The sequence below is a fragment of the Xanthomonas translucens pv. undulosa genome (assembly GCF_017301775.1).
GTDB classification, from domain to species: Bacteria; Pseudomonadota; Gammaproteobacteria; order Xanthomonadales; family Xanthomonadaceae; genus Xanthomonas_A; species Xanthomonas_A translucens.
In genome coordinates, this window is the sequence record NZ_CP063993.1 from 4,349,818 (window position 1) to 4,405,026 (window position 55,209).

Annotated in this window: 51 protein-coding genes, 3 pseudogenes and 1 other annotated feature (2 of these 55 cut by a window edge); of the genes and pseudogenes, 28 read left to right on the forward strand and 26 right to left on the reverse strand. The window is 69.1% G+C overall.

Translation table 11 applies throughout. The features are described from left to right. Positions 1–263: the 3' portion of a hypothetical protein gene (locus ISN38_RS18585; protein WP_206711969.1), read on the forward strand. The gene continues 1,000 nt to the left of window position 1, outside the view; only the last 263 of its 1,263 coding nucleotides appear in the window; its start codon lies off the left edge, out of view; the stop codon is at positions 261–263. Positions 264–456: 193 nt separating this feature from the next. Further along, positions 457–824 (forward strand): annotated as a pseudogene (locus ISN38_RS18590) (transposase); the annotation flags it as partial. Between the two features lie 2 nt (positions 825–826). On the opposite strand, the gene ISN38_RS18595 reads toward ISN38_RS18590, so the two are convergent. Continuing rightward, a protein-coding gene (locus ISN38_RS18595; protein ID WP_399507465.1) for an IS3 family transposase occupies positions 827–1,869 on the reverse strand; the annotation gives its coding sequence in 2 pieces (ribosomal slippage) (positions 827–1,669 and positions 1,672–1,869; 1,041 coding nt in all). 123 nt (positions 1,870–1,992) lie between these two features. Here ISN38_RS18595 and ISN38_RS18600 point away from each other — a divergent pair. From ISN38_RS18600 to ISN38_RS20520, 4 genes and pseudogenes are all read left to right on the forward strand, one after another. Continuing rightward, positions 1,993–2,814 (forward strand): annotated as a pseudogene (locus ISN38_RS18600) (IS3 family transposase); the annotation flags it as partial. A 21-nt stretch (positions 2,815–2,835) separates the two neighbouring features. Further along, a pseudogene (locus ISN38_RS18605) lies at positions 2,836–3,965 on the forward strand (IS3 family transposase); the annotation flags it as partial. Next, positions 3,018–3,134: a sequence feature (AL1L pseudoknot), on the forward strand. Its footprint overlaps the pseudogene before it by 117 nt. Positions 3,966–4,072: 107 nt before the next feature. Further along, positions 4,073–4,648, forward strand: coding sequence for a hypothetical protein (locus ISN38_RS18610; protein ID WP_230939726.1), 576 nt, complete (start codon positions 4,073–4,075; stop codon positions 4,646–4,648). Positions 4,649–4,652: 4 nt separating this feature from the next. Continuing rightward, a complete protein-coding gene (locus ISN38_RS20520) occupies positions 4,653–5,372 on the forward strand; it encodes a hypothetical protein (RefSeq protein ID WP_230938726.1) in 720 nt (239 codons plus the stop codon). Between the two features lie 326 nt (positions 5,373–5,698). Here ISN38_RS20520 and ISN38_RS18620 read toward each other — a convergent pair whose 3' ends face one another. The 15 genes from ISN38_RS18620 to ptsP form a co-directional block, all read right to left on the reverse strand. Then, positions 5,699–6,904 carry a DegT/DnrJ/EryC1/StrS family aminotransferase gene (locus ISN38_RS18620; protein WP_058358984.1) on the reverse strand — a complete coding sequence of 402 codons (1,206 nt, stop codon included), beginning with the start codon at positions 6,902–6,904 and terminating at the stop codon, positions 5,699–5,701. After that, positions 6,894–7,292, reverse strand: a complete 399-nt coding sequence (locus tag ISN38_RS18625; RefSeq protein ID WP_047325002.1) for a DMT family transporter — start codon at positions 7,290–7,292, stop codon at positions 6,894–6,896. Before ISN38_RS18625 ends, ISN38_RS18620 begins: the two co-directional genes overlap by 11 nt. Continuing rightward, entirely contained in the window at positions 7,289–7,651 is a 363-nt protein-coding gene (locus ISN38_RS18630) for an EamA family transporter (RefSeq protein ID WP_047325001.1), read from the reverse strand. The genes ISN38_RS18625 and ISN38_RS18630 overlap by 4 nt, the downstream gene beginning before the upstream one ends. Beyond that, positions 7,651–8,478 (reverse strand): alpha/beta hydrolase, encoded by an 828-nt coding sequence (locus tag ISN38_RS18635; RefSeq protein WP_003470764.1) that lies wholly within the window; start codon positions 8,476–8,478, stop codon positions 7,651–7,653. The genes ISN38_RS18630 and ISN38_RS18635 overlap by 1 nt, the downstream gene beginning before the upstream one ends. Before the next feature lie 67 nt (positions 8,479–8,545). Further along, positions 8,546–9,451 carry an HlyD family secretion protein gene (locus ISN38_RS18640; protein ID WP_003470766.1) on the reverse strand — a complete coding sequence of 302 codons (906 nt, stop codon included), beginning with the start codon at positions 9,449–9,451 and terminating at the stop codon, positions 8,546–8,548. Next, positions 9,448–10,212, reverse strand: a complete 765-nt coding sequence (locus tag ISN38_RS18645; protein ID WP_047325000.1) for an ABC transporter ATP-binding protein — start codon at positions 10,210–10,212, stop codon at positions 9,448–9,450. The genes ISN38_RS18640 and ISN38_RS18645 overlap by 4 nt, the downstream gene beginning before the upstream one ends. After that, positions 10,209–11,342, reverse strand: a complete 1,134-nt coding sequence (locus tag ISN38_RS18650; protein ID WP_003470770.1) for an ABC transporter permease — start codon at positions 11,340–11,342, stop codon at positions 10,209–10,211. Before ISN38_RS18650 ends, ISN38_RS18645 begins: the two co-directional genes overlap by 4 nt. Continuing rightward, positions 11,342–12,676 (reverse strand): TolC family protein, encoded by a 1,335-nt coding sequence (locus ISN38_RS18655; RefSeq protein ID WP_053008591.1) that lies wholly within the window; start codon positions 12,674–12,676, stop codon positions 11,342–11,344. Before ISN38_RS18655 ends, ISN38_RS18650 begins: the two co-directional genes overlap by 1 nt. Positions 12,677–12,794: 118 nt before the next feature. Continuing rightward, the gene (gene tnpA, locus ISN38_RS18660; protein WP_206711970.1) at positions 12,795–13,226 is read right to left on the reverse strand and encodes an IS200/IS605 family transposase; all 432 of its coding nucleotides are present in this window, start codon (positions 13,224–13,226) and stop codon (positions 12,795–12,797) included. Positions 13,227–13,432: 206 nt separating this feature from the next. After that, a complete protein-coding gene (locus ISN38_RS18665; protein ID WP_058362992.1) occupies positions 13,433–14,851 on the reverse strand; it encodes a sensor histidine kinase in 1,419 nt (472 codons plus the stop codon). 8 nt (positions 14,852–14,859) lie between these two features. Beyond that, on the reverse strand, positions 14,860–15,561 hold the full coding sequence (locus ISN38_RS18670; RefSeq protein WP_058361970.1) for a response regulator: 702 nt from the start codon (positions 15,559–15,561) through the stop codon (positions 14,860–14,862). Positions 15,562–16,075: 514 nt separating this feature from the next. After that, positions 16,076–17,347, reverse strand: a complete 1,272-nt coding sequence (locus ISN38_RS18675; RefSeq protein WP_003470786.1) for a carbohydrate porin — start codon at positions 17,345–17,347, stop codon at positions 16,076–16,078. 91 nt (positions 17,348–17,438) lie between these two features. Continuing rightward, positions 17,439–19,166, reverse strand: coding sequence for a PTS fructose transporter subunit IIC (locus ISN38_RS18680; protein WP_058364116.1), 1,728 nt, complete (start codon positions 19,164–19,166; stop codon positions 17,439–17,441). A 94-nt stretch (positions 19,167–19,260) separates the two neighbouring features. After that, positions 19,261–20,214 carry a 1-phosphofructokinase family hexose kinase gene (locus ISN38_RS18685; protein ID WP_058361576.1) on the reverse strand — a complete coding sequence of 318 codons (954 nt, stop codon included), beginning with the start codon at positions 20,212–20,214 and terminating at the stop codon, positions 19,261–19,263. Next, positions 20,211–22,721 (reverse strand): phosphoenolpyruvate--protein phosphotransferase, encoded by a 2,511-nt coding sequence (gene ptsP, locus ISN38_RS18690; RefSeq protein ID WP_051036336.1) that lies wholly within the window; start codon positions 22,719–22,721, stop codon positions 20,211–20,213. Before ptsP ends, ISN38_RS18685 begins: the two co-directional genes overlap by 4 nt. Positions 22,722–22,889: 168 nt before the next feature. Here ptsP and ISN38_RS18695 point away from each other — a divergent pair, with 168 nt between their 5' ends. Then, entirely contained in the window at positions 22,890–23,870 is a 981-nt protein-coding gene (locus ISN38_RS18695) for a LacI family DNA-binding transcriptional regulator (protein WP_003471264.1), read from the forward strand. 9 nt (positions 23,871–23,879) lie between these two features. Here ISN38_RS18695 and ISN38_RS18700 read toward each other — a convergent pair whose 3' ends face one another. Beyond that, complete coding sequence (locus tag ISN38_RS18700; RefSeq protein WP_003471266.1) at positions 23,880–24,203, reverse strand: hypothetical protein; 324 nt, start codon at positions 24,201–24,203, stop codon at positions 23,880–23,882. Between the two features lie 297 nt (positions 24,204–24,500). Here ISN38_RS18700 and ISN38_RS18705 point away from each other — a divergent pair, with 297 nt between their 5' ends. The 3 genes from ISN38_RS18705 (at position 24,501) to ISN38_RS18715 (ending at position 29,937) form a co-directional block, all read left to right on the forward strand. Beyond that, the gene (locus ISN38_RS18705; RefSeq protein WP_038239198.1) at positions 24,501–25,793 is read left to right on the forward strand and encodes a nucleotide sugar dehydrogenase; all 1,293 of its coding nucleotides are present in this window, start codon (positions 24,501–24,503) and stop codon (positions 25,791–25,793) included. A gap of 126 nt (positions 25,794–25,919) precedes the next feature. Then, positions 25,920–27,545 (forward strand): FMN-binding glutamate synthase family protein, encoded by a 1,626-nt coding sequence (locus ISN38_RS18710; RefSeq protein WP_003471270.1) that lies wholly within the window; start codon positions 25,920–25,922, stop codon positions 27,543–27,545. Positions 27,546–27,750: 205 nt separating this feature from the next. Further along, positions 27,751–29,937 carry a sensor domain-containing diguanylate cyclase gene (locus tag ISN38_RS18715; protein ID WP_038239135.1) on the forward strand — a complete coding sequence of 729 codons (2,187 nt, stop codon included), beginning with the start codon at positions 27,751–27,753 and terminating at the stop codon, positions 29,935–29,937. 25 nt (positions 29,938–29,962) lie between these two features. Here ISN38_RS18715 and ISN38_RS18720 read toward each other — a convergent pair whose 3' ends face one another. Together ISN38_RS18720 and ISN38_RS18725 are read right to left on the reverse strand one after the other, a co-directional pair. Continuing rightward, positions 29,963–31,225 carry a TIGR03862 family flavoprotein gene (locus ISN38_RS18720; RefSeq protein WP_003471274.1) on the reverse strand — a complete coding sequence of 421 codons (1,263 nt, stop codon included), beginning with the start codon at positions 31,223–31,225 and terminating at the stop codon, positions 29,963–29,965. A gap of 13 nt (positions 31,226–31,238) precedes the next feature. Next, on the reverse strand, positions 31,239–31,682 hold the full coding sequence (locus tag ISN38_RS18725) for an FKBP-type peptidyl-prolyl cis-trans isomerase (RefSeq protein ID WP_038239202.1): 444 nt from the start codon (positions 31,680–31,682) through the stop codon (positions 31,239–31,241). A 65-nt stretch (positions 31,683–31,747) separates the two neighbouring features. On the opposite strand from ISN38_RS18725, the gene ISN38_RS18730 reads away from it, so the two are divergent. Together ISN38_RS18730 and ISN38_RS18735 are read left to right on the forward strand one after the other, a co-directional pair. Beyond that, positions 31,748–32,113 (forward strand): DUF6164 family protein, encoded by a 366-nt coding sequence (locus tag ISN38_RS18730; RefSeq protein ID WP_003471281.1) that lies wholly within the window; start codon positions 31,748–31,750, stop codon positions 32,111–32,113. A gap of 28 nt (positions 32,114–32,141) precedes the next feature. Next, positions 32,142–32,882 carry a sulfurtransferase gene (locus ISN38_RS18735; protein ID WP_206711971.1) on the forward strand — a complete coding sequence of 247 codons (741 nt, stop codon included), beginning with the start codon at positions 32,142–32,144 and terminating at the stop codon, positions 32,880–32,882. Between the two features lie 96 nt (positions 32,883–32,978). Here the strand turns inward: ISN38_RS18735 and ISN38_RS18740 are convergent, their stop codons facing one another. After that, entirely contained in the window at positions 32,979–33,785 is an 807-nt protein-coding gene (locus tag ISN38_RS18740; protein ID WP_003471283.1) for an SDR family oxidoreductase, read from the reverse strand. Between the two features lie 299 nt (positions 33,786–34,084). On the opposite strand from ISN38_RS18740, the gene ISN38_RS18745 reads away from it, so the two are divergent. Then, the gene (locus ISN38_RS18745; protein WP_003471284.1) at positions 34,085–35,080 is read left to right on the forward strand and encodes an LLM class flavin-dependent oxidoreductase; all 996 of its coding nucleotides are present in this window, start codon (positions 34,085–34,087) and stop codon (positions 35,078–35,080) included. Between the two features lie 229 nt (positions 35,081–35,309). After that, positions 35,310–35,471 (forward strand): hypothetical protein, encoded by a 162-nt coding sequence (locus tag ISN38_RS18750; protein WP_170873987.1) that lies wholly within the window; start codon positions 35,310–35,312, stop codon positions 35,469–35,471. Positions 35,472–35,550: 79 nt separating this feature from the next. On the opposite strand, the gene ISN38_RS18755 is transcribed toward ISN38_RS18750, so the two are convergent. Together ISN38_RS18755 and ISN38_RS18760 are read right to left on the reverse strand one after the other, a co-directional pair. Further along, on the reverse strand, positions 35,551–36,201 hold the full coding sequence (locus ISN38_RS18755; RefSeq protein WP_003471285.1) for an exopolysaccharide biosynthesis protein: 651 nt from the start codon (positions 36,199–36,201) through the stop codon (positions 35,551–35,553). Beyond that, a complete protein-coding gene (locus ISN38_RS18760; RefSeq protein WP_206711972.1) occupies positions 36,185–37,528 on the reverse strand; it encodes a hemolysin family protein in 1,344 nt (447 codons plus the stop codon). The genes ISN38_RS18755 and ISN38_RS18760 overlap by 17 nt, the downstream gene beginning before the upstream one ends. Before the next feature lie 250 nt (positions 37,529–37,778). Between ISN38_RS18760 and ISN38_RS18765 the strand changes: the two genes are divergently transcribed. Next, positions 37,779–38,405: a DUF47 domain-containing protein gene (locus ISN38_RS18765; RefSeq protein WP_003471294.1), complete on the forward strand. Its 627-nt coding sequence runs from the start codon at positions 37,779–37,781 to the stop codon at positions 38,403–38,405. 85 nt (positions 38,406–38,490) lie between these two features. Beyond that, positions 38,491–39,612 carry an inorganic phosphate transporter gene (locus ISN38_RS18770; RefSeq protein ID WP_058358990.1) on the forward strand — a complete coding sequence of 374 codons (1,122 nt, stop codon included), beginning with the start codon at positions 38,491–38,493 and terminating at the stop codon, positions 39,610–39,612. Between the two features lie 104 nt (positions 39,613–39,716). On the opposite strand, the gene ISN38_RS18775 is transcribed toward ISN38_RS18770, so the two are convergent. Together ISN38_RS18775 and parE are read right to left on the reverse strand one after the other, a co-directional pair. Next, positions 39,717–41,267 (reverse strand): S10 family peptidase, encoded by a 1,551-nt coding sequence (locus ISN38_RS18775; protein WP_108084993.1) that lies wholly within the window; start codon positions 41,265–41,267, stop codon positions 39,717–39,719. A 536-nt stretch (positions 41,268–41,803) separates the two neighbouring features. Further along, a complete protein-coding gene (gene parE, locus ISN38_RS18780; RefSeq protein WP_003471299.1) occupies positions 41,804–43,693 on the reverse strand; it encodes a DNA topoisomerase IV subunit B in 1,890 nt (629 codons plus the stop codon). Between the two features lie 166 nt (positions 43,694–43,859). Here parE and ISN38_RS18785 point away from each other — a divergent pair, with 166 nt between their 5' ends. The 8 genes from ISN38_RS18785 (at position 43,860) to truD (ending at position 51,098) form a co-directional block, all read left to right on the forward strand. After that, positions 43,860–44,114, forward strand: a complete 255-nt coding sequence (locus ISN38_RS18785; protein ID WP_003471305.1) for a hypothetical protein — start codon at positions 43,860–43,862, stop codon at positions 44,112–44,114. Positions 44,115–44,251: 137 nt separating this feature from the next. Further along, positions 44,252–45,916: a CTP synthase gene (gene pyrG, locus ISN38_RS18790; protein WP_058362996.1), complete on the forward strand. Its 1,665-nt coding sequence runs from the start codon at positions 44,252–44,254 to the stop codon at positions 45,914–45,916. A 190-nt stretch (positions 45,917–46,106) separates the two neighbouring features. After that, entirely contained in the window at positions 46,107–46,943 is an 837-nt protein-coding gene (kdsA, locus tag ISN38_RS18795) for a 3-deoxy-8-phosphooctulonate synthase (RefSeq protein WP_047324991.1), read from the forward strand. A gap of 182 nt (positions 46,944–47,125) precedes the next feature. Then, positions 47,126–48,418, forward strand: a complete 1,293-nt coding sequence (gene eno, locus ISN38_RS18800) for a phosphopyruvate hydratase (protein WP_206711973.1) — start codon at positions 47,126–47,128, stop codon at positions 48,416–48,418. A gap of 3 nt (positions 48,419–48,421) precedes the next feature. Continuing rightward, the gene (gene ftsB / locus ISN38_RS18805) at positions 48,422–48,772 is read left to right on the forward strand and encodes a cell division protein FtsB (protein ID WP_003471312.1); all 351 of its coding nucleotides are present in this window, start codon (positions 48,422–48,424) and stop codon (positions 48,770–48,772) included. Then, positions 48,772–49,473 (forward strand): 2-C-methyl-D-erythritol 4-phosphate cytidylyltransferase, encoded by a 702-nt coding sequence (ispD, locus tag ISN38_RS18810; protein WP_003471314.1) that lies wholly within the window; start codon positions 48,772–48,774, stop codon positions 49,471–49,473. Before ftsB ends, ispD begins: the two co-directional genes overlap by 1 nt. Positions 49,474–49,539: 66 nt before the next feature. Continuing rightward, positions 49,540–50,037, forward strand: a complete 498-nt coding sequence (gene ispF / locus ISN38_RS18815) for a 2-C-methyl-D-erythritol 2,4-cyclodiphosphate synthase (RefSeq protein WP_399506318.1) — start codon at positions 49,540–49,542, stop codon at positions 50,035–50,037. Continuing rightward, positions 50,034–51,098, forward strand: coding sequence for a tRNA pseudouridine(13) synthase TruD (gene truD, locus ISN38_RS18820; RefSeq protein ID WP_080964779.1), 1,065 nt, complete (start codon positions 50,034–50,036; stop codon positions 51,096–51,098). The genes ispF and truD overlap by 4 nt, the downstream gene beginning before the upstream one ends. A 16-nt stretch (positions 51,099–51,114) precedes the next feature. On the opposite strand, the gene ISN38_RS18825 is transcribed toward truD, so the two are convergent. Beyond that, complete coding sequence (locus ISN38_RS18825) at positions 51,115–51,648, reverse strand: Smr/MutS family protein (protein WP_003471319.1); 534 nt, start codon at positions 51,646–51,648, stop codon at positions 51,115–51,117. 101 nt (positions 51,649–51,749) lie between these two features. On the opposite strand from ISN38_RS18825, the gene surE reads away from it, so the two are divergent. The 4 genes from surE to ISN38_RS18845 all read left to right on the forward strand — a co-directional run bounded on the left by surE (position 51,750) and on the right by ISN38_RS18845 (position 54,679). After that, entirely contained in the window at positions 51,750–52,529 is a 780-nt protein-coding gene (gene surE, locus ISN38_RS18830) for a 5'/3'-nucleotidase SurE (protein ID WP_003471322.1), read from the forward strand. Next, the gene (locus tag ISN38_RS18835) at positions 52,526–53,203 is read left to right on the forward strand and encodes a protein-L-isoaspartate(D-aspartate) O-methyltransferase (RefSeq protein WP_206711974.1); all 678 of its coding nucleotides are present in this window, start codon (positions 52,526–52,528) and stop codon (positions 53,201–53,203) included. Before surE ends, ISN38_RS18835 begins: the two co-directional genes overlap by 4 nt. Before the next feature lie 64 nt (positions 53,204–53,267). Next, a complete protein-coding gene (locus ISN38_RS18840) occupies positions 53,268–53,882 on the forward strand; it encodes a YqaA family protein (RefSeq protein WP_003471327.1) in 615 nt (204 codons plus the stop codon). Next, entirely contained in the window at positions 53,861–54,679 is an 819-nt protein-coding gene (locus ISN38_RS18845) for a peptidoglycan DD-metalloendopeptidase family protein (protein ID WP_038239194.1), read from the forward strand. The genes ISN38_RS18840 and ISN38_RS18845 overlap by 22 nt, the downstream gene beginning before the upstream one ends. A 196-nt stretch (positions 54,680–54,875) precedes the next feature. Here ISN38_RS18845 and ISN38_RS18850 read toward each other — a convergent pair whose 3' ends face one another. Beyond that, positions 54,876–55,209, reverse strand: partial view of an Mth938-like domain-containing protein gene (locus ISN38_RS18850; RefSeq protein ID WP_003471330.1) — the 3' portion only. It continues 41 nt past the right edge of the window; the window shows 334 of its 375 coding nt (coding positions 42–375); its start codon lies off the right edge, out of view; the stop codon is at positions 54,876–54,878.

The window sequence follows — 55,209 nt, forward strand, 5'->3', positions numbered from 1 at the left end:
TCTCGGACGTTCAGAGCGCCTCTGGCAAGCACCCGCCTACCCTGCAGGCGGCGATCGACAAGGCAAAGGCGGGATTCGGCGAGCAGTTGACCTTCCTTCGCAAGGTCCACATGGTGGTTCACCCTTTGGCTTGGTTACCAACGTTTATCGCATTGGTGATGGTCATACTTAAGTTCGGTGCCAAGGCACTGCCAAGCATTGGTTTTATTGTCATCTTGACTGCGGTTGCAGGGGCTTTCTTCAAGTCAAAGAAAACGGCGTAGCAAGGAATGCGCGAGGCCAGCGCAGCAATTCGACAAGCTTCCCATATGCCGTGGTGCCTGGGTCCTATCTCGCAAGTCAGTAGTGGAGATGGACCAAGCGTCAGTCAGCTCGGGGTGGCACAGCTTGGTGTGGACCGGCCAGCCTTTCGTAGACATCCAGTTGCCATAATTGATGGCAATGACCGAGGTGTTTATGGGCAACAGCAAGCAGTACACGGATGAGTTCCGTGCCGAGGCGGAGAGGCAGGTGATCGAGCGTGGCTTCACGGTGGTTGACGTCGCCTCCCGCATAGGGATTCCCAAGCACACGTTGTATGGCTGGGTGCAGGCGGCCAAGAAGACGGTACCGGCCCCTGGAGCCCCGGCCGCGCCGAGCGACTCGGCCGAGATCCGCCGGCTCAAGGCTGAGCTGCGGCGGGTAACCGAGGAGCGCGACATCCTAAAAAAAGCCGCCGCGTACTTTGCCAAGGGGTAAGGGCGAAGTACGCGTTCATGCGCGCGCACGTCCGGGAGTTCCGTCTGGTGGCGATGCGACGCCCCCCCGTCCTGAGTAGCAGCGGGGTTTAGAGTCCGGGGTTGATGATATCGGTGTTGGCCAGGTGTTTGGCGTAGTCGGCGGGTGTCATGCCGTCGATGGCCTTCTTTGGACGCTCCTCGTTGTATTCCCGGCGCCAACGTTCGATCTCGGTGCGCGCGTGCAGCAGCGTCGGGAACCAATGTTCGTTGAGGCACTCATCGCGCAGGCGGCCATTGAACGACTCCACGTAGGCGTTCTGGTTCGGCTTGCCAGGCTGGATCAGTCGAAGCTGCACGCCACGCCCGTGCGCCCAGCTCACCATCGTCTTGCCGCAGAACTCCTTGCCGTTGTCGGTACGGATCACCTGCGGCAGGCCGCGACTGATCGCCAGGCGGTCCAGGACGCGGCTGACACCATGGCCGCAGATCGCACGTTCCACCTCGATCGCGACCGCTTCATGTGTGGCGTCGTCCACGATCACCAGCGATTTGATCACCCGCCCATCGGCAGTGCGGTCGAACACGAAGTCCATCGACCATACCTGGTTGGCTCGTGCTGGCCGCAGCAGCGGCTGGCGTTCGCCCACCGGCACCTTCTTGCGCTTGCGGCGCCTGACCTGCAACTGCTGTTCCTGATACAGCCGCTCCACCCGCTTGTAGTTCACGACATGCCCTTCCTGCCGCAGTTTCAGGTAGATCATTCCGACGCCATACCGCTTGTGCCGATGCGCCAGCGCCAGGATCCGCTGGCGCAGGTCGACATTGCGGTCATCGCGCGGGACATAGCGCAGTGCACTGGCACTCATACCGATCATTGCCAGAGCGCGACGCTCGCTGGCGCCACGTCCGATCCACTCGCGCACCAGCGCACGACGCGCCGGTGCGCTCACCACTTTTTTCGCAGCGCATCCTTGATCAAGTCGTTCTCGAACAACTGCTCGGCCAGCAACTTCTTCAGGCGGGCGTTCTCCGCCTCCAGATCTTTGAGCCGCTTGGCATCGGGCACGCTCATCCCACCGAACTTGCTACGCCACAGGTAGTACGAGGCCTCGCTGAAACCATGGCGGCGGCAGAGGTCCTTGATCGCCATGCCAGCTTCGGCCTCGCGCAGGAAGCCAATGATCTGTTCTTCGGAAAAACGCTTCTTCACGTCCAATCTCCTTGGGTTAGGGAATTGGACTCCAAATCTGACTGCTACTCAAAGGTGGGGGGGCGTCGGATGTGCCGGGTGCTGGACGTGCAACGCAGTGGCTACTACGCCTGGCTGCGCCATGGCGCCAGTGCTCGCGAGCGCGAAGATCAGCGTCTGCTGGGGCTGATCAAGCACCACTGGCTGGCCAGCGGCACGGTGTATGGCTATCGCAAGATCACCCTGGACCTGCGCGAGGCCGGCGAGCGCTGCAGCCGGCACCGCGTCCTGCGGTTGATGAAAGCAGAAGGCCTGCGTGCCCAAGTCGGCTACGGCCGCAAGCCACGTCATCACGGTGGTCCCGTGGGCGTGGTGACCAATGTGCTCAACCGGGAATTCGCGCCACAGGCGCCGAACAAGGTCTGGGTCACGGACATCACCTACATCAGGACCTACGAGGGCTGGCTGTTCCTGGCGACGGTGATGGATCTGTACTCGCGGCAGATCGTCGGCTGGGCGACGGCGTCGACGATGACCAGCGATCTGGTACTGCAGGCGCTGGTGGCGGCAGCTTGGCGGCGCAAGCCGGGCCCAGGTGTGCTGGTGCATTCGGATCAGGGCTGTCAGTTCACCAGCAGCGACTGGCAGTCGTTCCTGAAAGCGCACCGGATGGTGCCGAGCATGAGCCGACGCGGGAACTGCCACGACAACGCCGTGGCCGAGAGCTTCTTCAGCGTCTTGAAGAAGGAGCGGATCAAGCGGCGGATCTACCCGACACGCGCCGTGGCAGCATCGGACGTGTTCGACTACATCGAGATGTTCTACAACCCGATCCGCCGGCATGGTTCCGCTGCCGGGCTGTCACCTGTAGAGTTTGAAAGGCGCTACGCGCAGAGCCGCAACTGAGTGTCTACGGAACTCTGGCCAGTCCAGTCGGTGTCGGCCAAGGTGGGCTGCACAGCCGAGACGCTACGGGGTTGGGTGAGGCAGCACGAGCGCGACGTTGGCAAGCGCGAGGGGATGACGAGCACCGAGCAAGAGCGCATCAAGGCGCTTGAGCGCGAGGTTCGCGAGCTGCGTCAGGTCAACGAAATCCTGCGCAAGGCGTCGGCCTATGTTGCGCAGGCGGAGCTCGACCGCCCCTTCAAGCGATGAAGCAGTTCATCGATGAGCATCGTGATGTCCACGGGGTCGAGCCGATCTGCACGGTGCTGCCGATCTCCCCGTCGACCTACCACGCGCACGCGGCCAGGATGGCCGATCCGCAGTTGCGCTGCACGCGCGCGAAGACCGACGAGGCGTTGACGGCGCAAGTCCAGCGCGTGTGGGACGAGAACTTCAAGGTCTACGGTGTGCGCAAGGTCTGGCGGCAACTGCGACGCGAACAGTTCGACGTGGCGCGATGCACCGTGCAGCGGTTGATGAAGCGGCAAGGCTTGCGCGGGGTCATGCGAGGCAAGACCGTGCAGACGACGGTGAGCGACCCGAAGACACCGTGCCCGCTGGATCATGTGAAACGGCGATTCAAGGCCGATCGGCCGAACGCGCTGTGGGTCAGCGATTTCACGTACGTCTCGACGTGGCAAGGATGGGTCTATGTCGCCTTCGTCATCGACGTCTTCGCCCGTCGCATCGTGGGCTGGAAGGCGTCGTCCTCGATGCAGACGGACTTGGTGCTCGACGCGCTCGAACAGGCACTCTACGCGCGCAAGCCGGTCGGCCCGGATCGCCTGATTCACCACAGCGACCGAGGCGTTCAGTACGTGTCGATCCGCTACACAGAGCGGCTCGTGGAAGCCGGCCTGGAGCCCTCGGTAGGCAGCGTGGGGGACTCCTACGACAACGCGCTGGCCGAGACCATCAACGGCCTCTACAAGGCCGAGGTGATCCATCGCACGTCGTCCTGGCGCACGCGCGAGGAGGTCGAGTGGGCCACGCTCAACTGGATCGACTGGTTCAACAACCGTCGATTGCTGGAGCCGATCGGGAATATCCCACCGGCCGAGGCTGAGGCCAACTACTATTCCCACTCCCATGAGTCCGCCATGTCGGCGTGACTCAAACCAAGGGGTCTCCGGGAAACCCGGGGCGGTTCAGTGGCGGCGGTGGCGGTGAGGAGAACAGGGATGTAACCTGTGAGTCCCTTGTCGCAACCAAGCCTTCCATGTGCCCCAATCCCTTACCATTTCCATCTGGGGCCAGCTATGCCGAGGATAGGTTACCCGGGGCGAGCATCAATGGAAAATCCACCCTCATGATGGCATTGGCATTCACGCGTGGTGAGATCCATTATAATGGCAACACTGCCGCAACCGATGCGAATGCGGCTTGGTTGCTCGCCGCGGCACTCGAACAACAAACAACGAATTTCACGAATGGACTTAAACCGCTTGCTGAGTCAAATAAGGAGTTTCGCGTTCACTTGCAACTTGTCTGTGATGCTCAAACTGCAGCTTCTAATGCATATAGAATTCCAGGCGTGGTAACAGTCCCAGAATCTTACTGCTTCGAGATGATGAAGGCGTTCGATCAAGAGACAAACGATCAACTCACGTTCATTCAATGGTTCGCGGACTGGTCGAGGCGATATGTCATCGATTTGGGAGATTATATTCCCGGAGCACTCAAAGATTCTGCCGCTCTGGATAATTCGATTGCCGTGAAATGGAAAGTTACTTCTGAGGACGCAAAATGCTCGTCATGGTGGACGCAGGTCCAACAACTTCAATGTGGGCTTTAATATAATGGATAAATTAAGATTTATTGTATTGATGCTTGTAACCATCGCGTCGTTGGGTGCTTGCTCAAAACAAGAAGAAGTAAATCCCCCGCAGCAGACCAGTGGGAATTCCGATGCTGCGTCATCAGCCAGTCGCTCAAATGCCGGAGAGCACGCTAGGCCCAATCAGCATTCAGATCATATTACTGCTGACCGCGCCGTCGCTTCTCGAGTGACCGTAGAAGACTATCTTTGCAAAGACGGACCGAGGTGTCAGTCGGCAGGCGCACTCGTTGCCCGAACACCCGAAGAAGCTCAGTGGCTAATGCAGCACGGCTACCCAACCCGGGAGGAAAGCAAAAGACTTGAATCCGCAACATTGGATCAATTAAAAGCTGAGGCAGATGCTGGAAGTAAGCCCGCCCTGATTGTTTATGGCAAGAAGCTTGCGATTGGTCCCGATTATGCGGCCGGCTTTTCCATCCTCCAGCGTGTTGCCCAGGAGGGCAATCTTTATGCATACTATGGGCTTTCGGAAGTCTACGAGAAAAGCAATGTGAATCCAAGCCTTGTCGATAGCGCCGCATTCCTTCGAGTGGCTTACCTTTTGGGGGACAGTAAGGCATCTTCAGAGATCGCCGCCAAAGGATTGAGTAGCGTTGAAAACGTGGCGATTGATGAACGGGCTGCAGGTCTTTACAAAACGTTTGCAAAGCAACGTCAGCCAATGCCTCGCCCCATATAACACTGGAGACCTTGCCAGATTTTCGTCCATCTTGTCATTTGGATTGCGCTTCCAAAGGGCAACTTGCAAGACAACACAAAAAACCGCCAGCACAAAGTTGGCGGTTTTTTAATTAAATATTTAAAATAATACTATAGTGTATTTAAGGTGGCTCTTGGCCAAATGTCTTTGGTTGTTACGGGTAGAATTTGCTCGAGTCCGACAAACACTCCGAAAACTGTCCTTGCTCATACTTGGGCAGCTCAACCGGCGGCCGATACTTCGCCAGAATCTTGATTTGCTTGGCCCGAGTCCAGACAATCGCCAGCCCGGCGGCGGCTGTTGCATCATCTCCCGCTTTCTGTACACACCCGCCGCAGCACCGCGACGATCGCCTCGAAACCCTCCTCGTCCAGCCACGGGCTGTTGCTGATGCTCAGGCAGCGTGCGGCGAAGTCGCGGGCCTGGGGCATCGGTGCGGGATCGACGATGTCGCGCAGATACGCGTAGTCCGGCAGGGCGTGCACGAACAGCAGGCCGACGCCGAGTCCGCGCGGCCACAGTTGCTCAAGTGCGCGTTCGCGCGCGGCTGCATCCGGCAGCAGTACCAGCAGTGCTGGCCAGCTTCCCTGTGCGCCGGCACTGTCGGCGACGACGCGCAGACCGGCAATCGCGGCCAGGCATGCGGCGCGACGCTGGCCCTGCGCGCGTGCCTGGGCAAGGAACGCCGGCCAGCGTGCGCTGGCGCGTACGCCGACGGCTTCGCGCCAGGCGCCGACCGCGTGTTGCGGGATCGCCGCATCGAAATGGTCGCCGGCCGCGCCTACGCGGTCGCCGCGGCGCAAGGCGCGGCGCAGCGGCGCGCCGTAGGCCCAGCGCAATGCGCGCGGCCGGTACAGCGCAGCGTAGCCGAGCAATTGCAGGCTGCGCTGCAGTTCCCAGCGCCAGTCGCGCTGGCCCAGGCGCGCTGCCATCGCGGCCAGGCTGCTTTGCAATGGTGCGTGCGGCGACATCAGCAGGCCGCCTTCGTACAGGGTCGGGCCTTTGCCCACCGCCAGGCTGCAGACGCCGATGTCGCCGCCCAGGCCGGCCGGGCGGCCATCGGCGTGCACGCCGCCCAGCGCCTGCGCGGCGTCTTCGATCAACACCGCGCCGCAGGCCGCGGCGGCATGGCGCAACGGCGCCAGATCGGTCAGGCGTCCGCCCAGATGAGTGGCGACGATCGCCAGGGTGTCGTTGCCGCAACGCTGTGCCAGCTGCGCCGGGTCGGGTTCGATCGCATCCGGCAGCAGATCGCACAGCACCAGTTGCAGGCCGCAATGGGCCACCGCCAGCGCCACCAGCGGGCAGGTGTAGGCGGCCACCAGCACCTGCCGGCGGCGGCTGGCGGCGGCCAGGGTGCGCAGCGCGATGACCAGCGCGGCGGTGCCCGAGCAGGTCAGCAGTGCGTCGGGCAAGGCGAGCTGCGCGGCCAGCCGCTGCGGCGTGCGCACCGGCCACAGGTCGCGCCAGTGCAGCGGCAGGCCGGCGGTGGGCGGAACCTCAGTACGCATCGGCCGGCGCGGCGCGCTCGCCGAGCGCGAGGCAGACGATGCCGGCCACGATCAGCGCCGCGCCGATCGCCTGCAATGCGCCGATCGGTTCGCCGAACCACCACGCCGACAACAACAGCACGCTGACGATCTCCAGATGCGAGGCGGCGAAGGCCGGCCCGATCGGCGCGTGTTCGAGCAGTTTCATCCAGGTGACGAAGGCGCCGACATAGCCCAGCAGCGCGGCGTACAGCCAGGGGCTGGCGAGCAGGCGCAACACCCAGGCCCAGTCGGCCTGCGGCGGGAACGCGTGCGCGCCGCCGAGCTTGAAGCCGAACTGGGCCAGGGTGTCGAAGCCCAGCAGCAGGGCGAAGCCGACCGCATAGCGTTGCAGCGATGGGCGGGTCATGTGCCGAGTCCGACCACGGCCACGCCGGCGCTGACCAGGCAGATTCCGGCCACCTGCATGCGTCCCAGCCGCTCGCCGAACAGCCAGCGCCCGGCAAGCGTGATCGCCACGATGTTGATCGAGCCGAGCAGCACGCCGCGGCCCAGCGGCACCAGCGACAGGAACGCGGTCCAGGCCAGGAATTCGAACGCGTAGCAGGCCATGCCCAGCCACAGCCACGGTTGCCGCGCCATGCGCTGCCAACGCGCCGCGCCGCTCGCCAGCGGGTCGCTGGCGACGTGCTTGAAGGCCAGCTGGCCGACCGTGTCCAGCGCCACCGTCGCCAGCCACACGCCGACCACGGGCGCCTGCAGCGCCATCAGGCGGCCTGGCGCGGCGTGCCGGCCTGCGCGGCGAAGAACTGTGCCATGTGTGCGCCGAGCACGCGGCGTTCGCGGTCCAGGGTGATCATGTGGTAGCTGTCGTGCAGCAGCAGCAGTTCCACCGGTCCGGACACGTTGGCCACCACGAGCTGCGCGTTGCGCAGATGCGCGATGTCGTCCTCGGCCGCATGCGCGACCAGGCACGGCGCGGTCACCTTGCCCAGGTTGCGGCGCACCCGGCGCGACAGCAGGTGCATCTCGGCCAGCGCGTGCCAGGGATTGCCGGGCAGGCCGGCGGCGCTGCTGTCGCCGCCGAGCATCGCGCCGCTGACCTGCGCGCGGATGCGCTCGTCGCGCAGGCCGTACGGCGGTTCTTCCAGGAACATGCGGCGGCGGCCGATGCCCAGGCGCTTGAACCACGGCAGCAGGAACGCCAGCCGCGCGCGGCGCGGGATGTTCCAGCCGTCGTAGCGGAAGGTGGCGCCGAGCACGCCGACGCCATCGACCCATTCCGGCCGCTCCTGGGCCAATTGCAGCGCCAGCAGCGCGCCCATCGACAGGCCGGCCACGAACAGCTTGTCCACCTGCGGGCGCATCTGCGCCGCGGCCTGCTCGACGCTGGCGCTCCAGTCGCGCCAGCCGGTGGCGAGCAGGTCGTCCTCGTTGCCGCAATGCCCGGCCAGCTGCACGCCGTGCACGCTGAAACCCTGGCGATGCAGGCTCTTGCCGAGCAGGCGCATCTCGCTGGGGGTGCCGGTCAGGCCGTGGATCAGCAGCACGCCGTGGCGGCCGCCCTGGAAGTGGAATTCGGCGGATTGGATCATGGCGGCACGGGGTTGGCGGCGAAGGAACGCGCGCAGCGTGGCGGACAGGCGTTTCAGCAGCCTTTCGTCAGTGTTGCGCCGCGGTGGGGTTGCGGAAGCGCACCAGGACGCGCTGGCCCAGGCGCAGCGCAGACGGTTGCCGGAACGCCAGCACGCAGGCCACGCTGCGGTCGTTGCCGGCGCTGGCGCCATCGGCGGCGTCGTGCAGCTGCGCCGGGCCGAACGCCGGCGCCAGCCAGCGCACCACGGCGGTGCCCAACGCGGTTTGGCGGCCGTCGTCGCTGATCACCTCGGCCTGCATGCCCGGGCGCACCGCGGCGGCGTAGCTTTCGTTCAATTCGGCGCGGACCAGGCGCGGTGCGTCCGGCAGTAGGGTCAGCAGCGGCGTGGCGCCGCCGTCGCTACGCGCGCCGACCGCGGCGGCCAGTTGCAGCACGCGGCCGTCGGCGGGCGCATACAGGCGGTACTGGTCGCGCTGCAGTTGCGCCTGGTGCACCTGCTCGGTGGCCAGTGCGGCGTCGCTGCGCGCGGCCTGCAGTGCGTCGGCCAGGGTCTGGCTGGCGTCGCCGGCATCGTCGGCGCTCTGGCCGTCGCCGGCGCCTATCCGCGCCGCTTCGGCCAGCCGCCGCTGGCGCTGCTGCGCGTGCGCCAGCCGCTGCTGCAGCTGCCTCACGTGCGCGCTGGCCGCCTGCGTGCGGGTCTGTGCGATCTCCAGGTCCAGCGCCGCGGCGCGGTCGTCTGCCTGGATCAGTAGCGTGCCGCGGCGTACCGCGTCGCCTTCGTGCACCGCCACCCGCTGCAGCGTCGCGGCGACCGGCAGGCTCAGCCGCAGTAGCCCGCCTTCCACGTCGATACGCCCGCGCGCCACCGCCAGATAGGCCGGCGCCGCATTGGGCGCGGGCGCGGCCTGCGGCGGCCGGGCGCAGGCGGCCAGCAGCAGGCCCAGCAGGGGAGCGGCGAGCAACGCTTTCATGGTGCGGAGATCCGGGACGAAGAGGAGGGCGAGGGCGGCGGCGCCAGGCGGCGGTCGTCGAGAATGCGGCCGTCTTCCATCGACAGCACGCGGTCGGCATGGCGGATCAGGCGCGGATCGTGGCTGACGCACAGCACCAGGGTGTTGTGGCTGCGGGCGATGCGGTGCAGCAGGTCGATCACGATCTGGCCGTTGCCGGCGTCCAGCGCGCTGGTCGGCTCGTCGGCGAACAGCAGCGCCGGGTGCTTGGCCAGCGCGCGCGCGATCGCCACGCGCTGTTTCTCGCCGCCGGACAACTCGGCCGGGCGCAGTTGCTGACGATGGGCGATGCCGACCTCGGCCAGCGCCGCTTCGGCGCGCGCGCACACCTCGGCCGTGGCTAGCCCCATGTACTGCAGCGGCAGCCGCACCTGGTCCAGCGCGCTCAGCGCCGGGAACAGGTTGAAGCCCTGGAAGATGAAGCCGGTGTGGCGCATGCGGAAGCGCTCCAGCGCGCTCGCGTCGAGCGCGCCCAGGTCTTCGCCCAAGGCCTGTACGCGGCCGCGGTCGGCGCGCTGCAGGCCGCTGAGAATCGACAGCAGAGTGCTCTTGCCGCAGCCCGAGGGGCCGGAGATCAGGGTGAGTTCGCCGGGCCACACCTGCAGCGTGACCTCGCGCAGCACGTCGGTGCGCAGCTTGCCGGAGAGGAAGCTCTTGCACAGGGCGCTGCCATGCACGGTGGCGGCGTCGGGCAACAGCGCGGCGGGGAGGGCCCGGTTCATCGCAGCAGCAACGCCGGATCGGCGCGGCGCAAGCCGCGCAGCGCGGCCAGCGCCGACAGCAGGGTCAGCAGCATCACCGCGACCACGCACGCAGCCCAGCCGTTGCCGTCGAAGGCCACAGGCACGTCGTGCGCGCGCGCCAGCGCCACCAGCGCTGCGCCGAGCGCGCTGGCACCGAGCAGGCCGAGCGCGCCGACCCAGGCCGCCTGTTCCAGCACCACCCAGCGCAGCGCGCGCATGCTCACGCCCAGCGCGTTGAGCGTGGCGTACTCGCGTGCGGCGCCGAGCACCGTGGCCAGCAGGGTCTGGCTGGTGATCGCCACGCCGACCAGCAGCACGATACCGCCGAGGAACAGCACGCCGGAGCCGGCGCCGGTGTCGAACATCCAGAACAGGATGCTGCGGCGTGCGAACTCCGCTGCGCTCCAGGCTTCGATGCGCGCCGGCGCGTTGCTGCCGGCGCCGCGGCGCGCTACCGCCGCGGCATCGCTGCCGGGCCGTAGCCGCGCGACCATGTAGGTCGGCCAGTCCGGGTGCACGGCATCGCTGTTCAAGGCGCGCGCGGTTTCCAGCGAGGCCAGCACGTTGACGCCGCCCAGCGCACGCAGGCCGCGGCCGACCCCGATCACCCGCACCCGGTGGCCGTTGATGCGCGCGCTGCGGCCGATGCCGACGCCGAGCTTGTCCAGTTCGGCACGGTCCACCACCACCGTGTCCGGTTCGCGCAGCGCCGCGCGCAGGGCGGGGCTCAGCAGCCGCGCGAACATCAGCCCGTCGCTGCGGGTGTCGATGCCTGAAATGTAGATCGACACCGCGCCGGTGTCGTCGGGGCCGCGCCAGTCGCCGTCGAACCACAGGAACGGTTCGACCTGCAGCACCCGCGGGTCCAGGTACAGCGCGGTGGCGGCATCCGGGTCGATCGGACGGCCCTGGTCCACGCTCTGTGTGCCCGGATAGCCCAGCCACAGGTCGGCGTCGGAGCCGGACACGTAGACGCTGGCGCTGCCGAAGATGCCGAGCACCAGCGCGGTCTGCAGCAGCAGCAACAGGCTGGCGAAGCCGACCGAGACCACCACCGGCAGGAAGCGGCGCCATTCGTGGCGCAGGGTCTGGCGGGCCAGCGCGACCATCAGGGCGCCGCGCCTGCCGCGCTGGTCTCGGTGCCGGCGGTCTGCGTGTCCGCGCTGCCCAGCGCGGTCTGCAGCGCGATGTAGTCGAGGTCGCGCTGGCGCTGCGCCTCGAGCAGTTCCAGCGCCGCTTGGTCGCGTGCGGCCTGCTGGGTGGCCACGTCCAGATCGCTGCCCAAGCCCAGCCGGCGCCGCGCCTGTGCCGCGTCGGCGGCCTGCTGCAGCGCCTGCAGTGCCTGCTGCTGCGCCAGTGCGCGCTGGCGTTGCTGTTCCAGCGCGGTCAGCGCGTTCTGCACTTCGGCCACCGCCTCCAACACGCATTGGCGGTAGGCCAGCGCCGCCGCCTGCAGCAGGTCGCCGTGCGCCTGCGCCTGGGCCTGGCGCAGGCCCCAGTCGACCAGCGGGATATCGATCAGCGGCCCCAGCGAGGCGATTTCGTGCGGGGTGGCGGTGCGGCGGTGCGAGAGCAGGTGGGTGGACCAGTGGATGGCGCCGCCCAGGCCGATGCTGGGGTAGCGGTCGGCGCGGGCGATGCCCAGTTCGCCGGCTGCGCTGAGCACTTCGGCCTCGCGTGCGGCGATGTCCGGACGGCGCCGCAGCAGGTCGGCGGGTACCGCGTCGAGTGCGCCGATCTGCAGGCCCGACGCTGCTGCGCGCGGAGCGGCGGCGGCCGCAACGGTGGCGCTCCACGCCGGGTCCGGCGCGCTGCGCGCCAGCAGCACCGCCAGCCGTTGCGCGGCGGCGGCGCTGGCGGTGCGCGGTTCGCCCAGCGCGGCCTGCGCCTGCAACTGCGCGGCCTGCGCCTGGGCGGCGGCCGCCGGCGGCGCCAGGCGCAGATCGACCAGCGCCGCGCTCAGCGCCGCCTGCCGTTGGCGCGCGTCGGCGATGCGTTGCAGCAGCTGTTCGGCCTGTTGCGCATGGCGCAGTTCGATCCAGTTGCGCGCCACGTCGGCGACGGTGGCGGTGCGGACCTGGGCGAGGCTGGCCTGCGCCGCCTGCAGGTCGCCGCGGCCCAGGCGGCGCGCGGCTTCGCCGCGCCCGAACAGCGGCAGTTCCCACTCCGCGTCGAAACCGGCGACCAGGAACGAGGCGCTGGCATCGGGGTCGATCGGTTCCTCGGTGCGCGCATGCAGCTGCGGCTTCAGCTTGGCCGTGGCCACGCGGTCCATCCGCCGCGCCGCGCGCAGCCTGGCCAGCGCCTGGGCCACGTCGAGGTCGTCGTGCAGCGCCTGCGCCACCAGGGCGTCGAGTTGCGGATCGTGGAAGTCCTGCCACCAGGCGCTGCCGGCCGGCCGTGGGGTAGCCGCGGCCGGCAGCGATGTCCACTGCCGCGGCAACGGCTGCGGTAACAATCCCCCGGCAAAGCCGGGGGCATTCGTAGTGTGAGCCGCTCAAAGCGGCTGGCGGGGGCGCTAACGCGCTTCCCTTGATGGGTGCCACCTGAAGGTGGCAGGCTTATCTCAACAACTGCAACTGGTCGAGCCGTTCGTCCTCTTTTTCCTGGTTGCGGATGTAGTCCCGAATCACCGCCTCGTCCCGACCGACCGTCGATACGAAGTAGCCCCTTGCCCAAAAGTGCTGACCGACAAAATTCCGCTTGCGCTCTGCATATACCCGAGCAAGATGAATGGCGCTTTTGCCTTTGATGTAGCCCACGACCTGAGAAACCGCCAACTTCGGCGGAATCTTCAACATCATGTGCACATGATCTGGCATCAGATGACCTTCCTCTACCCGACTTTCCTTTTGCTCCGCCAAGCGTCGAAACACCTCGCCCAAGTGGATCCGGAGCTCCTTGTACAACACCCGTCTTCGTCGCTTCGGAATGAAAACAACGTGGTACAGGCACTCCCATTGGCTGTGGCATAGATTTTGGTACTTGTCCATCTCGGATTCTCCGATTGCGTGCTTGGCGGCTCACAATCGGAGTCTCCGGGATGGACTCCCGTAAATGTCAAACGGCTACTGCCACCCCGGCAAAGCCGGGGGAACTCCCTCGGGGGTCAGGTCGGGCAGCGGGGTACTGACGCAACCGGCCAGCGCTGCGGCGCTCAGCACGGCAAGGCCGGCCAGCCGGGAGGCACGGCGCCGGCTCATGCGGTGGGTGCTGCGCTGGCCGGCAACTCCAGCTCCACGCGCAGGCCGCCCAGCGCCGAGCGCCGATAGCGCAGCGGCGCGTGGTGGCGTGCGGCGATGCTGGCGACGATGGCCAGGCCCAGGCCGGTGCCGCCTTCGGGCGCATCCGGGGCGCGGAAGAAGCGTTCGCCCAGGCGTGGCAACAAGGCCTCGTCCACGCCCGCGCCGCCATCGTCGACCGCCAGCTGCAGGTGCTGCGGCTGGCGGCACAGGCTGACCGTGACCATGTTGCCGGCGGCATGCTTGAAGGCGTTGTCGATCAGGTTGTCGAGCAGCTCGCGCAGCGACCAGGCGTCGGCGGCGACCCAGGCCGGCCCGCCGTCGGCGCCGTCGTCGTCGTAGCCCAGGTCGACCCCGGCCTGCAGCGCGTCGGGAATGCGCTCGGCCAGTGCCTGCGGCAGCCACACGGCCAGGTCCAGCGGCAGCAGCGGGCGGATGTTCTCGCGCGGCGCCTGCGCGCGGGTCAGCGCCAGCAATTGGGTGGAACTGCGGATCGCGCGGTCGGTCAGCTGGCGGATGTGCTGCAGCGCCTGCGCGGTGTCCTGCGGGCGGGTGCTGGCCTGGGCGCGCTGCACGTGCATGCTCAGCCCCGCCAGCGGCGTGCGCAGCTGGTGCGCGGCGTCGGCGACGAAGCGTTCCTGCAGCGCCATCAGTTGCTTGAGGCGGCCGAGCAGGCCGTCGATGGCCTGGGTCAGCGGCAGCACTTCGATCGGGATGTCGGGGCCGGACACCGGGCTGAGGTCGCGCTGGCTGTCGTCGAGCCGGCGCACCGCCGGTTGCAGCAGGCGCAGGCCCACGCGCACGCCATGCCAGACCAGCGCCAGCAGCGAGCAGGTCAGCAGCAGTTCGGTCGGCAACATCAGCATCAGGATCTCGCGCGCCCGCCGGTGGCGGTCGTTCAGGGTCTCGGCCACCGAGATCGTCAGGCGGTCGTTGGCCTCCCATGCCGACGGCACGATCAGGCTGGCCACGCGCACCGGGGTGCCGTCGGCCATGCGCTCGTCGCGCAGCGCCACCCGGCCGAGCGTGGCCGGCGCGTCGTGCGCCGGGATCGGCTGCGCGCTGTGGCTGATCACGCCGTGGTCGCGGCTGCGCACTTCGAAGAACACCCGGCCTTCGCTGCTGTATTCGAGCAGGCGCCGGGCCTGCAGCGGCAGCGGAAGGCTGGCGCCGGCATCGTTGACCGCCTTGGCCAGGCCCAGCGTGTCCTCCTTCAGGTCCATGTCGTGGACATGGTTGGAGTACTTGAGCATCAGCAGATAGAACAGCGCCGAGACCACCAGCATCAGCAGCACGGTCGGGATCAGCAGGAACGCCAGCAGGCGCCGGCGCAGGCTGGGATGGGCGGGGGCTGCGCCCGCCGTCTCGGCTGCCATGGCCGCGCTCACGACGCGTGCGGGTCGTGGGCGGCGTCGGCGGTGCGGGATTCTTCCAGCAAGTAGCCCAGGCCGCGGATGGTGCGGATGCCGACCCCGGAGCCGTGCAGCTTGCGGCGCAGGCGGTGCATGGAGATATCCAGGCCGTTGTCGGTGATCTCGTGCTGCCAGTCGCACAGCGCGTCGGTGAGCTGGCCGCGGCTGACCACGCGCCCGCTGCGCATCAGCAGCGTTTCCAGCAGCGCGAATTCGCGCGCGGTCAGTTCCAGCGGTTCGTCCTGCAGCCACACCCGGCGCCCGGCCAGGTTGATCCGCAACTGGCCCAGGGCCAGCTCGGGAATGCCGCCGCTGCTGCGCCGGCGCAGCAGGGCGCGGGTGCGGGCCAGGAACTCGGACAGCTCGAACGGCTTGATCAGGTAGTCGTCGGCGCCTTGGTCGAGGGCGCGGATGCGGTCTTCCACGCCGTCGCGCGCGGTCACCACCAGCACCGCGACCTCGTCGCGGCGTTCGCGCACGCGTTGCAGCACCTGCAGGCCGTCGCGCCGCGGCAGGCCCAGGTCCAGCACCAGCAGGTGATAGGACTCGGCGCTGAGCGCGCGCTCGGCGGCGGCGCCATCGTTGACGTGGTCCACCACGTGCCCGCACTCGGCGAGCGAGTCGCGCAACGCAACGGCAATGGACGTATCGTCTTCGGCAACCAGGATGCGCATGGCGCGAGATGCTTGCAACGCGGATGTTGGAAAACCGTCGTAATCGGCGGTGGCGAGGCCGCTACGATGGGATCCGTTTATGTCGCGGCGGTGACCGGTGCGCGGCAAGCGTGCCGCGGACGCGCCGGACAGGTGCGGCGGCGGGCACGCCGGGTCGCCGCGATTCGTGTCGGAAAAGTCCTACAGCCGGGCGCGGAGTCGGCCGATCGCCAGCGCCTGTGTGGGCGCGCATCATTGTCCCCGTCGGCAACGTCATCGCTCCCGCGCCAGGGATGCGCGCTTGCACGGAATCGAACGGATCTCGATTCGCCGGCCGCCTGTTTCGTACCCGCATGCGCCGATGGACTGGCGCAGTTGCATGCGAACGGAGTGATACGGACCGAACGCACGACGCCCCGGCATGCCGGGGCGTCGTGCGTTCTGGCCAGGTTGTTTTGCCGCGCCTGCGCAGAACACGGGTCTGCGCAGGCGGGCGTCGGCGTCAGCCGGGTCCGAGCAATCCCCAATCCCGGTCCTACAACGCCCAATCCACGCGCATGCCGGCGACCAGTGCATTCGGCAGATCGCGGGTGCGCGACGGCTCGTTGAACTGGTCCGGGTGCACGATGTAGTGCAGGTTCGGCGCGATGCGCAGCTGCGGGGTGACCTGGATGCCGTAGCTCAGTTCCATCATGTATTGCGAACTGTGCGGGGTGCCGCTGCCGCCGGCCGCGGCGCGCGCCAGGCGCAGGTCCTCCAGCGCCTTGTCGCTGTAGCGCTGCTGGGTGACGACGAAGGCGATGTTGTCCTGCTCGCGGCTGGCGAAGGTGCCGCGCTGGACCAGGCCCAGCTCCAGGAAGTGGTCCTCGATCAGTTGCCCGGAGGTGCCCTTCAGCACCGAGCCGAACAGCACCATCCCGCGCGCGCTGTCGGCGTCGGGGCGGGTGACCTGCTGCTCGAAGCGGAAGAACGCGCCGGAGCGCCCGTTGCGCGGGGCGTAGTCCAGGCCGCTGAGTCGCGCCGGGGTGCCGTTGCGGTCGGTCAGCGGGTCCTTGTAGTCGGAGTTGTCCTGCCAGCCGCCCACTTCGTACATGGCAGGGAAGCGCACGCTGGCCGCGTCGGTCTTGTAGCCGACCGCGTACGGCACGATCACCCCGGTGCTGTCGCGGGTGCTCCAGTTCAGGCCGTGCTGGCCGTCTTCGGCCTGGGTCGGGTTGACCTCGTAGGCGCCGACGTGCGCGTACACGGTCGGGGTCAGCCAGGCCTTGGCGTGCGCGGCCCAGCTGGACACCGGCCAGTAGGTGAAGTTGCTGGTGCGGAACACGAAGGTCGGGTTGCCGCAGGACGAGTTGCCCTGGAAGTAGCCGCACAGGGCCGAACCGAGGAAATCGACGTTGGCCTCGCTGCGTCCGGCCTCCAGTTCCAGGCGGTCGTCGAACAGCTTCTGCTGCAGGGTGAAGGTGGTCAGGCGCGTGCCCTGGCCGCCATAGATTTCCTGCACCGAGGTGCTGTTGCCGATGTCGCTGTTGGCCAGGTTGGTGCCGTGGCGGTTGATCGCGTAGACCTTCAACGTGGCGCCGTTCCAGCCCATCAGCCGCTGCAGGTCGACGTCGGTGCCGAGCATCAGCTGGCCAGCGTAGGCGCTGCCCTGTTCCTTGCCGCCGTCCAGCGAGACCGCGGCTTCGCCGGTGTAGGCGAGCTTGAGCTTGAACGCGTCACTGGCGTCCTGGGCATGGGCCAGCGGGGCGAGGGCGAGGGCCAGGGCGGTGAGCGACAGGCGCCGGGTGAGGGGCAGGGTGAGGGACATGGCAGAGACTCCTGGGGTGGGATGGAGGCCGGCGCGCCGCCGTGGGCGACGGGAGAGGGGCATCGCCCCCGGCGGCGCGCCGGCGCAGGACTTATTCGGCGATGGGCTTCTTCAGCACGCGCAGCGCCACCGCGGTCAGCACGGTGCCGGCGAGCAGGGCAATCAGGTACATGCCCAGATGGGTCACCGCGTTGGGGATCGGCAGCACGAACACGCCGCCGTGCGGCACCTTCAGCTCGGCGCCGGCGGCCATCGAGATCGCGCCGGCCAGCGCCGACCCCAGCATCAGCGCCGGGATGGTGCGCAACGGGTCGCGCGCCGCATACGGGATCGCGCCTTCGGTGACGAAGGCCAGACCGAGCACGCCGGTGGCGGCGCTGGTGCCGCGCTCCTCGCGGGTGAAGCGGTTGCGGAACACCCAGGTAGCCAGTGCGATGCCCAGCGGCGGGGTCATGCCGGCGACCATCGCCGCGGCCATCGGCGTGTACACCTGGCTGGCGATCAGGCCAGTGGAGAACGCATAGGCGGCCTTGTTGACCGGCCCGCCCATGTCGAAGGCCATCATTGCGCCCAGCAGCAGGCCCAGCAGCACTGCGCTGCTGCCCTGCATGCCGCGCAGCCAGTCGGTGAGCCAGGCCAGCGCTTCGGCGACCGGCTGGCCGACCACGTACAGCATGGTCAGGCCGACCAGCAAGGTGCCCAGCACCGGCAGGATCAGCACCGGCTTGAGCCCTTCCAGGGTGCGCGGCAGCTTGATCGCGCGGTTCAGCGCGGCCACGCCGTAGCCGGCGATGAAGCCGGCGAAGATGCCGCCGATGAAGCCGGCGCCGAGGTTGGCCGCGACCATGCCGCCGATCATGCCGGGGGCGATGCCGGGGCGGTCGGCGATGGAGTAGGCGATGTAGCCGGCCAGGGCCGGCACCATCAGAGTGAAGCCGGCCTTGGCGCCGATCTGGAACAGCGACCAGGCTAGGGTACCCTTGTGCGCGTCGTCGAAGGCGTAGATGCCGCCCAGCGCGAACGCCAGCGCGATCAGCAGGCCGCCGGCGGTGACGAACGGCAGCATGAACGACACGCCAGTCATCAGGTGCTTGTACGGGCCGGCAGACTTGCCGCGTTCGCTGCTAGCCGGCGTGGCGCCGTTGCCGCTGGCCACGTGCACGCCGGCTTCGGCCAGCGCCTTTCGGATCAGCGCGGGGCCGTCGTTGATCGCCGGTTTGGTGCCGCTCTTGAACAGGCGCTTGCCGCCGAAGCGCGACAGGTCCACTTCGCGGTCGGCGGCGATCAGCACCAGGTCGGCGTCGGCGATTTCGGCAGCGCTGAGCGTGTCCTGCGCGCCGACCGAGCCTTGGGTTTCGACCCGCATCTGGTAGCCCAGGGTCTTGGCCGCCTGCTGCAGGCCTTCGGCGGCCATGAAGGTGTGGGCGATGCCGGTGGGGCAGGAGGTCACGGCGACGATGCGCTTGGGAGCATCCGTTTGCGTGGCAGCGCTGGCGGTGGTGGTCGGCGCGGCATCGGCCGCGGCCAGCAGCGGCGCGAGCGCGCCGGCGGCGTCGTCGAGCACCGCATCCAGGCTGACGCGCAGTGGCGCGGCGCCGGCGAAACGCGCCTCGTCGGCATCGCCGTCGCCGACCAGCAGCAGCGGATAGGCGCTGCCGGCCGCGGCTAGGTCCAGCGGCGCGATCACGCCCTGCGGCGTACGCACCTCGGCGTGCAGTACCGCGCCGTGTGCGCTGGCCGCATGGCGCAAGGCTTCGGCAGCAAGGACGGCTTCGGTGCTGCGCTCGCCGGCGATGATCACCACGAAGATAGGATTCATGCTTGCTCCCGATGGACGCAGGGGGACGCCGCGCGCGATGGCGGCGTGGAGTTCGAGGACATTCGCTTCGAAGGCATGGGGGGCGACGAGGCGTTCATTGCAGCGCCTCGATGCGCACCGCGGCGGCGATGCCGGCGACACGCTCGCGCGGCAGCCGGCGTGCGGCGCCGCTGCCCAGCGTGGCCACGGCGAAGGCGGTGGCCTGGCGCGCGCAGGTCGCCAGGTCGGCCTCGGCGAGCAGCGCGGCGACCAGGCCGGCGACCATCGCATCGCCGGCGCCGACGCTGCTGCCGCCGGCCAGCTGCGGCGGGTGCGCCAGCAGTGCCTGCTCGCCGCGCACGAACAGCGCGCCGTCGGTACCCAGCGACACCACCACCAGTGCGATGCCGCTGGCCAGCAGCGCGCGCGCGGCTGCCAGCACGTCGGCGGTGCCGTGCAGCGGCATGCCTGCCCAGTCTTCCAGTTCGTGGCGATTGGGCTTGATCGCGAACGGCAGCTGCGCGCGCGGCGCGGCCAGCGCTGCGCGCAATGGCGCGCCGCTGGTGTCCAGCAGCACCCGCGCGCCGGCCGCGGCGGCCTGCGCCTGCAGCGTGCGCCAGCTGTCGGCGGCCAGGCCGGCCGGCAGGCTACCGGTCAGTACCACCGGCAGGCCCGGGCGCAGCAGCTCGTCCAGGCGTGCGCCGACCGCCTGCAGCTCGGCCGCGCCCAGCGGCAGGCCGGGCAGGTTGATGTCGGTGGTGGCGCCGCTGTCGGCGGCGACCAGCTTGAGGTTGGTACGGGTGTCGCCGGGCACGCGCAGGCAGCGGTCGTCGATGCCGCGTGCGGTGAACAGGGTCTCGAACAGGTGCGCGTTGCCGGCGCCGAGCACGCCGAGCGCGGCCGTGGCGATGCCGGCATCGGCCAGGCAGGCGGCGACGTTGATGCCCTTGCCGCCGGCGATGGCGTGCGCGCTGCTGGCGCGATGCACCTGGCCGGGCTGCAGCCGGTCGATCGCCACGGTCAGGTCGATCGCCGGGTTCAGGCTGACGCTGACGGCCTGCACGCTCATGCGCCGGTTCCGTCCAGCGCGCGCACCTCGGCCGCGCTCTCGCAGTCCAGCGCCTGCAGCGCCAAGGCCTGCAGCGCGTCCAGGCGACTGCCGCGCAGGCGCGCCTTCACCGCCGGCACGTCGTTGGGGGTCATCGACAGCTCGTGCACACCCAGCCCGGTCAGCAGCGCCGCGCCGAACGCATCGCCGGCCAGGCCGCCGCACACGCCGACCCAGCGCCCGTGGCGCGCGGCGCCTTCGACCGTGGTGCGGATCAGGCGCAGCACCGCCGGATGCAGGCTGTCGGCCTCGGCGGCCAGATCCGGGTTCTGCCGGTCGATCGCCAGCGTGTACTGGGTCAGGTCGTTGGTGCCGATCGAGAAGAAGTCGGCATGCCGCGCCAGCGCGTCGGCCTGGATCGCCGCGGCCGGCACTTCGATCATGATGCCCAGCGGCACCTCCGGCGCGTCCAACTCCACGCGCAGGCGCTCGCACGCGGCGCGCAGCGCGACGATTTCCGCCGCCGAGGTGATCATCGGGAACATGATCGCCAGCTTGGCGCCGTCCTTGGCCGCGCGGTACAGCGCGCGCAGCTGCGGTTGCAGCAGGTCGGCGCGGCGCAGCAGCAGGCGCGCGCCGCGCACGCCGAGGAACGGGTTGTCCTCGCGCGGCAGGTTCAGGTGCGCGACCTGCTTGTCGCCGCCGATGTCCAGCGCGCGCACGATCAGCGAACGGCCGTCCAGCGCCTTGGCCATCGCCATGTAAGTGGCGTACTGCTCGTCCTCGCTGGGCGTGCTGCCGCGCTCCAGGAACAGAAATTCGGTGCGCATCAGGCCCACGCTCTCGGCGCCCTGCGCTAGCGCCATCGGCACCTGTTCGGGCAGGTTGACGTTGGCGCCGATCTCCACGCGATGGCCGTCCTGGGTCTGCGCCGGCTGGTTGCGCTGCTCGGCCTCGCGCTCGCGCAGCTGGCGTTGTTCTTCGATGTAGGCGCGGGCCGAGGCCAGGTCGGCCTCCGACGGCGCCAGGTACAGGCGGCCGCTGTTGCCGTCGACGATGACGGTGGCGCCGTCGTCCAGGTCGAGCAGGTCGGGACCGCCGGCGACCAGCGCCGGCAGGCCCAGGGTGCGCGACAGGATCGCGGTATGCGAGGTCGGCCCGCCCAGCGCGGTGGCCAGGCCGAGCACGCGGCTGGTGTCCAGGTGCGCGGTGTCCGACGGCGACAGGTCGCTGGCGAGCAGGATGCAGGGACTCTCTGGCAGGTGCTCCAGGCTGCCGCTGGCCAGGCTCGGATCGATCTGGGTCAGCACCCGGCGGCCGACGTCGCGCAGGTCGCTGGCGCGTCCGGCCAGCACCGCGTTGCCCAGCGCCGACAGCTTGTTGGCCATGCGCTCGACCGACTGCTGCCAGGACCAGGCCACGCCGTGGCCTTCGACCATCAGCTGGCAGGCCAGGGTGATCAGGTCGGTGTCGTTGAGCAGTTCGGCCTGGGCGCGGAAGATCGCCGCGTCGCCGGCGCCGAGCCGGCGACGGGTGTCGTCCTCGATCGCCTGCAATTGCTGGCGGGTGCGCAGCAGCGCGTCGTGCAGCAGCGCGCCGCCGTCGCTGAGCGGCACCGGCGCGTCCGGTACCGGGCCGTCGTTGCCGGCCAGCTTGTGCACCACGCCGATCGCCAGGCCCGGACTGGCGCCGATGCCGACGATGGCCGGTTGCGCCTGCGGCGGGGTCCAGCCGGTGACCGGTGCGGCACGGCGTTGCGCCGCGGCCTGCGCGTCGGCTTTCTCCTGGGCGGTGAGGCCGTCGATGACGCTGCGCAGCCGCGCCAGCGCGGCGGCGGCGTCCTGGCCTTCGGCCGAGATGGTCACCGTGTCGCCGGCATGCAGGCCCAACTGCAGCAGCGACACCAGGTTCTTGGCGTCGCCGGTCTGCTCGCCGGCACGCACCTGGATCCGGGCGGCGAAACCGCGCGCGGTTTCCACCCAGCGCGTGGCCGGGCGCGCATGCAGGCCGGTGGGGTAGGCGACGGTCCATTCGAAGCGCTCGCCGAAGTCGGCGACCGGCTTCCCGCTTGCCGCAGCGACCGCATCCTGGCTCAGCGCGTCGACGATCGCCTGCGGGTCGTCGCTGGCGAACAGCGAGTCCAGCCGCGGCTGGTCCTGGATCAGCCGGGTCAGGCGCCGCAGCAGGGTGATGTGGGTGTCGGACTGCGCGGCGATGGCGACCACCAGGTGGGTGGTCTGGCCGGGATTCCACTCCACGCCGTCGCGGATCTGCAGCACCGCGATGCCGTCGCGCTGGACCAGATGGCGGTCGTCGCCGGTGCAGTGCGGGATCGCCACGCCGTGGCCGAGGAAGGTGTTGGCCAGCGCCTCGCGGCGCAGCATGCTGGCCGCGTAGGCCGGCGGCACGCAGCCGGCGGCGACCAGCAGCTGCGCGGCCTGGGCAATGGCGTCGGCCTTGTCGCGGACCTGGACGTTGACACGGACCAGTTCGCTGGCGACCAACACGGGGAGATTCGTCTGGGTCACGCGGGGGGCATCCTTCGAAGATCTGGGGCAGCGAGTGGCGCAGTGTGGGAACGTTCCCACTGTCGCGTCAATGTGCACTGCACAATTTATTCGGGAAATGCCGGTGCTACTATCGAATCCGGCCACTTGGAAGGGTGTTGCAGTGGGAATTTTGCGGGAACGTTGCCAGTGACAGTCAGCATCCACGACGTGGCGCGGGTGGCCGGGGTCTCGACCTCGACCGTGTCGCGGGCGCTGGGCCAGGGTCCGGTCAGCGAGGAGGTGCGGGCGCGGGTCGAGGCGGCGGTGCGCGAGACCGGCTACCGGCCCAACCTGATGGCGCGACGCTTGCGCTCGCAGCATTCGGGGATCGTCGGGCTGATCGTGGCCGACATCCGCAACCCGTTCTTCACCGCGGCGATCGGCGCGGTCGAGGACGTGGCCTACCGCGCCGGCATGCGCGTGATCCTGTGCAATACCGACGAGGATCCGCAGCGCGAGGCGCTGTACCTGCAACTGATGCAGGAGGAGCGGGTCAGTGGGCTGATCTTCGCGCCGACCCGTACCACCCAGAGTCAGCTGCCCAAACTGAATTTCGATTACCCGGTGGTGCTGCTCGACCGCGCCGGCAAGGCCGGCGTGCACGACAGCGTGGTGCTGGACAATGCCGCGGCGATGGCGAGCTTGATCGAGCACCTGGCCGAGCGCGGCTTGCGCCGCATTGGCGGGCTGTTCGGCAAGACCAGCAGCACCGCCGCCGAGCGTCGCGACGGCTATCTGGCGGCGATGCAGGCGCACGGTCTGGCGCCGGACTACCGCCAGGTGGCGCCGAGCGCGGCGGCGGCGACCGCCGAAGTGCAGGCGTGGCTGGCGCAACCCGAGCGCCCCGAGGCGCTGGTGGCCAGCAACAGCTTGTTGCTGATGGGTGCGCTGAAGGCCGCGCGCGGCGCCGGCCTGCGCATTCCGCAGGACCTGGCGCTGGCCGGGTTCGACAACGAGAGCTGGACCGACCTGGTCGAGCCGGGCATCACCGTGATCGAACAACCGGTGGAGGACATGGGCCGCACCGCGATGTCATTGCTGCTGGAACGGCTGAATGCGCCGACCTTGCCGATGCGCAAGGTGGTGTTGAGCGGTCGCTGCATCGTGCGCGGGTCGAGCCTGCGCTGATCTCCAGGATCAGGCCGGGACAGGGGCCGGATCGCGATGGGTATCGCGCCGCTCCGAACCGTCCAGTCTGGCCCAGCAGCCCAGCACCAGCGCCTCGGCGTCACTCCAAGCGATGCGTGGCCACGGATGCTCGGCGTCGTAGCGTTGGCGCAGGCGCTGCATGCGCACCGCGTTGGGCTCGCGCGGCAGTTGCAGGAACACGTCGCAGGCCATCTTGATCAGGCGCGCATGCTCGCTGAAGGACTGTGGGCCCAGCTTGCCTTCCCCGTGCAGCATCTTCCAATGCGCCAGTTCGGCTTCGACATCCACGAGCAAGCTCGGAGCATGGCTCACGGCGAGATCTCCTGTAGTTGGTGGGTGTTGCTGAATTGCGCAGAAGCGTTGGTCGAGCATAGGGCGTGCGGCGTAAAGGCCAGGTCACATCCACGTCGCGGCGGTGGCAAGAACCGTTGCATGCGCAGCCATTGCGCAATGCCGCGCGCGCAGCGGGAACGCGCCGTGCAGGCCCGCTTGGAGCGCGCCGCCGCGGCGCTTACCATGGCCGTGGGTCCGCGCCGCGGACGTCCGCACTTCCGCGACCACCCGCGCCGCCGGCTCACAGCGCCGTTGCGGCGCCCTGAAAGGAACGGCATGCCCGTCGCTCTCGTGTTCGATCCCGCGCAGCTGCGCATCGCCGTCATCGGCCTGGGCTATGTCGGCTTGCCGTTGGCGGTGGCGTTCGGCGCGCGCTACGACACGCTCGGCTACGACATCGACGCGCAGCGCGTGGCGCAGTTGCGCGACGGTCACGACCAGACCCTGGAGATGGAGCCGGACGAACTGCGCGCCGGCGTGCACCTGCGTTACAGCGACGATGCCGCCGCCTTGCGCGACCGCAACGTCTACATCGTCACCGTACCGACCCCGATCGACGCTTACGAGCAGCCCGACCTGCAGCCGCTGCGCCAGGCCAGCGAGCTGCTCGCCGGCGTGCTCAAGCGCGGCGACCTGGTGATCTACGAATCCACGGTGTATCCGGGCACCACCGAAGAGGTGTGCGTGCCGCTGCTGGAACAAGGCTCGGGCCTGCGTTTCAACGAGGATTTCCACTGCGGCTACAGCCCGGAGCGGGTCAACCCGGGCGATCGCCAGCGGCGCCTGGCCGACATCCGCAAGATCACCTCCGGCTCCAGCGCCGCAGCCGCCGATGCAGTGGATGCGCTGTACGCGAGCATCATCGGCGCCGGCACCTGGCGTGCGCCGTCGATCCGCGTGGCCGAGGCGGCGAAGGTGGTGGAGAACATCCAGCGCGACGTCAACATCGCCCTGGTCAACGAACTGGCGCTGATCTTCGACCGCCTCGGCATCGATACCCAGGACGTGCTGGAGGCCGCCGGCACCAAATGGAACTTCCTGCCGTTCCGTCCCGGCCTGGTCGGCGGCCACTGCATCGGCGTGGATCCGTACTACCTGCTGCACAAGTCCGAGAGCATGGGCTATCACCCGGACCTGATCCACACCGCGCGGCAGGTCAACAACCGGGTCGGCGCGCACGTCGCCGCACGGGTGCAGGCGCTGCTGGCGGACAAGGGCGTGGACATGGCCGCGGCCACGATCCTGGTGCTCGGCGTCACCTTCAAGGAGAACTGCCCGGACCTGCGCAACAGCCGCGCGCTGGAGCTGGTGCAGGCGCTGGCCGCCAGCGGCGCGCAGGTGGACGCCTGCGATCCGTGGGCCGCGCCGCAGTTGGCGCGCGAACATGGCGGGGTGGAACTGCTGCCGGCGCCGGTCGCCGGTCGCTACGACGCGGTGGTGCTGGCGGTGGCGCACGACGAATACCGCGGTTTCGATGCCGCGCAGATCCGCGCGCTGGGCACGCCGAACCTGGTGGTCTACGACGTCAAGTCGGTGTGGCCGCGCGAAGCGGTGGACGACCGGCTGTAGCGCACAGCGGTGCACGCTGTGCACCGCCAAGCTGTACGCCGCCCAAGCGCGCCGTAGGCGGCGCCAGCGCCATTGCCGGCCTGCAGCGCCTACACTCGCGGGCTTCCGAAACTCGCGAGGAACGCGATGCACCGCTACCTAGCCTATGTCGCCAGCTGCGCGCTGCTGGCGCTGTCCATCGCCCTGTGCGCGATCTGGCCGTTGTGGGGCTGGGGCGTGGCCGCCTTCGCGATCCTGGCCCTGCTCGGCACCTGGGACCTAGTGCAGATGCGCAGCACGCTGCGCCGCAACTATCCGATCCTGGCGCACTTCCGCTACGGCCTGGAATCGGTCGGCCCGGAGATGCGCCAGTATTTCCTGCAGAGCGATATCGAGGAGGCGCCGTTCTCGCGCCAGCAGCGCGCCCTGGTCTACCAGCGCGCCAAGAACGTCATGGACGTGGTGCCGTTCGGCACCCTGCGCAGCGCCTACGCCACCGACTACGAGTGGCTCAACCACTCGCTGGCGACCAGCGAGATCGCGCATCACGATTTCCGCGTCAGCATCGGCGCCGACTGCGCGCAGCCTTACTCGGCCAGCGTGTTCAACATCTCGGCGATGAGCTTCGGCGCGCTGTCGGCCAACGCCATCCGCGCGCTCAACGAAGGCGCGCGCCGCGGCGGCTTCTACCACGACACCGGCGAAGGTTCGATCTCGCCGTATCACCGCGAATGCGGCGGCGACCTGGTGTGGGAGATCGGCTCGGGCTATTTCGGTTGCCGCGATGCGGACGGGCGCTTCAGCGAGGAGCGCTTCGTCGCCAACGCCACCCTGGCGCAGGTGAAGATGATCGAGGTCAAGCTGTCGCAGGGCGCCAAGCCCGGCCACGGCGGGGTGCTGCCGGCGGCCAAGGTCAGCGCCGAGATCGCCGCCACCCGCGGCGTGGCGATGGGCCAGGATTGCGTGTCGCCGTCGCGCCATTCGGCGTTCTCCACGCCGCTGCAGCTGCTGCAGTTCGTGGCCCGGCTGCGTGCGTTGTCCGGCGGCAAGCCGAGCGGCTTCAAGCTGGCGATCGGGCATCCGTGGGAGTGGTTCGCGATCGCCAAGGCGATGCAGGAAAGCGGGCTGTACCCGGATTTCATCGTCATCGACGGCGCCGAAGGCGGCACCGGCGCGGCGCCGGCCGAGTTCATCGACCATGTCGGCGTGCCGATGCACGAGGCGCTGCTGCTGGTGCACAACACCCTGGTCGGGCTGGACCTGCGCGAGCGGATCAAGCTCGGCGCGGCCGGCAAGATCACCAGCGCCTTCGACATCGCGCGTACCCTGGCGCTGGGCGCGGACTGGTGCAACGCCGGGCGCGGCTTCATGTTCGCGCTGGGCTGCATCCAGTCCCTGAGCTGCCACAGCGACCGCTGCCCGACCGGCATCGCCACCCAGGACCAGCGCCGCTGGAAGCACCTGGATCCCACCGACAAGGCGGTGCGGGTGCAGCACTACCACGCCAACACCCTGCGTGCGCTGCGCGAATTGCTCAGCGCCGCCGGCCTGGCGGATCCGTCGCAACTGGGGCCGGAGCACATCCTGCGGCGCATCTCGCAGGTCGAGATCCGTTCGCTTGCCTCGCTGTATCGCTACCTGGAGCCGGGCGAGCTGCTGCGCGACGGCGTGCCCGACCACGCGGTGTTCCAGGAGTACTGGGCCGATGCGCGCAGCGATTCGTTCCAGCCGCCGGTGCGGATCCGCCGCCTGCGCGACAGCAAGGCGCGATGAGCGTCGCTGCGCCGCCGCCAGGCGCCGTCGCCTTGCGCGCGGTGCGGGCACGTCGATATCGCCGCGATGTGGGCGCTGCGCACCCGCTGCGTGCGCCAGGTGTTCAGCACGCACTATGTGGTGCATGTCGCCAACCGCGATCGTTCAACTGCCATCGCCGCCCGCGGCCAGTTATCGTGACCGGGTCCCGTCCCACTTGCCGCGTATGTCTCAGCGACCGCCCCTCGGCTTCATCCCCGCGCCATTGCCCGCCGATGAACTGCAGCGGCTGCGCGCGGTGGCCGAACTGGGCATGCTGGACACGCCGCCGGAGCCGGTCTTCGACGACCTGATCTGGCTGGCCAGCCAGCTGTGCGACGTGCCGATCGCGCTGGTCACGCTGATCGACGAACACCGCCAGTGGTTCAAGGCCAGCCGCGGCCTGAACGTGGCGCAGACGCCGCGCGAACTGGCGTTCTGTGCGCATGCGCTGCTGTCGCCGGAATTGCTGGAAGTGCCGGATGCCTTGCAGGATCCGCGCTTCGCCGGCAATCCGCTGGTGCAGGGGCCGCCGCATATCCGCTTCTATGCCGGCATGCCCTTGCGCGGCAGCGGCGGCTATCTCTACGGCAGCCTTGGCGTGATCGACACCATGCCGCGGCAGCTGGGCACGGCGCACCGCGAAGGGCTGCGGCGCCTGGCCGCGCAGGTGACGATGCAACTGGAGGCGCGGCGCGACGCACGCGCGGCGCGGACCCAGGCGCAGATGCTGAACCTGTTGCTGGAGACGGTGCCCGATGCGGTCGTGTCGTGTGCCGCGGACGGCACGCTGGCCCAGTTCAACCGGGTCGCGCGCGCCTGGCACGGCACCGATCCGCGCGCATTGCCGCCGGCGCAATGGGCGCGGTATTTCGACCTGTTCGACGCCGATGGCCGGCGCCTGCTCGACAGCGAGCAGGTCCCGCTGTTGCGCGCCTGGCGCGGCGAATCGGTACGCGATGCGGAGATCGTCGTCGCCGCTGCCGGACAGCCGCCGCGCAGCGTGCTGTGCAGCGCCGAGCGGCTGCACGACGCCGACGGACGCGCGCTGGGCGCGGTCTGCGTGATGCGCGACGTCACCGTCGAACGCCAGGCCCTGCGCGCCGCGCTGCTGGCCGGGCAACGGTTCTCCGGCGCGTTCTCGGCGGCGACGCACGGCATGGCCCTGGTCTCGCTGCAAGGCGCCTGGCTCGAGGTCAACGACGCCTTGTGCGCGATGCTGGGCTACGACCGCGACGCACTGCTGGCGCTGGATTTTCCCCAGCTCAGCCATCCGCAGGATGTCGCCCCGGACCTGGCCCTGGCGGCCGAACTGGTGACCGGGCAACGCAGCGGCTATCACCTCGACAAGCGCTACCTGCGCCGCGACGGCACCACGCTGTGGACCCGCCAGGCGGTGTCGCTGGTGCGCGACGAACACCAGCGGCCGCTGCACTTGGTGGCGCAGATTCAGGACATCACCGAGCAGTACCTGGCCGAGGCGCGCTTGCGCCACAGCGAAGCGCAGCTACGCACGATCGCCGACAACGCGCCGACCCTGATCGCCTACGTCGACAGCCAATTGCGCTATCAGTTCGTCAACAAGCCCTATGCGGACTGGTTCGCGCTGGCGCCGGCGGCGATCGTCGGCCGGCGCGTGCCGGACCTGCTGGATGCGCAGCACATGGACAGGATCCGGCCCTATCTGCAGCGGGTGCTGGACGGCGAGGCGCAGCACTTCGATACGGAATTGCGCGACGCGGCCGGCGAACTGCGGGTGATGCACTCCAACTACGTGCCCGACGATTCCATGGCGCCGGCGCGCCCCGGCTTCCACATCATGATCAGCGACATCACCGGGCAAACGCGGCTGGCGCGGCTGATGGAAGCGCGCGCGCTGCGCGACGAACTGACCGGGTTGCCGAACCGGATGGCGTGGAACGAGACCCTGCGCCGGATGCTGGCCCAGCCCGGTCGCCGCGGCGCCGAACAGGTCGCGGTGATGTTCCTGGACCTCAACGATTTCAAGACGGTCAACGACCGTTTCGGCCATCACGCCGGCGACGCGGTGCTGGTGCATTTCGCGCGCTTGCTCAGGGCTTGCCTGCGCGAGCAGGACTTCATCGCGCGCCTGGGCGGCGACGAGTTCGTGGTGCTGCTGGACCAGTTGGCCGACGCCCGCAGCGAAGCGCAGGCGGCAGCGGCGCGGGTATTGGCCGCCGCGCACGACGGTTGCGTGGTCGACGGACAGCGCCTGCCGTTGCAGCCCAGCATCGGCATCGCGTTGCAGACCGGCCCGGAATTCGATCCGGCCTTGCTGATCCAGCGTGCCGACGAGGCCATGTACAGCGCCAAGCGCGATCCCGAACGCCGCGTGCGGATCGCCGACCTCTGAGCTGCCTCGGGGATGCGGGCGCGGCTCAGTCGCGCCCGCGTTGCTGCAGCCACGCCACCGCACCGCGCCCGGCGCGCAGGCCGCTGGCGAAGCAGGCGCTGAGCAGGTAGCCGCCGGTCGGCGCTTCCCAGTCGAGCATTTCGCCGGCGCAGAAGGTGCCGGGCAGGGCGCGCAGCATCAGCGCCGGGTCCAGCGCTTCCAGGCGCACGCCGCCGGCGCTGCTGATCGCCTCGGCCAGCGGACGCGGGCGCAGCAGGGTCAGCGGCAGCCGCTTCAGCGTGGCCGCCGCGCGCCCCGGATCGTCGCCGGCCTGCTTGCCCAGGACCTCGAACAGCAGCGCCGCCTTGACCCCGTCGATGCCGGCCTGGCGCCGCAGGTGCTCGCCGAAGCTGCGCCCGCCGCGCGGCTTGCCCAGCGCGGCCTGCAGCCGCGCCAGGTCGCGGCCCGGCGCCAGGTCCAGCCACAGCGGGGTCGGCCCGTGCGCGGCGATGGCCTGGCGCAGGTCCGCCGACAGCGCATAGACCAGGCTACCCTCGATGCCGTGTTCGCCGACCACGCATTCGCCCTGCAGCGCGTGTTCGCGGCCCTGCGCATCGTGCCAATGCGCGATCACCGGCTTCAGCGGCGCGCCGGCATGGCGTTCGCGGAAATGCGCGCTCCAGTCGATGTCGAAGCCGCAGTTGGCCGGCTGCAGCGGCGCGAGCTCGACGCCGCGCGCGCGCAGCGTGTTCTGCCAGGCGCCGTCGGAACCCAGCTGCGGCCAGCTGCCGCCGCCCAGCGCCAGCACGCAGGCATCGGCTGGCACTAGGCGTTCGCCGTCTGCGCTGGCGAAGCGCAGCGCGCCCTCGCTGTCCCAGCCCTGCCAGCGATGCTGCACGTGGAAGCGCACCCCAGCGTCCTTCAGTCGCCGCACCCAGCCGCGCAGCAGCGGCGCGGCCTTGCGGTCCAGCGGGAAGACGCGGCCGGAACTGCCGACGTAGGTGTCCACGCCCTGCGCCTGCGCCCAGGCGCGCAGCGCGTCGGCGTCGAAGTCGGCCAGCCATGCGCCGACCTGCGCGGCGCGTTCGCGGTAGCGCGACACGAACAGCGCGAACGGATCGGAGTGGGTCAGGTTGAGGCCGCCCTTGCCGGCGATCAGGAACTTGCGCCCGACCGAGCCCTTGCCCTCGTAGACATCGACCTCGGCGCCGGCCGCGCGCGCGGTCTCGGCGGCGATCAGCCCGGCCGGGCCACCGCCGACGATGGCGATGCGGCCGCGCACGGCGGCGGCGAGCTTGTTGGCGGGCATCGGCGGCAACGGCTCAACGCGGCTTGACGTCGAGCAGTTCGACTTCGAACACCAGCGAGGCGCCGGGCGGGATCACCCCGCCGGCGCCGCTGGCGCCGTAGCCGTAGTCGGCCGGGACCATCAACTTGCGCTTGCCGCCCACGCGCATGCCGGCCACGCCGTCGTCCCAGCCGCGGATCACCTGGCCGCCGCCAAGGGTGAAGCTGAAGGGCTGGCCGTGGTCGGCGGAGGCATCGAACTTCTCGCCGCGCTGGTCCTTGGCGTTCTTGTCGTACAGCCAGCCGGTGTAGTGCACGGTCACCTGGTTGCCGGGTCGCGCCTCGGCGCCGCTGCCGACCTGCTCGTCGATCATCTGGAATGCGGCGATGCTGCCACCCGGCGGCGGACCCGGCGGCGTGCAGCCGCTCAACAGCCAGACCGGCAACGACAGGCTCAACAGCAGCAGGACACGGCGCATGCGGACATCCATGGCGAACAGGGCGTGCAAGGGTAGCGCATCGCCGCAGCGGCTATCATCGGCGCATGGCCAAACTGCTGCTCAACCTGCGCCACGTACCCGACGACGAACTCGCCGAGGTGCGTGCACTGCTCGATGCCGCGCGCATCGACTACTACGAAACCCGCCCCGGCACCTTCGGCATTTCCGCCGGCGGCGTGTGGCTGCGCGAGGACACCGAGCAGGCGCGGGCCAAGGCGTTGCTGGCCGACTATCAGGCGCAGCGCGGCGAACGCGCGCGTGCCGAACGCGCTGCGGCGCTGCGCGACGGCAGCGCCGAGACCTTCGCCACGCTGCTGCGGCGGCGCCCGCTGTTCGTGCTGGCGACGCTGCTGGGCATGCTGCTGATCGCCTCGCTGGTGCTGCTGCCGTTCTTCCTGTTGCGCGGCTGAGCGGCGCGGCGCACGCTAAAATGCGCGGATGATCGCCAACACCGCCGCCTACCATTTCGTCGCCATCGCCGATCCCGACGCGCTCGCCGCGCAGTTGCAGGGCCGGGCGCAGGCCGGCGCCTTGCGCGGCACCATCCTGGTCGCGGACGAGGGCATCAACCTGTTCCTTGCCGGTGTGCCGGAGGCGATCGACGCCTTCTACGCGCAACTGCGCGCCGACCCGCGCTTCGCCGACCTGCGGGTCAAGACCAGCCTCAGCGCGCAGCAGCCGTTCGCGCGGCTGAAGACCAAGGTCAAGCCGGAGATCATCAGTTTCCGCCGCGATGCCGCCTCGCCGCTGGGCGCCGAACGCGCCCCGGCGGTGGCGCCGGCCACGCTGCAGCGCTGGCTGCGGCAGGGCCACGACGACGCCGGCCGCCGCGTGGTGCTGCTGGATACGCGCAATGTGCAGGAAGTGGATTACGGCACCTTCGCCGGCGCGCTGACCCTGCCGATCGTCAAGTTCACCGAGCTGCCCGAGGCGCTGGCACCGCATCGTGCCGAGCTGGCCGACGCTACCGTGGTCAGCTTCTGCACCGGCGGCATCCGCTGCGAGAAGGCCGCGCTGTGGATGCGTGCCGATGGCATGGACAACGTGCTGCAGCTGGACGGCGGCATCCTCGGTTATTTCGAGCAAGTGGGCGGCGAAGGCTACGACGGCCGCTGCTTCGTCTTCGACGAACGCGTGGCGCTGGACCCGCAACTGCAGCCGCTGGTGGACGCGCTGTAGCAGCGGCTTCAGCCGCGACCGCTTTGCACGCGTCGTGCGGTCGCGGCTGAAGCCGCCCCTACAAAAAACCGGATCGGATTGGCGGCAGCGCTGCGACTAGGCGTACTGCATCTTACGGCTCATCCCGCCATCGACCACGAAGTCCTGGCCGGTCACGAACCCGGCATCGTTCGACAGCAGATACACCGCCAGCGCGCCGATGTCCTGCGGTGTACCGACCCGGCCGGCCGGATGCTGCGCGTGGTCCTGCCGCGACAGCGCCGGTTTGCGCCGCGCGCCGGGCTTGCGCCAGGCGTCGGTGGCGATCCAGCCCGGGCTGATGCAGTTGACCCGCAGCGCCGGCCCGGCGCTGATGGCCAGCGCGTGGGTGAAGGCCAGCAGGCCGCCTTTCGCCGCCGCGTAGGCTTCGCTGTCCGGCTCGGATTGGTGGGCGCGGGTCGAAGCGATATTGACGATCGCGCCACCGCCGGCGCTGTCGCGCAATGCCGGCAGCGCGTGCTTGCTGCACAGGAACGCGCCGCCCAGGCTGGCGCCCAGGCGCCGGTTCCATTCGCGCAGCGCCAGGCGCTCCAGCGTGCCGCTGTGCGGATCGGCGATGCCGGCATTGTTGACCAGGCCATCGATGTGGCCGAACTGCGCCAGTGCGGCATCGACGAAGCGCCGCACGCTGGCCTCGGCGGCCACATCCAGGCGCCGGAACAGCACGCGCTCGCCGGCATCGAGTTCGGCCACGCAGGCGCGCCCGGCCTCGGCATCCAGATCGCCGAACGCGACCCGGCCGCCAGCGCCCAGCACTGCCTGCACCACGCCGCGGCCGATGCCTTGGGCGCCGCCGGTGACCAGGATCACGCGATCGTGCAGCGGCAGGACGGGAGTGGTGGGTGGCGGTGGGGTCAGGGGCATGGCGGATGACCGTGCAGAGCGGGAGTGCAGCGTAGCCAGGCGGCCGTGCAATCGGCGTTGCCGTCGCGCGTCCGCGCGTGGGTGTCGCAGACAGCGGGGCGCACCAACATCCGCCCCTTCGGGGCACCTTCCGCCCAGAAGGGGGCCATGAGCGCGGTGGGAGGGGGTGAGGGCACGTCCGCACGCGAACCCTCGCCCAGGCGCACCGCTACCGCAAAGCAGCGTTCCGGCACCGGCCGCTGCAATCGCCGCCGTCCGCCCCCAGTTCCAATGCATCGCTTTGCAGGAACCCGCTCCCCATGATGCCGATCTCCATCCTCGATCTCGCCCCGGTCTGCGAAGGCAGCGACACCACCCAGGCCTTCGCCAACATGCTGGACCTGGCGCAGCACGCCGAGCGCTGGGGCTATCACCGCTACTGGCTGGCCGAGCACCACAACATGCCCGGCATCGCCAGCGCCGCCACTGCGGTGCTGATCGGGCATGTGGCCGGCGGCACCCGCCGTATCCGGGTCGGCGCCGGCGGCATCATGCTGCCCAACCACGCGCCGCTGCAGGTGGCCGAGCAGTTCGGCACGCTGGCCTCGCTGTATCCGGGGCGCATCGACCTGGGCCTGGGCCGCGCGCCCGGCACCGACCAGGCCACGGCGCGTGCCTTGCGCCGCTATTTCGACAGCGCCGACCAGTTCCCGCACGACGTCGCCGAGCTGCTGCGCTATTTCGAGCCGGCCGAGCCCGGCCAGCTGGTGCGCGCGGTGCCCGGCGCCGGGATCGAGGTGCCGGTGTGGCTGCTCGGCTCCAGCCTGTTCAGCGCACGCCTGGCGGCGACGCTGGGGCTGCCGTTCGCGTTCGCCTCGCACTTCGCCCCGGACGCGATGGACGAGGCGTTGGCGGTGTACCGGCGCGAGTTCCGCCCGTCGGCGCGGCTGCGCGATCCATACGCGGTGCTGGCATTGAACGTGGTCGGCGCCGAGTCCACGGACGCGGCGCGGCGCCTGTTCACCACGCAGCAGCAGAGTTTCGTCAATCTGCGCCGCGGCCGCCCGGGCCTGATTCCGCCGCCGATCGACGACATCGAGGCGTTCTGGCAGCCGCACGAAAAAGCCGGCGTGGAGCGCGCGCTGGCCTGCACCGTGCTCGGCGATGCGGCCGAGGTCGCGCGCGGCATGGCGGAGTTCGTCGCTCGCCATCGCCCCGACGAACTGCTGCTGACCGCCAACATCCACGACCACGCGGCGCGGCTGCGCTCGTTCGCGATCGCCGCGCAGGCCTGGACCCAGGATGTGGCGGCGTAGGCGTCGGCAGGCGCGGCCGCAGCGCATGGCCGCGTGCGCAGGCCCGCGGCCTGGGCGGGCTTGGTGCGCAAAGTAGACAAGTCGCGGCGACAGCGGCGGTTTTCACTCCGCTTTGCCTGTGCCGTGGCTCAGATTCAGGTGACGCGTCAGGGGCTGGCGCGCACGTGGCAGGACATGGCATCGCGCCGGTCGGCGCCACGCATCCACGGATCGAAACAGGGGGCGTCACATGGAATCCGACTACCTGCCGCCGGCCGCGCGCGGCTGCGGCCTGGAGGCCGTCTTGCATCAGCTCGCGCTGCAGCTGCAACGTCTGCAGCGCACGTACGATGCACAGGCGGCGCAGCCGTTATGCGGTAAAGTGTTCGCCGAGGTGCCGGGGTCTGATTAACGCCGCGTTGCCTGACGAGTCGTGCCCGCGGCGTGCGTGGCGCGGCTGCGGCGCGAACATCTTCCGCGTCAAGCTCCGATCACAGCTTGTGCATCCACGCGCTGCTCAGCTCCACCACCTGGTCCGAGGCCAGGCCCAGGCCGACCGCCACCGCGATGCCGCCCAGCCACGACACCAGCATCAGCCCGCCGTCGCGTTCCAGCAGCGCCAGCGAGAACAGCAGCAGCATCGCGCCGAAGGCGTAGTTGGTGAACGGGATCGGCAGCGACAGCAAGATCCCCAGCACCACCAGCAACAGGCCGCTGAACGCGCGTGCCGGCAGCGTTTCGACCAGCGCCGGCAGGCGCGGCTTGAGCAATTTGTCCAGCCGCCGCAGCCAGGGCACGATGCGCCCGACGAAGCGCTGCATGGTGCGCCGGCGCGGCCCGCGTTCGCCGATGAAGCGCGGCAGCCAGGGCTTGCGCAGGCCGATCAGCATCTGCGCGCCGATCAGCGTCACCAGCGGCCCGCTGAGGCCGCCGGCCAGGCCCGGCACCGGCAGGAATGCGGGCAGGATGGCCACGAACAGGAACACGCCGAACGCGCTGTGCTGCAGGTCGGCCAGGATCAGCCGCAAGCGCAGATGTTCGTCCGGATCGCCGAGCAGGAAGGTATCGAGCAGGGTGCGGATGCCTTCGGCGCTGTAGCCGTGAGCGTCGTCCGTGCCGGGTGTCTCACCCGGTGATGTCATCGCTGTTCTCGTCCTGCAGTTTGCTCAGCAGCAGCTTGTCCACGCGCGCGCCGTCCAGGTCGACGATCTCGATGCGCCAGCCGGCCCAGTCAAAGAACTCGCCGGCGTGCGGGATGCGGCCGAAGTAGTAGATGCACAGGCCGGCCAGGGTGTTGTAGTCGCCTTCCTCGGCGTTGGGCAGTTCGGCGCCGCCGAGCAGCTCGCGCAGGTCCTCGATCGCCAGCGAGCCGTCGATCAGCAGCGAGCCGTCGGCGCGGGTCACCACCAGCGCGTCCTCGTCGGCGTTGTCCACCGACTGCAGGCGCCCGACCACCGCGCCCATCAGGTCGCTGATCGTGACCAGGCCCTGGATCTCGCCGTATTCGTCCACCACCAGCGCCATCGACTGCTGTTCTTCGCGGAAGATCTCCAGCAGTTTCATCGCGTGGGTGGACTCGGAGACGAACAAGGTTTCGCGCAGGCTCTGGAACAGCTGGGTGGCGTCGCCGTCCATGCGCGTGACCAGCGATTTCACTTCCAGCACGCCGGCGATGTCCTGGTCGCTGCCGCGGTACACCGGATAGCGCGAGAACTCGCGCTCGCGAATGGTCTGGAAATTGCGCTCCGGCTCGGCATTGGCGTCGAGCCAGGCGATGCGGTTGCGCGGCGTCATCAGGCTGTCGGCGGTGCGGTCGCCCAGGCGCATGACCCGGTTCATCATGTCGCGCTCGTGGCTGTCGATCACGCCGGCCTCGTGGCTCTCGGCGACCAGCATGCGGATCTCCTCTTCGGTCACCGACGCCGATTGTTCGTTGCCCAGGCCGAGCATGCGCAGCACCAGCCGTGTCGAGCGCGACAGCACCCATACCGCCGGCGCGGCGACCAGGGCCAGCCAGCTCATCGGCACCGCCACGACGCCGGCGATGACTTCCGAGCGGGTCAACGCCAGGCGCTTGGGCACCAGTTCGCCGAAGATCAGCGTCAGAAAGGTGATCAGCACGATCGCCATGGTCTTGCCGATCACCGCCGACCAGGGTTGCGGCTGCCCGATCAAGCTGAAGGTGGCCGACAGCGTCGGAAACAGCGACTGCAGCTTGGTCGCGATCGCCTCGCCGATGGCCTCGCCGCCGTACACGCCGGTCAGGATGCCGATCGCGGTGATGCCGATCTGCACCGTGGACAGGAAGTTTTCCGGGTTCTCGGCCAGCGCCAGCGCCTTGGCCGCGCGCGTGCTGGACTGCGCCATCTGCTTCAGCCGGCTTTTGCGCGAGGTCATCAGCGACATCTCGGACATCGCGAAGAAGCCGTTCAGCAGCACCAGGGCTGCCACGACCAATAGTTCAAGCATGCGCGCGCTCCCTGGCGGCAAGGGAAGCGGGAACATGGGCGCCGAGGCGGCGCGGAGGAGGGGGGCTAGGGTGGTCGTCCATAGGGTGCGCCTAGCGACAGCGCGGCTGCATGGTAGCAAACCTGGGTGGCGGCCGCGTCCACGCGGCGCCGATGCGCCGCCGCCGGTCGCCCGATTCCCCCGTTTTGTCAGCAAACGGTCATAATTCCGCCCCGGTGCCGTCCCTCCCGCGACGGCGGGATTGCGTTACATGTTCTCGTTGCAGACCATCTTCGGTTCCGGCAAGCAGTTCTACACCCTGCTCGACGAGGCGGCGCAGGCCGCCTACGACAGCACCAGGGCGCTGCATTCGATGATGCGCGAGTCCGACCGGCAGCCGGCGCTGGACGCCTTCAAGCTGGCGCGGCTGCGCGAGCGCGCCGCGGCCGACAAGATCGGCCAGGCGCTGGTCGACAGTTTCATGACCCCGATCGAGCGCGAGGACATCGAGGCGCTGGGTTCGGCGCTGTACAAGATCCCCAAGCAGGTGGAGAAGTTCGCCGACCGCTATTCGCTGGCGGTGCAGCACCTGGAGCATATCGACTTCGCCCCGCGCGCGGCGATGCTGGAACAGGCCGCGGCGGTGGTGGTGGAGATGGTCCACGACCTGCACAACATGCACCTGGACCGCATGAGCGCGCTCAACGACAAGCTGCGCTCGCTGGAGAACGAGGCCGACCGGCTGATGCTGGAGCTGTACCGCGACATCTACTCCGGGCGCCTGGACAACCTGCAGATGTTCCTGCTCAAGGAGTTCTTCGAGATCCTGGAGAAGGCCATCGACCGCTGCCGCGAGGCCGGCGTGGTGGTCTACCAGATCGTGCTGAAGAATTCGTAATGGGCACGCGACGGATCCGCTGCCGGCGCCGCCGCGCCGCCATGCCCGCCGCCGCGACCGCCACGCGTGAGGCGAGGAGCGCACGATGCTGACGCTGGTCCTGATCGTGATCCTGGCCGCGCTGGTGTTCGAGTTCATCAACGGCTTCCACGACACCGCCAACTCCATCGCCACCGTGGTCGCGACCAAGGTGCTCAGCCCCGGCTGGGCGGTGATCCTGGCCGCCGGCATGAACCTGCTCGGCGCGCTGACCGGCACTGCGGTGGCGATGACTATCGCCTCGGGCCTGCTCAACACCGACGTGGTCACGGTCACCCCGCAGGTGATCCTGTGCGCGCTGCTCGGCGGCATCGTCTGGAATCTGATCACCTGGTGGAAAGGCCTGCCGTCCTCGTCCTCGCACGCGCTGATCGGCGGCCTGTGCGGCGCTGGCCTGGCGGCCGCGCACAACAACTGGGGCGCGCTGATCTGGTCGCAGAACGTCGGCGACTGGGCCAAGAACAAGGGCCTGCTGTGGAAGGTGTTCGTGCCGATGATCACCTCGCCGATCGCCGGCTTCCTGCTCGGCATCGCGGTGATGCTGCTGCTGTGGGCGCTGATCGCCGGGCTGTCCAAGGTCGGCGGCCGCATCGGCCGGCTGGCGCGGCCGCGCTGGGTCAACGCCTTCTTCGGCAAGGCGCAGATCGCCTCGGCTGCGTACATGGGCTACGCGCACGGCCACAACGACGCGCAGAAGACCATGGGCATCATCGCCATGACCCTGGTCGGTGCGCAGAGCACCGGCGCGCTGGACGAACTGCCGTCGTGGCTGGCGTTCCTGCACCCGGCCGCCAGTCAGGGTCAGGGCATCGCCACCTGGATCGTGCTGACCTGCGCGGTGGTGATGGCCGCCGGCACCGCGTCGGGCGGCTGGAAGATCATCAAGACATTGGGCCACAAGATGGTCAAGCTGCACCCGATCCACGGCTTCGCCGCGGAAACCAGCTCGGCGACGATCCTGACCCTGGCCGCGCACTTCGGCATGCCGGTGTCCACCACCCACAGCATCTCCACCGCGATCATGGGCGTTGGCTTCGCCAAGAACCCGCGCTCGCTACGCTTGGGCGTGATCGAGCGCATCGTCTGGGCCTGGATCCTGACCATCCCGGCGGCCGCCGGCGTGGCTTATTTAATTTTCCGATTGTTTGCGCTGTTTGGTTGGACGTGACGAGCGGGGATTGGGAATTCGGGATTGGGGATTCGTAAAAGCGCGTTCAGCGCGCGCTGAAACCCCGCTGTTGCCAATCCCGAATCCCCAATCCCGAATCCCGGCTAGTTAGCCCGATACATCGCCATAACGTCCCCGCGCAATGCCCGCTGGCTGTCGGCGCGGTTGTAGAACATGTGCCCGCCCGGATAGTTCTTGACCTGCACCCGGGTCGGGTCGTTGCCCATCACCGGCATCTGGTCCACGGTCAGCACCGAGCCCATGAACGGGCATGACAGGTCGTTCCAGCCGTGCACGATCAGCACCCGCAGCTTGGGGTCGATCGCCACCGCCTGGCGCAGCTCGGTCACCGAGCCCTTGCGCAGTTCGTTGTTCCAGTCCCACAGCTTGTTCACGTCGTAGTTCAGCGCCTGGTAGCGCGCGTCCACCTTCCAGCCGACCACGCGGGTCACGAAATCGACCATCGCGGTGGTGGTCGGGGCGATGATGCTGTCCAGCAGCGGATCGTTGGCGCGTTGCTCGGGCGCGTTCGGGAACGGGTCGAACGCGGTCACGTTGGAGTCGTAGCGGCTGCCGAGCTGGCCCTTGTCGCGGAACACCTCGCGCAGATAGGCCTGGGTTTCCAGGCGGCCGCCGGCGCGGCGCACGTACACCGTGTCCAGCCCCGTCATCGCCGCCACCTGCTGGATCATGCGTTCGTTGCCGGCCGCGTCCGAGCGCCCGCGCAGCAGCGCGGTGACGTAGTCGCCGCGGGTGTAGTCGATCACCTGGCGCATCGCCTCCGGGGTCAGCCGCTGTTCGCGCTCCAGGTGTGCGGCGGCGATCGAGGGCAGGGTCAGCATCCACGCCAGCGGCGACACGTCGCCGTTGGCGTCCAGGCTCGGGTTGAGGTACGGCGAAACCAGCACCACGCCGTTCATCGCCACGCCCAGCTGGGTTTGCAGGTAATGGGTGATGCGCGGCCCGCGGAAGCCGCCGTAGCTTTCGCCGACCAGGTACTTGCGCGACTGCAGGCGCTGGTTCTTCAGCAGCCAGTCGTAGATCGTGCGCGACAGGTATTCGATGTCGGCCTGCGGGGTGTAGAACAGCTTCTTGGCCTGCTCGTCGGCGACCCGCGCACGGCTGAAGCCGGTGCCGACCGGGTCGATGAACACCAGGTCGGTGAAGTCCAGCCAGGTGCCGGGATTGTCGTGCAGCGTCGCCGGCGCCGAGGCGCTGTCGCCCTCGCTGCCGAAGCTGACCACCTTCGGCCCGATCGCGCCCAGGTTGAGGTAGACCGAGGCCGCGCCGGGACCGCCGTTCAGGGCGAAGGTGACCGGGCGGTCCTTGCCGTCCACGGTGTAGGCGGTGAACACCACGTCGGCGACGATCTTGCCCTGCGCGTCCTTCACCGGCAGCGTGCCGACCGTGGCGGTGTAGCCGAGCGACTTGCCGTCCACGTGGGTGACCTGGCGCACGTTCGCATCGGCCGGCAGCGCGGCCGGCCTGGCCGGCTCGGCGCTGTCGGCTTTCTCGGTGTTGTCTGGCGTGTCGGCAGCGGCGGCAGCATCGGCCAAGACGGTGGAGATCGGCAGCAAGGCCAGCAACAACGCCGCCAGCAGTGGCTTGGACAGGTTAGACACGGGGAGGGCGCTCGGCACAAGGGAAGCCGGCATGCTAGGCTGCGGCGCGGCGCGCGCGGATGTGCACAAAGGCATGGTCGGCACGCAAACGATCGCGGTGGCCGATGGCCTGGCCGCTGCCCTGGAGCGTCGCGGCGCTGCAGACGCTTGAACAGCCGGTGCCCGGGACGATCGCCAAGCGCTTCGCCCGCTGCCGCGGCCGCGGCGGTCGGAGGTGGCCTGCTTGGTTCGTCGCGGCTGAAGCCGCTCCTACACGGCCTGCGGATAGCCGGCTGGTTGCACTGTAGGAGCGGCTTCAGCCGCGACCCGCGACAACGTCCGAAGCCGGAAGGCCCGCCGCTGCGTTCGTCGCCACTGAAGTCGCTCCCAAAAGGGCTGCACCGGCGCCGCCGAGCGGCGAGGCCTCTTGTGGGAGGGACTTCCATCCCGACGGCATGCCGGTTCGGAACATTCACCACGGCGCTCGCCGCGGCTGAAGACAGTTGTTCCTACCGAATGCCTCGGCTCGATCGCTTGCGCAGGATGGTCGGGCCGCCGCCAGACCCATCCCGAATCCCGACTCCGGGCCCTCAGACCTCCAGCGACGCCAGGTCGCCCTTGGTCTCCAGCCATTGCTTGCGATCGCCGGCGCGCTTCTTGGCCAGCAGCATGTCCATCAGTGCGCGGGTCTCGTCGCCTTCGTCGACGGTCAGCTGCACCAGCCGCCGCGTGTCCGGATGGATCGTGGATTCGCGCAACTGCTGCGGGTTCATTTCGCCCAGGCCCTTGAAGCGGGTCACGCTGAGCTGGCCCTTGAGCTTGTCGCGCGCGATCTTCTCCAGCAGCGAGCGCTTCTCTTCCTCGTCCAGCGCGTAGAACACCTGCTTGCCCACATCGACGCGGAACAGCGGCGGCATCGCCACGAACACGTGGCCGGCCTTCACCAGCGCCGGGAAGTGGCGCAGGAACAGTGCGGTGAGCAGGGTGGCGATGTGCAGGCCGTCGGAGTCGGCGTCGGCCAGGATCACCACCTTGCCGTAGCGCAGCCCGCTGATGTCGTCCTTGCCCGGGTCGCAGCCGATCGCGATCGCCAGGTTGTGCACTTCCTCGGAGGCCAGCACGCTGCCGGAGGCCACTTCCCAGGTGTTGAGGATCTTGCCGCGCAGCGGCAGGATCGCCTGGAAGTCCTTGTCGCGCGCCTGCTTGGCGCTGCCGCCGGCCGAGTCGCCTTCCACCAAGAACAGCTCGGTGCGCGACAGGTCCTGGCTGATGCAGTCGGCCAGTTTGCCGGGCAGGGCCGGGCCGGAGGTGACCTTCTTGCGGGTGATCTGCTTTTCGGTCTTCAGCCGTGCGCTGGCGCGGTCAATCGCGATCTGCGCGATGCGCGTGCCGGTTTCCACGTTCTGGTTCAGCCACAGGCTGAAGGCGTCGTGCGCGGCGCCTTCGATGAAGCCGGCGGCCTGGCGCGAGGACAGGCGTTCCTTGGTCTGGCCGCTGAACTGCGGATCGGTCATCTTCAGCGACAGCACGAAGGTGACCCGGTCCCAGACGTCTTCCGGCGCCAGCTTGACCCCGCGCGGCAACAGGTTGCGGAAGTCGCAGAACTCGCGCAGCGCGTCGGTGAAGCCGCTGCGCAGGCCGTTGACGTGGGTGCCGTGCTGCGCGGTCGGGATCAGGTTGACGTAGCTTTCCTGCACCAGCTCGCCGTCGGCGACCCAGGCCACCGCCCAGTCGACGATCTCGCGGTCCTTCTTCAGGTTGCCGACGAACAGGTCGGCCGGCAGCAGCTCGCGCTCGGCCAGCTCGCCCTTGAGGTAGTCGCGCAGGCCGTCCTCGAAGTACCAGGTGTCCTGCTCGCCGGTGGCCTCGTCGTGCAGCTTCACGGTCAGGCCGGGGCACAGCACCGCCTTGGCGCGCAGCAGGTGGCGCAGCGCGCGCACCGCGAACTTGGGCGTGTCGAAGTACTTCGGATCGGCCCAGAAGCGCAGCCGGGTGCCGCTGTTCTTCTTGCCGACGCTGCCGACGATCTCCAGCTTGGACGCGGGAAAGCCGTCGCCGAACTCCATCCGGTATTCGTTGCCGTCGCGCTTGATGAACAGCTCCACCTTCTTCGACAGCGCGTTGACCACGCTGACGCCGACGCCGTGCAGGCCGCCGCTGAAAGTGTAGTTGCGGTCGTTGAACTTGCCGCCGGCGTGCAGCCGGGTCAGGATCAGTTCGACGCCGGAAATCTTCTCTTCCGGATGGATGTCCACCGGCATGCCGCGGCCGTCGTCGGACACCTCGCAGCTGCCGTCCTTGAACAGGGTCACCTCGATGTGCCGGGCGTGGCCGGCCAGCGCCTCGTCCACGGCGTTGTCGATGACTTCCTGCGCCAGGTGGTTGGGGCGTGCGGTGTCGGTGTACATGCCCGGCCGGCGCTTGACCGGGTCCAGGCCAGAGAGAACTTCGATGTCGGCGGCGTTGTAGCGGGTATTCATGCGTCTCAACAGGTGGCGCGAAGCAGATCAGGAAGTGTGCGGTGTGCGACGGCTTTTTGCACGTCGCCGGTGTTCAGGGCCAGTGCCGTGGCGGCGCGCTAGCCTTGCACTGGAAAATCCCCGACGGCATCCCCATTGCTGTTGTGGCCTCACACAGGAGTACGCCATGAACGTTCGCAAGCTGTTGACCCTGGCCGCGCTGGTCGCCGCCGCGGTGGCCATCCCGGTGGCGATGGCCCAGGCGCAGAGCGCCGATCCGGCTGCCTCCGGCGCCGCCGCCTACGAGGCGCAGGTCGCGAAGGAGAAGGCCGAGGCCGATGCCAAGGCCAAGCGCCGCACCGCTGCGGCGGCCGAGCACAAGGCCGGCAAGGACGCGGCTGCGCCGAAGAAAGAGGAAGAAGAGGAAGCGCGCAAGCCCTGAGCGCGCGCCCTGTTGCGACCTGCGACGCCCCGGCTGCTGCTGGGGCGTTGTTGTTTTGTGCGGTCGATCGGTCCGAAAGCGCTTGGGCAAATCGGTTTCACCCGTTAAACTATGGCTTTCCGGGAGGCCTTAGAGCCATGACCCCCCTGATCTTCGTTACCGGCGGCGTAGTGTCCTCGCTTGGCAAGGGCATCGCGGCCGCTTCGCTTGCGTCCATTCTCGAAGCACGTGGCCTGTCGGTCACGATGATGAAGCTGGACCCCTACATCAACGTCGACCCGGGTACGATGAGCCCGTTCCAGCACGGCGAGGTGTACGTCACCGACGACGGCGCCGAGACCGACCTGGACCTGGGCCACTACGAGCGCTTCGTGCGCACCCGCCTGTCGCGCAAGAATTCGGTCACCACCGGCCGCATCTACGAGAACGTGATCCGCAAGGAGCGCCGCGGCGACTATCTCGGCGCCACCGTGCAGGTGATCCCGCACATCACCGACGAAATCCGCCGTTGCGTGGACGAGGCCACTGCCGGGTTCGACGTGGCGCTGGTGGAAATCGGCGGCACCGTCGGCGATATCGAGTCGCTGCCGTTCCTGGAGGCGATCCGCCAGGTGCGCACCGAGCGCGGCGCCGAGCGCGCGCTGTTCATGCATCTCACCCTGGTGCCGTACATCGCTGCCGCCGGCGAACTGAAGACCAAGCCGACCCAGCACTCGGTCAAGGAACTGCGCTCGATCGGCATCCAGCCGGACGTGCTGCTGTGCCGCTCCGAGCAGGCGATTCCGGATTCTGAGCGGCGCAAGATCGCGTTGTTCACCAACGTCTCCGAGCGTGCGGTGATCAGCGCCGCCGACATCGACGTGCTCTACGGCATGCCGCTGGAACTGCACAGGCAGGGCCTGGACGAGATCGTCATCGACCAGTTCAAGCTGCGCGACAAGGTCGGTCCGGCCGATCTGTCCGAATGGGAAGCGGTGGTGGACGCCACCAAGCATCCGCTCGACGAGGTCACCATCGCCGTGGTCGGCAAGTACGTGGACCATCAGGACGCGTACAAGTCGGTCGGCGAGGCGCTCAAGCACGGCGGCCTGCGCCAGCGCACCAAGGTCACCTTGAAGTGGCTGGAGGCGCAGGAACTGGAAGGCAGCGACTTGTCGGCGCTGGCCGACGTGGACGGCATCCTGGTCCCCGGCGGCTTCGGCGACCGCGGCTTCGAAGGCAAGGTGCTGACCTCGCGTTATGCGCGCGAACACCGCGTGCCGTACTTCGGCATCTGCTACGGCATGCAGGCGGCGGTGGTCGATTACGCGCGTCATGTGGCCGGTCTGGACGGCGCCAACAGCACCGAGAACGACCGCCAGTCGCCGTATCCGGTGATCGGCCTGATCACCGAGTGGCGTACCGCCAGCGGCGACGTGGAGAAGCGCGACGAGAAGTCCGATCTGGGCGGCACCATGCGCCTGGGCCTGCAGGAGCAGCGGCTCAAGCCCGGCACGCTGGCGCGCGAGATGTATGGCAAGGACGTGGTGTCCGAGCGCCATCGCCATCGCTACGAGTTCAACAACCGCTACCGCACCCAGCTCGAGGACGCCGGCCTGGTGATTTCCGCCAAATCGATGGACGACACTCTGGTGGAGATGGTCGAGTTGCCGCGCGAGGTGCACCCGTGGTTCCTGGCCTGCCAGGCGCACCCGGAGTTCCTGTCCACGCCGCGCGACGGCCACCCGCTGTTCATTGGCTTCGTGCGCGCCGCGCGCGAGAAGAAGGCCGGCGGCAAGCTGCTCAAGGAAGCGCGGGCGTAATTGCTTCTCCCATCGGGAACATGGCCCCCTTTTCGGGGGAAGGTGGCGCGAAGCGCCGGATGAGGGTACGGGCGCAGCCTCGCACCCAAATTCCATGAGGCTTCACTCGTATCCTCACCCCAATCCCTCTCTCCCCACGGGACTTCCTTCGGTCGCCGCTGGGAGAGGGCTCAAATCGATAGGTGATCCAATGAAACTGTGTGGCTTCGAAGTCGGCCTGGACCAGCCGCTGTTCCTGATCGCCGGCCCGTGCGTGATCGAGTCGATGCAGCTGCAGCTGGACGTAGCCGGCAAGCTCAAGGAGATCACCGGCAGGCTGGGGATCAACTTCATCTTCAAGTCGAGCTTCGACAAGGCCAACCGCACCTCCGGTACCAGCTTCCGCGGCCCCGGCCTGGAAGAGGGGCTGAAGGTGCTGGAGGCGGTGAAAAAGCAGATCGGCGTGCCGGTGCTGACCGACGTGCACGAATACACGCCGATGCACGAAGTGGCGGCAGTGGTCGATGTGCTGCAGACGCCGGCGTTCCTGGTGCGCCAGACCGACTTCATCAAGAACGTCTGCGCGGCCGGCAAGCCGGTCAACATCAAGAAGGGCCAGTTCCTGTCGCCATGGGACATGAAGCCGGTGGTGGACAAGGCCAAGTCGACCGGCAACGAGCAGATCATGGTCTGCGAGCGTGGCGCCAGCTTCGGCTACAACAATCTGGTCAGCGACATGCGCTCGCTGAGCGTGATGCGCGAGACCGGCTGCCCGGTGGTGTTCGACGCCACCCATTCGGTGCAGTTGCCGGGCGGGCAGGGCAGCACCTCCGGCGGCCAGCGCGAGTTCGTGCCGGTGCTGGCGCGCGCGGCGGTGGCGGTGGGCGTGTCCGGCGTGTTCGCCGAAACCCACCCCGATCCGTCCAAGGCGCTGTCCGATGGCCCCAATGCCTGGCCGCTGGACAAGATGGAGGCGCTGCTGGAGACGCTGATGGCGCTGGACGCGATCACCAAGCGCAGCGGCTTCCTGGAGCACGGGCTGGGCTGATACGGCAGTGGTGCGGGTGTGCCGGCCCCTCGGACGCACCCGTCTCTCGCACAGCGCTCGCGCTGTGCCGACCCGTGCACGGCCCCGGCGCGGCGCGCGGTGCATTTGGCAAGCAGCGGCGCTGCGGCCATAATCCGACGGTTTCCGGTGTCCCCCTCCTTTCCTGGTAACCGACTGGACTTATGACCACTATCGCCAAGATCCACGCCCGCGAGATTCTCGATTCCCGCGGCAATCCCACGCTCGAAGCGGAAGTCACGCTGGCCGACGGCTCGCTGGGCCGCGCCGCGGTGCCGTCGGGCGCTTCCACCGGCACCAAGGAAGCGGTCGAGTTGCGCGATGGCGACAAGACCCGCTACCTGGGCAAGGGCGTGCGCAAGGCGGTGGAGAACGTCAACACCACGATCGCCAGTGCACTGCAGGGCTTCGACGGTGCCGACCAACAGGGCCTGGACCGGCGCCTGATCGACCTGGACGGCACCGAGAACAAGGGCCGCCTCGGCGCCAACGCGCTGCTCGGCGTGTCGCTGGCCAACGCGCATGCGGTCGCCGCCTCGCGCAAGCAGGCGCTGTGGCAGTCCCTGGCCGGCGCCAACACCGCCAACGTGGCGCTGCCGGTGCCGATGATGAACATCATCAACGGCGGCGCGCATGCCGACAACAACGTCGACTTTCAGGAATTTATGGTGTTGCCGGTCGGCGCCGCCTCGTTCTCCGAGGCGCTGCGCGCCGGCACCGAGATCTTCCACGCGCTCAAAGCGGTGCTGAAGAGCCATGGCCTGTCCACCGCGGTCGGCGACGAAGGCGGCTTCGCCCCGGACTTCCGCAGCAACGTGGAAGCGCTGGACACCATCCTTGAGGCGATCGGCAAGGCCGGCTACACCGCCGGCGAAGACGTGCTGCTGGGCCTGGACGTGGCCTCCAGCGAGTTCTACGACAACGGCAAGTACCACTTGGTGGGCGAGGGCAAGCGCCTGACCAGCGAGCAGTTCGTCGACTTCCTCGCCGACTGGGCCGCGCAGTATCCGATCGTCAGCATCGAGGACGGACTGGCCGAGGACGACTGGGCCGGCTGGAAGCTGCTGACTGAGCGCCTGGGTAGCAAGGTGCAGCTGGTCGGCGACGACCTGTTCGTGACCAACCCGAAGATCTTCAAGCAGGGCATCAACTCCGGCACCGCCAACGCGATCCTGATCAAGGTCAACCAGATCGGCACCCTGACCGAGACCCTGGAAGCGATCGCGATGGCCGACGCCGCCGGTTACGCGGCGATCGTCTCGCACCGTTCCGGCGAGACCGAGGACACCACCATCGCCGACATCGCGGTGGCCACCACCGCCACCCAGATCAAGACCGGCTCGCTGTGCCGCAGCGACCGAGTGGCCAAGTACAACCAGCTGCTGCGGATCGAGGAAGCGCTGGGCAGCGGCGCGCGCTACGCAGGGCGCGACGCATTCGTCTCGCTCAAGCGGTAAGCCGTGCGCAACTGGCGCTGGCTGCTGCTGGTGCTGGCGGGACTGCTGGCGTGGCTGCAGTACCGTTTCTGGCTCGGTCCGGGCAATTCCGGCGAGGTGCTGGTGCTCGAAAGCCAGGTCGAGCACCAGCGGCGCGATAACGAAGGCCTGCAGCAACGCAATGCCGCACTCGCCGCCGAGGTCAAGGACCTCAAGGACGGCGAGGCGGCGATCGAGGAACGTGCGCGCAGCGAGCTGGGCATGATCAAGCCGGGCGAAAAGTTCTACCGCGTCGTCGAGGACGCGCCGGTGCCAGCCGCCGCGGCGTCAGCCGATGGCACGCCGGCGCCGGCCCCACCGAGCGAGCAACCCTGATGGCCACGGTCTGGGCGGTGGTGCCGGCCGCCGGCCGCGGCACCCGCTTCGGCAGCGCCATGCCCAAGCAATACCTGCAGGCGGGCGGGCAGCCGTTGATCGCGCATGCACTGCAGGCCTTGCTGGCGCACCCGGCGGTGGCCGGGGCGATGGTCGCGCTCGGCGAAGACGATGCCGATTGGCCCGGCTGGACCGAACTGGCCAGCAAGCCGGTGCTGACCTGCGTCGGCGGCGCCAGCCGGGCCGGCTCGGTGCTGGCGGCGTTGCAGGCCTTGCCGGACACGGTCAAGGCGGACGATTTCGTGCTGGTGCACGACGCGGCGCGCCCGAACCTGGCGCTGGCCGACCTGGACCGGCTGCTGGAAACCGGGCGCGGCGATCCGGTCGGCGCGATCCTGGCCGCACCGGTGCGCGACACCCTCAAGCGTGCCGGCGATGACGGCGGCATCGACGCCACCGAGCCGCGCGAACGCCTGTGGCGCGCGCTGACCCCGCAGTTGTTCCGGCGCCTGCAGCTGACCAGGGCGCTGGAACAGGCCGCGGCCGCAGGCGTTGAGGTCACCGACGATGCGATGGCGATGGAGTTGCTGGGCCTGCGGCCGCTGCTGGTCGAGGGCGCCGAAGACAACTTCAAGGTCACCACCCCGGCCGATCTGGTGCGCTTCGAGTTCGAACTGTTCCTGCGCGCGCGGCAGCCGTGACGCGGCCGCGCCGCGCTGCGGCGTCGCGCCGCCGACACCTTCCCTTTTTCCTTTTGCGATGCGGCGATGCCCATGCCTGACTTTCCTCCCTTCCGTATTGGCCAGGGCTACGACGTGCATGCCTTCGGCGATGGCGACCACGTGATGCTCGGCGGCGTGCGTGTGGCGCACGAACGCGGCGTGCTCGCGCACAGCGACGGCGACGTGGTGATCCACGCGCTGTGCGATGCGCTGCTCGGCGCGCTGGCGCTGGGCGACATCGGTCAGCATTTCCCGCCCTCTGATGCGCGCTGGAAAGGCGCCGACAGCGCGCAGTTCCTGAGCCATTGCGAGCAGCTGTTGCGCGCGCGCGGCTGGCGGCTCGGCAACGCCGACGTCACCGTGATCTGCGAGCGGCCCAAGCTCGGCGCGCATGCGCTGGCGATGCGCGAACGCCTGGCCGCGCTGCTGCAGGTCGGCATCGAATGCGTCAGCGTCAAGGCCACCACCAGTGAGCAGCTGGGGTTCACTGGCCGCGGCGAAGGTATCGCGGCGCAGGCGGCAGTGCTGCTGGTGGCGCTGTGAGCGAGTTGCCGCGCGCGTTCGGCGCCGCGCCGTTGCAGGCGCGCATGCGCAGCGTGGCCGAGGATTTCCAGGTCGACGAAATGCCCGCGTTCGAGCCCAGCGGCGAAGGCGAACACCTGCTGCTGACCGTGCGCAAGCGCGGCATGAACACCGCCTTCGCCGCGCGCCGCCTGGCGCAGTGGGCCGGCGTGGCGGAGATGGCGATCGGCTACGCCGGCATGAAGGACCGGCATGCGCTCACTACCCAACGCTTCTCGGTGCACCTGCCCAAGCGCGTGGCGCCGGCGCTGGAGGCGCTGCACAGCGAGGACCTGCAGGTCGTGCAGTCGCACTGGCACAACCGCAAGCTGCCGCGCGGCGCGCTGGCCGGCAACGGCTTCGTGCTGTTGTTGCGGCAGGTGCGCGGCGAGCGCGCCGCGATCGAGGCGCGGCTGGCGCAGATCGCCGCGCGCGGCATCCCCAACTGGTTCGGCGAACAGCGCTTCGGCCGCGACGGCGGCAACGTCGGCAACGCGCTGGCGATGTTCGGCGGGCGCCGGGTGCGGCGCGAGCAGCGCTCGCTGCTGTTGTCGGCGGCGCGCTCGGAACTGTTCAACCGGGTGCTGGCCGCGCGCGTGGCGGCGGGCAACTGGGACGCCGCGCTGGACGGCGAGGTGTGGCTGCTCGACGGCAGCCGCAGCGTGTTCGGCCCGGAGCCCTGGTCCGAGGTGTTGGCCGAGCGCCTGCAGCGTTTCGACATCCATCCTTCGGCACCGTTGTGGGGCACGGGCGAGCTGCGCAGCGCCGACGCGGCGCGCGCGCTGGAACTGGCCGCGCTTGAGGATGCGACGTCCGTGCGCTTGCGCGAGGGCCTGGAGCGCGAAGGCCTGAAGCAGGAGCGACGCGCCACCCGTTTGCGCGCGGCCGCGCTGCAGTGGCGCTGGCTGGATGCGCACGACGACGTGCTGGAACTGCGTTTCGCGCTGCCGCCTGGCAGCTATGCCACCGCGCTGCTGCACGAGCTGGGCGAGGTCGTCGATGCCGGGCAGGGTGCGCAAGCCGAGCCGGCGGCGCAGGAATGAGTCACGCGGCGCCGTTTCAGCGCCGCGCCAGCAACACCAGCATCGCCCCGGTGCCGCCTTGCGTGGGCGGCGCCGAATGGAACGCCAGCACGTCGTTGCGCTGGCGCAGCAGGCGATCGACCAGGTTCTTCAGCAGCGGGATGCCGCCGGACTGCAGGCCCTTGCCGTGCACGATGCGCACGCAGCCGAACTCGTGCGCATGCGCCTCGGCGATGAACTGGCGCAGCAGCGCCTCGGCCTGCGTCGCGTTGGCGCCATGCAGGTCCAGTTCGTCCTGGGCGGAGAACTGGCCGCGGCGCAGGCGCTGGAACACCCGCGCCGGCACGGTATCGCGGCGGTAGCTGGCCACATCGCCGGCCTCCAGCGGCGCGCTGTCGCGCAATAGGCGCTGGAACTCGCTGTGCGCCTCGGCATCGTCGCGCTCGGCCATGCGCGCGCGCGGCTTCGGCCGCGGCTTGGCGTTGGCCGGCGGCGTCGCGTTGATCGGCGTGACCGCGCCGATCGCCGCGCGGAACAGCGCGGCGGGATCTTCGTCTTCGGGATGCGACATGGCGCACAGCGTAACCCGCCGGTCGCGCGGCGCAAGCCGTGCACGAGGGCGGAAGGCGAGGGACGCATCCGGTATCATGCTCGGGTTATCCGAGGAGTCCCATGCGCGTACTAGTGAGCAACGACGACGGCGTCGACGCCCCCGGCATCAAGATGCTGGCCGAGCAACTGCGCAGCGCGGGCCATGAAGTGACCGTGGTCGCACCCGATCGCGATCGTTCCGGCGCCAGCAACTCGCTGACCCTGGATCTGCCGATCCGGATCAAGCGCATCGACCCGCACACCTGCAGCGTCGCCGGCACCCCCACCGATTGCGTGCATCTGGCGCTCACCGGCATGCTCGAGGACGAACCGGACATGGTGGTTTCCGGGATCAACAACTCTGCCAATCTGGGCGACGACGTGATCTATTCGGGCACCGTATCGGCGGCGATGGAGGGGCGCTTTCTGGGCCTGCCCGCGCTGGCGATGTCGCTGGTCACCCACAACCACGAACCCAAGTACTTCCAGACCGCTGCGCGCGCCGCGGTCGAGATCGTTGCGCGGCTGAAGGCCGATCCGCTGCCGGCGGACACCATCCTCAACGTCAACGTGCCGGACCTGCCGTGGGGCGAGATCAAGGGCTTCGAGGTCACCCGGCTCGGCAATCGCCACCGCTCCGAACCGTGCCTGCCGCAGTCCGACCCGCGCGGCGCCACCGTGTACTGGATCGGCCCTGCCGGCCGCGAGCAGGACGCCGGCCCCGGCACCGATTTCCATGCGGTACGCACCGGCTTCATCTCGATCACCCCGATCCAGGTCGATCTGACCCGCTATCAGGCGCTGGAGACCGTCGCCAGCTGGGTCGGCGGCCTCAGCGCCGCGCTGAGCGACCCGGCATGACCCCGCGGCTGCGCCTGCAACCGGAAGCGATCGGCATCGGCATGACCTCGCAGCGCGTGCGCGACCGCCTGGTCGAGCGCCTGCGCGAGTCCGGCATCCGCGACGAAGCCGTCCTCAACGCGGTGCGCACGGTGCCGCGGCACCTGTTCATCGACGAGGCGCTGGCTTCGCGCGCCTACGAGGACACCGCGTTGCCGATCGGCCACGGCCAGACCATCTCGCAGCCGTGGGTGGTGGCGCGGATGACCGAGACCGTGCTCGCGGCGGCGCCGAAGAAGGTGCTGGAAGTGGGCACCGGCTCCGGCTACCAGGCCGCGATCCTGGCCGCGCTGGGGTTGGAGGTCTACACCGTGGAGCGCATCGGCGACCTGCTGCGGCAGGCGCGCAAGCGCTTGCGCCAGCTCGGCATGAACGTGCGCAGCAAGCACGACGACGGCCGCATCGGCTGGGCCGAGCACGGCCCCTACGATGCGATCGTGGTCACCGCCGCGGCGCCGGCGCTGGTCAATGCGCTGGTCGAGCAACTGGCACCGGGCGGCTGCCTGGTGGCGCCGGTCGGCGGCCCTTCGTCGCAATCGCTGGTGCGCCTGCGCCGCGATGCCGAAGGCCGTATCGAACAGGACATTCTGGCGCCGGTGAGCTTCGTCCCGCTGCTGTCGGGCATGCTGGATTGAGTCACGCCGAATTGAATCAGCCTGCATTGAATCACCCTGGATCGAATCACCGGAGTTGCGTTGCATGAAGATATTCGGGCCGTTGTACGAACGCGCCATCGCCTGGTCGCGCCACCGGCGCGCACCGACGTTCCTGACCGCGCTCAGCTTCGCCGAGGCGATCGTGTTCCCGGTGCCGCCGGAGGTGATGCTGGCGCCGATGTCGCTGGCGCAGCCGCGGCGCGCGCTGTGGTTCGCCACGCTGAGCCTGATGGGTTCGGTGGCCGGCGCGCTGGTCGGCTACACGCTCGGCCATTTCGCCTTCGCCGCGGTGCAGCCGCTGATCGAGTGGCTGGGCTGGACGCAGAAGATCGATGCGCAGGTCAGCCATCTGCGCGAGGTGGTCGCCGAGTCGCCGTGGCGTGCGTTCTGGCTGCTGGTGCTGGCCGGTTTCACCCCGATCCCGCTGAAGATATTTACCTGGGCCTCAGGCATCGTTGGAATCCCGCTGCTACCGTTCCTGGCGAGTATGTTGGTCGGCCGCGGCAAGCGCGTCTATCTGGTGGCCGGCGCGATCCGCCTGGGCGGGCCGCGTGCGGAAGCCGCGTTGCGCCGCTGGATCGAACCGCTCGGTTGGGTCGCGATGGCGATCCTGGCGCTGCTGGTGGTGTGGGTCATATGGAGAGCGAAGTACGGATGAGCGTCGATCGGGTGGTGCGTAACGGCCTGCGTGGCAGCGTGTGCTTGCTGGTGGCGATCGGGCTTGGCGCCTGCAGCAGCGCCACCGTTGTGCGCACCTCCGGGGCGCCCGGCAGCAAGCCAGGCGCTGCGGCGCCGCGGCCGTCGGTGCCCAAGCCCGGGGTCAGCGCGACCGTGCGCCGCGGCGACACGCTGTACGCGATCGCCCGCGCCAACAGCATCGCGCCGCAGGACCTGGCCGCCTGGAACCGGCTACCGCCGCCGTACACGATCTATCCCGGGCAATCGTTGAAGCTGTATCCGCCGGGCGGCGGCAGTGGCAGCGGCACAGTCGTCGCGCGGCCCGGTAGCGCTCCGGTAGCGCCGCCGAGTTCTGCGGGAACGGCCGCGCGGCCGCCGGTCGCTGTGCCGACGCCGGTGAGCAGCGGCTTCAGCTGGCGCTGGCCGGCCGACGGCGCGGTGGTCAGCCGTTTCGTGGTCGGCGAGACCACCAGGCAGGGCGTGGACATCGCCGGCAGCAGCGGCCAGGCGGTGCGCGCCGCCGCCGATGGCGTGGTGGTGTATTCGGGCGCCGGCCTGGTCGGCTACGGCGAACTGATCATCATCAAGCACAACGAGCAATGGCTGTCGGCCTACGGCCACAACCGCAAGCGCCTGGTCAACGAAGGCCAGAACGTGAAGGCCGGCGAGCAGATCGCCGAGATGGGCCGCAGCGGCGCGGCGCGCGACATGCTGCACTTCGAGATTCGCTACAACGGCAAGCCGGTCGATCCGCTGTTGTACCTGCCCAGCAAGTAACCGGCACGTCGTCGGTCGGGCAGATCTCCGGCCGGCGCAGCGCGCAGCTGTTGCCGCTCTTTGTTTTGCTTTTGTAGGAGCGGCTTCAGCCGCGACAGGGCATTACCTGTGATGGTCGGTCGCGGCTGAAGCCGCTCCTACAAAAAAGCGTGGCGGCTGGAATCCGGATCACACACCGCTCGGCGCGGTGTCAGGCTCAGCCCTCGAGCAGGAACCCGACCGCCACGCGCCGGCCTTCGGCCGCCAGCACGTTGTAGGTGCGCGCCGCCGCGGCGTTGTTCATCACTTCGATGCCGATGCCGCGGGTCAGGAACAGCGCCAGCGCGGCGGCAGCGGGGAAGACCTGACGTTCGCCGGTACCCAGGATCACCAGCGCCGGGTTCATTTCCAGCAAGGGCTGCAGGTGCTGGGGCTGCAGCTCGGCCGCGGCCGGCGCATCCCACGTCTCGACCAGGGTGTCCGGGGCGAGAATGAAGCTGCGGGTGAGCAGGCGGTCGTTCACCTTGGCCTGGCGGCCGTCGGCCATGCGC

What these genes read in the sequence shown, in the direction of transcription:
- ISN38_RS18610 (WP_230939726.1), top strand. Translation starts at nt 4,073, where the DNA reads ATGTGCCCCAATCCCTTACCATTTCCATCTGGGGCCAGCTATGCCGAG.
- ISN38_RS20520 (WP_230938726.1), top strand. Translation starts at nt 4,653, where the DNA reads ATGGATAAATTAAGATTTATTGTATTGATGCTTGTAACCATCGCGTCG.
- ISN38_RS18620 (WP_058358984.1), bottom strand. Translation starts at nt 6,904, where the DNA reads ATGCGTACTGAGGTTCCGCCCACCGCCGGCCTGCCGCTGCACTGGCGC.
- ISN38_RS18625 (WP_047325002.1), bottom strand. Translation starts at nt 7,292, where the DNA reads ATGACCCGCCCATCGCTGCAACGCTATGCGGTCGGCTTCGCCCTGCTG.
- ISN38_RS18630 (WP_047325001.1), bottom strand. Translation starts at nt 7,651, where the DNA reads ATGGCGCTGCAGGCGCCCGTGGTCGGCGTGTGGCTGGCGACGGTGGCG.
- ISN38_RS18635 (WP_003470764.1), bottom strand. Translation starts at nt 8,478, where the DNA reads ATGATCCAATCCGCCGAATTCCACTTCCAGGGCGGCCGCCACGGCGTG.
- ISN38_RS18640 (WP_003470766.1), bottom strand. Translation starts at nt 9,451, where the DNA reads ATGAAAGCGTTGCTCGCCGCTCCCCTGCTGGGCCTGCTGCTGGCCGCC.
- ISN38_RS18645 (WP_047325000.1), bottom strand. Translation starts at nt 10,212, where the DNA reads ATGAACCGGGCCCTCCCCGCCGCGCTGTTGCCCGACGCCGCCACCGTG.
- ISN38_RS18650 (WP_003470770.1), bottom strand. Translation starts at nt 11,342, where the DNA reads ATGGTCGCGCTGGCCCGCCAGACCCTGCGCCACGAATGGCGCCGCTTC.
- tnpA (WP_206711970.1), bottom strand. Translation starts at nt 13,226, where the DNA reads ATGGACAAGTACCAAAATCTATGCCACAGCCAATGGGAGTGCCTGTAC.
- ISN38_RS18665 (WP_058362992.1), bottom strand. Translation starts at nt 14,851, where the DNA reads ATGGCAGCCGAGACGGCGGGCGCAGCCCCCGCCCATCCCAGCCTGCGC.
- ISN38_RS18670 (WP_058361970.1), bottom strand. Translation starts at nt 15,561, where the DNA reads ATGCGCATCCTGGTTGCCGAAGACGATACGTCCATTGCCGTTGCGTTG.
- ISN38_RS18675 (WP_003470786.1), bottom strand. Translation starts at nt 17,347, where the DNA reads ATGTCCCTCACCCTGCCCCTCACCCGGCGCCTGTCGCTCACCGCCCTG.
- ISN38_RS18680 (WP_058364116.1), bottom strand. Translation starts at nt 19,166, where the DNA reads ATGAATCCTATCTTCGTGGTGATCATCGCCGGCGAGCGCAGCACCGAA.
- ISN38_RS18685 (WP_058361576.1), bottom strand. Translation starts at nt 20,214, where the DNA reads ATGAGCGTGCAGGCCGTCAGCGTCAGCCTGAACCCGGCGATCGACCTG.
- ISN38_RS18705 (WP_038239198.1), top strand. Translation starts at nt 24,501, where the DNA reads ATGCCCGTCGCTCTCGTGTTCGATCCCGCGCAGCTGCGCATCGCCGTC.
- ISN38_RS18710 (WP_003471270.1), top strand. Translation starts at nt 25,920, where the DNA reads ATGCACCGCTACCTAGCCTATGTCGCCAGCTGCGCGCTGCTGGCGCTG.
- ISN38_RS18715 (WP_038239135.1), top strand. Translation starts at nt 27,751, where the DNA reads ATGTCTCAGCGACCGCCCCTCGGCTTCATCCCCGCGCCATTGCCCGCC.
- ISN38_RS18720 (WP_003471274.1), bottom strand. Translation starts at nt 31,225, where the DNA reads ATGCCCGCCAACAAGCTCGCCGCCGCCGTGCGCGGCCGCATCGCCATC.
- ISN38_RS18725 (WP_038239202.1), bottom strand. Translation starts at nt 31,682, where the DNA reads ATGCGCCGTGTCCTGCTGCTGTTGAGCCTGTCGTTGCCGGTCTGGCTG.
- ISN38_RS18730 (WP_003471281.1), top strand. Translation starts at nt 31,748, where the DNA reads ATGGCCAAACTGCTGCTCAACCTGCGCCACGTACCCGACGACGAACTC.
- ISN38_RS18735 (WP_206711971.1), top strand. Translation starts at nt 32,142, where the DNA reads ATGATCGCCAACACCGCCGCCTACCATTTCGTCGCCATCGCCGATCCC.
- ISN38_RS18740 (WP_003471283.1), bottom strand. Translation starts at nt 33,785, where the DNA reads ATGCCCCTGACCCCACCGCCACCCACCACTCCCGTCCTGCCGCTGCAC.
- ISN38_RS18745 (WP_003471284.1), top strand. Translation starts at nt 34,085, where the DNA reads ATGATGCCGATCTCCATCCTCGATCTCGCCCCGGTCTGCGAAGGCAGC.
- ISN38_RS18750 (WP_170873987.1), top strand. Translation starts at nt 35,310, where the DNA reads ATGGAATCCGACTACCTGCCGCCGGCCGCGCGCGGCTGCGGCCTGGAG.
- ISN38_RS18755 (WP_003471285.1), bottom strand. Translation starts at nt 36,201, where the DNA reads ATGACATCACCGGGTGAGACACCCGGCACGGACGACGCTCACGGCTAC.
- ISN38_RS18760 (WP_206711972.1), bottom strand. Translation starts at nt 37,528, where the DNA reads ATGCTTGAACTATTGGTCGTGGCAGCCCTGGTGCTGCTGAACGGCTTC.
- ISN38_RS18765 (WP_003471294.1), top strand. Translation starts at nt 37,779, where the DNA reads ATGTTCTCGTTGCAGACCATCTTCGGTTCCGGCAAGCAGTTCTACACC.
- ISN38_RS18770 (WP_058358990.1), top strand. Translation starts at nt 38,491, where the DNA reads ATGCTGACGCTGGTCCTGATCGTGATCCTGGCCGCGCTGGTGTTCGAG.
- ISN38_RS18775 (WP_108084993.1), bottom strand. Translation starts at nt 41,267, where the DNA reads ATGCCGGCTTCCCTTGTGCCGAGCGCCCTCCCCGTGTCTAACCTGTCC.
- parE (WP_003471299.1), bottom strand. Translation starts at nt 43,693, where the DNA reads ATGAATACCCGCTACAACGCCGCCGACATCGAAGTTCTCTCTGGCCTG.
- ISN38_RS18785 (WP_003471305.1), top strand. Translation starts at nt 43,860, where the DNA reads ATGAACGTTCGCAAGCTGTTGACCCTGGCCGCGCTGGTCGCCGCCGCG.
- pyrG (WP_058362996.1), top strand. Translation starts at nt 44,252, where the DNA reads ATGACCCCCCTGATCTTCGTTACCGGCGGCGTAGTGTCCTCGCTTGGC.
- kdsA (WP_047324991.1), top strand. Translation starts at nt 46,107, where the DNA reads ATGAAACTGTGTGGCTTCGAAGTCGGCCTGGACCAGCCGCTGTTCCTG.
- eno (WP_206711973.1), top strand. Translation starts at nt 47,126, where the DNA reads ATGACCACTATCGCCAAGATCCACGCCCGCGAGATTCTCGATTCCCGC.
- ispD (WP_003471314.1), top strand. Translation starts at nt 48,772, where the DNA reads ATGGCCACGGTCTGGGCGGTGGTGCCGGCCGCCGGCCGCGGCACCCGC.
- ispF (WP_399506318.1), top strand. Translation starts at nt 49,540, where the DNA reads ATGCCCATGCCTGACTTTCCTCCCTTCCGTATTGGCCAGGGCTACGAC.
- ISN38_RS18825 (WP_003471319.1), bottom strand. Translation starts at nt 51,648, where the DNA reads ATGTCGCATCCCGAAGACGAAGATCCCGCCGCGCTGTTCCGCGCGGCG.
- surE (WP_003471322.1), top strand. Translation starts at nt 51,750, where the DNA reads ATGCGCGTACTAGTGAGCAACGACGACGGCGTCGACGCCCCCGGCATC.
- ISN38_RS18835 (WP_206711974.1), top strand. Translation starts at nt 52,526, where the DNA reads ATGACCCCGCGGCTGCGCCTGCAACCGGAAGCGATCGGCATCGGCATG.
- ISN38_RS18840 (WP_003471327.1), top strand. Translation starts at nt 53,268, where the DNA reads ATGAAGATATTCGGGCCGTTGTACGAACGCGCCATCGCCTGGTCGCGC.
- ISN38_RS18845 (WP_038239194.1), top strand. Translation starts at nt 53,861, where the DNA reads ATGGAGAGCGAAGTACGGATGAGCGTCGATCGGGTGGTGCGTAACGGC.